At 53.7% G+C, this 54,574-nt stretch carries 68 protein-coding genes, 3 tRNA genes and 3 pseudogenes; 51 read left to right on the forward strand and 23 right to left on the reverse strand.

All coding sequences use genetic code 11. The features are described 5' to 3' along the window. On the forward strand, nt 1-616 hold a 616-nt coding region (locus tag BH712_RS00005; protein WP_481623433.1), incomplete at its 5' end, for a phage tail fiber protein. Nucleotides 617-711: 95 nt separating this feature from the next. On the opposite strand, the gene BH712_RS00010 is transcribed toward BH712_RS00005, so the two are convergent. The 15 genes and pseudogenes from BH712_RS00010 to BH712_RS00085 form a co-directional block, all read right to left on the reverse strand. Then, nucleotides 712-978, reverse strand: coding sequence for a DinI family protein (locus BH712_RS00010; protein ID WP_006811040.1), 267 nt, complete (start codon nt 976-978; stop codon nt 712-714). Nucleotides 979-1,279: 301 nt separating this feature from the next. Then, nucleotides 1,280-2,593, reverse strand: a pseudogene (locus BH712_RS00015) (tyrosine-type recombinase/integrase). Nucleotides 2,594-2,643: 50 nt separating this feature from the next. Next, nucleotides 2,644-2,891: pseudogene (xisR, locus tag BH712_RS25280) on the reverse strand (excisionase family protein). An 84-nt stretch (nt 2,892-2,975) separates the two neighbouring features. Continuing rightward, complete coding sequence (locus tag BH712_RS00035; protein ID WP_071850012.1) at nt 2,976-3,290, reverse strand: hypothetical protein; 315 nt, start codon at nt 3,288-3,290, stop codon at nt 2,976-2,978. Next, nucleotides 3,283-3,624, reverse strand: a complete 342-nt coding sequence (locus tag BH712_RS00040) for a hypothetical protein (RefSeq protein WP_226869021.1) — start codon at nt 3,622-3,624, stop codon at nt 3,283-3,285. Before BH712_RS00040 ends, BH712_RS00035 begins: the two co-directional genes overlap by 8 nt. An 11-nt stretch (nt 3,625-3,635) precedes the next feature. Next, the gene (locus BH712_RS00045) at nt 3,636-4,055 is read right to left on the reverse strand and encodes a hypothetical protein (RefSeq protein WP_006811085.1); all 420 of its coding nucleotides are present in this window, start codon (nt 4,053-4,055) and stop codon (nt 3,636-3,638) included. A 1-nt stretch (nt 4,056) separates the two neighbouring features. Continuing rightward, entirely contained in the window at nt 4,057-4,308 is a 252-nt protein-coding gene (locus tag BH712_RS25320; protein WP_006811084.1) for a Lar family restriction alleviation protein, read from the reverse strand. After that, nucleotides 4,308-5,168: an ORF6N domain-containing protein gene (locus tag BH712_RS00055; RefSeq protein ID WP_023337029.1), complete on the reverse strand. Its 861-nt coding sequence runs from the start codon at nt 5,166-5,168 to the stop codon at nt 4,308-4,310. The genes BH712_RS25320 and BH712_RS00055 overlap by 1 nt, the downstream gene beginning before the upstream one ends. 12 nt (nt 5,169-5,180) lie before the next feature. Beyond that, complete coding sequence (locus BH712_RS00060; RefSeq protein ID WP_006811082.1) at nt 5,181-5,687, reverse strand: hypothetical protein; 507 nt, start codon at nt 5,685-5,687, stop codon at nt 5,181-5,183. After that, on the reverse strand, nt 5,684-5,920 hold the full coding sequence (locus tag BH712_RS25325) for a ParE family toxin-like protein (protein WP_420890500.1): 237 nt from the start codon (nt 5,918-5,920) through the stop codon (nt 5,684-5,686). Before BH712_RS25325 ends, BH712_RS00060 begins: the two co-directional genes overlap by 4 nt. Further along, nucleotides 5,874-6,281 carry a hypothetical protein gene (locus BH712_RS00065; protein WP_006811080.1) on the reverse strand — a complete coding sequence of 136 codons (408 nt, stop codon included), beginning with the start codon at nt 6,279-6,281 and terminating at the stop codon, nt 5,874-5,876. The genes BH712_RS25325 and BH712_RS00065 overlap by 47 nt, the downstream gene beginning before the upstream one ends. Continuing rightward, the gene (locus tag BH712_RS00070; RefSeq protein WP_006811079.1) at nt 6,274-6,498 is read right to left on the reverse strand and encodes a hypothetical protein; all 225 of its coding nucleotides are present in this window, start codon (nt 6,496-6,498) and stop codon (nt 6,274-6,276) included. The genes BH712_RS00065 and BH712_RS00070 overlap by 8 nt, the downstream gene beginning before the upstream one ends. Before the next feature lie 106 nt (nt 6,499-6,604). Continuing rightward, complete coding sequence (locus tag BH712_RS00075; RefSeq protein ID WP_032673909.1) at nt 6,605-6,991, reverse strand: S24 family peptidase; 387 nt, start codon at nt 6,989-6,991, stop codon at nt 6,605-6,607. A 66-nt stretch (nt 6,992-7,057) separates the two neighbouring features. Continuing rightward, nucleotides 7,058-7,489, reverse strand: coding sequence for a helix-turn-helix domain-containing protein (locus BH712_RS00080; RefSeq protein WP_006811077.1), 432 nt, complete (start codon nt 7,487-7,489; stop codon nt 7,058-7,060). 175 nt (nt 7,490-7,664) lie between these two features. Next, the gene (locus BH712_RS00085; protein ID WP_006811075.1) at nt 7,665-8,450 is read right to left on the reverse strand and encodes a S24 family peptidase; all 786 of its coding nucleotides are present in this window, start codon (nt 8,448-8,450) and stop codon (nt 7,665-7,667) included. Nucleotides 8,451-8,499: 49 nt separating this feature from the next. Between BH712_RS00085 and BH712_RS00090 the strand changes: the two genes are divergently transcribed. From BH712_RS00090 to BH712_RS24845, 14 genes are all read left to right on the forward strand, one after another. Further along, nucleotides 8,500-8,730: a transcriptional regulator gene (locus tag BH712_RS00090; RefSeq protein WP_071850013.1), complete on the forward strand. Its 231-nt coding sequence runs from the start codon at nt 8,500-8,502 to the stop codon at nt 8,728-8,730. A gap of 1 nt (nt 8,731) precedes the next feature. Next, complete coding sequence (locus BH712_RS00095) at nt 8,732-8,929, forward strand: DUF4222 domain-containing protein (protein ID WP_032674120.1); 198 nt, start codon at nt 8,732-8,734, stop codon at nt 8,927-8,929. Next, complete coding sequence (locus BH712_RS00100) at nt 8,926-9,858, forward strand: hypothetical protein (RefSeq protein ID WP_006811073.1); 933 nt, start codon at nt 8,926-8,928, stop codon at nt 9,856-9,858. The genes BH712_RS00095 and BH712_RS00100 overlap by 4 nt, the downstream gene beginning before the upstream one ends. Nucleotides 9,859-9,965: 107 nt before the next feature. Then, nucleotides 9,966-11,837: a toprim domain-containing protein gene (locus BH712_RS00105; protein ID WP_006811072.1), complete on the forward strand. Its 1,872-nt coding sequence runs from the start codon at nt 9,966-9,968 to the stop codon at nt 11,835-11,837. A 3-nt stretch (nt 11,838-11,840) separates the two neighbouring features. Beyond that, complete coding sequence (locus tag BH712_RS00110) at nt 11,841-12,623, forward strand: antitermination protein (protein ID WP_006811071.1); 783 nt, start codon at nt 11,841-11,843, stop codon at nt 12,621-12,623. A 145-nt stretch (nt 12,624-12,768) separates the two neighbouring features. Beyond that, a tRNA-Lys gene (locus BH712_RS00115) sits at nt 12,769-12,843 on the forward strand. A gap of 5 nt (nt 12,844-12,848) precedes the next feature. After that, nucleotides 12,849-12,923: transfer RNA gene (locus BH712_RS00120), tRNA-Gly, on the forward strand. Between the two features lie 5 nt (nt 12,924-12,928). Next, nucleotides 12,929-13,003 (forward strand) — tRNA-Thr (locus BH712_RS00125). Between the two features lie 182 nt (nt 13,004-13,185). Then, complete coding sequence (locus BH712_RS00130) at nt 13,186-13,410, forward strand: class II holin family protein (protein WP_001752682.1); 225 nt, start codon at nt 13,186-13,188, stop codon at nt 13,408-13,410. Continuing rightward, entirely contained in the window at nt 13,388-13,882 is a 495-nt protein-coding gene (locus BH712_RS00135) for a lysozyme (RefSeq protein WP_071850014.1), read from the forward strand. Before BH712_RS00130 ends, BH712_RS00135 begins: the two co-directional genes overlap by 23 nt. Nucleotides 13,883-14,007: 125 nt before the next feature. Continuing rightward, on the forward strand, nt 14,008-14,181 hold the full coding sequence (locus tag BH712_RS24840) for a hypothetical protein (RefSeq protein WP_154816351.1): 174 nt from the start codon (nt 14,008-14,010) through the stop codon (nt 14,179-14,181). Beyond that, on the forward strand, nt 14,178-14,642 hold the full coding sequence (locus tag BH712_RS24255; RefSeq protein WP_082208499.1) for a lysis protein: 465 nt from the start codon (nt 14,178-14,180) through the stop codon (nt 14,640-14,642). Before BH712_RS24840 ends, BH712_RS24255 begins: the two co-directional genes overlap by 4 nt. A 197-nt stretch (nt 14,643-14,839) precedes the next feature. Continuing rightward, nucleotides 14,840-15,526 carry a Rha family transcriptional regulator gene (locus BH712_RS00150; RefSeq protein WP_006811069.1) on the forward strand — a complete coding sequence of 229 codons (687 nt, stop codon included), beginning with the start codon at nt 14,840-14,842 and terminating at the stop codon, nt 15,524-15,526. Nucleotides 15,527-15,663: 137 nt separating this feature from the next. Beyond that, nucleotides 15,664-15,825, forward strand: coding sequence for a hypothetical protein (locus BH712_RS24845; protein ID WP_023303625.1), 162 nt, complete (start codon nt 15,664-15,666; stop codon nt 15,823-15,825). Here BH712_RS24845 and BH712_RS00155 read toward each other — a convergent pair. Further along, nucleotides 15,808-16,272 (reverse strand): aspartyl protease family protein, encoded by a 465-nt coding sequence (locus BH712_RS00155; protein WP_006811068.1) that lies wholly within the window; start codon nt 16,270-16,272, stop codon nt 15,808-15,810. The two genes, BH712_RS24845 and BH712_RS00155, sit on opposite strands and share 18 nt — an antisense overlap. Nucleotides 16,273-16,534: 262 nt before the next feature. Between BH712_RS00155 and BH712_RS00160 the strand changes: the two genes are divergently transcribed. From BH712_RS00160 to BH712_RS00285, 26 genes are all read left to right on the forward strand, one after another. Further along, complete coding sequence (locus tag BH712_RS00160) at nt 16,535-17,371, forward strand: phage tail tip fiber protein (RefSeq protein ID WP_006811066.1); 837 nt, start codon at nt 16,535-16,537, stop codon at nt 17,369-17,371. An 11-nt stretch (nt 17,372-17,382) separates the two neighbouring features. Further along, nucleotides 17,383-17,673: an HNH endonuclease gene (locus tag BH712_RS00165; protein WP_006811065.1), complete on the forward strand. Its 291-nt coding sequence runs from the start codon at nt 17,383-17,385 to the stop codon at nt 17,671-17,673. Nucleotides 17,674-17,685: 12 nt separating this feature from the next. Next, the gene (locus tag BH712_RS00170) at nt 17,686-17,895 is read left to right on the forward strand and encodes a hypothetical protein (RefSeq protein ID WP_006811064.1); all 210 of its coding nucleotides are present in this window, start codon (nt 17,686-17,688) and stop codon (nt 17,893-17,895) included. Between the two features lie 124 nt (nt 17,896-18,019). Next, the gene (locus BH712_RS00175; RefSeq protein ID WP_006811063.1) at nt 18,020-18,454 is read left to right on the forward strand and encodes a hypothetical protein; all 435 of its coding nucleotides are present in this window, start codon (nt 18,020-18,022) and stop codon (nt 18,452-18,454) included. A 9-nt stretch (nt 18,455-18,463) separates the two neighbouring features. Continuing rightward, nucleotides 18,464-19,996 (forward strand): terminase large subunit, encoded by a 1,533-nt coding sequence (locus tag BH712_RS00180; protein ID WP_006811062.1) that lies wholly within the window; start codon nt 18,464-18,466, stop codon nt 19,994-19,996. A 2-nt stretch (nt 19,997-19,998) separates the two neighbouring features. Further along, entirely contained in the window at nt 19,999-21,270 is a 1,272-nt protein-coding gene (locus tag BH712_RS00185; RefSeq protein ID WP_006811061.1) for a phage portal protein, read from the forward strand. Between the two features lie 17 nt (nt 21,271-21,287). Beyond that, nucleotides 21,288-21,956 (forward strand): HK97 family phage prohead protease, encoded by a 669-nt coding sequence (locus BH712_RS00190; protein ID WP_032673908.1) that lies wholly within the window; start codon nt 21,288-21,290, stop codon nt 21,954-21,956. A gap of 11 nt (nt 21,957-21,967) precedes the next feature. After that, nucleotides 21,968-23,131: a phage major capsid protein gene (locus BH712_RS00195; protein ID WP_006811059.1), complete on the forward strand. Its 1,164-nt coding sequence runs from the start codon at nt 21,968-21,970 to the stop codon at nt 23,129-23,131. A gap of 36 nt (nt 23,132-23,167) precedes the next feature. Next, nucleotides 23,168-23,401 carry a hypothetical protein gene (locus tag BH712_RS00200; RefSeq protein WP_006811058.1) on the forward strand — a complete coding sequence of 78 codons (234 nt, stop codon included), beginning with the start codon at nt 23,168-23,170 and terminating at the stop codon, nt 23,399-23,401. After that, entirely contained in the window at nt 23,370-23,675 is a 306-nt protein-coding gene (locus BH712_RS00205; protein WP_006811057.1) for a head-tail connector protein, read from the forward strand. Before BH712_RS00200 ends, BH712_RS00205 begins: the two co-directional genes overlap by 32 nt. Before the next feature lie 60 nt (nt 23,676-23,735). Then, a complete protein-coding gene (locus tag BH712_RS00210; RefSeq protein ID WP_006811056.1) occupies nt 23,736-23,915 on the forward strand; it encodes a hypothetical protein in 180 nt (59 codons plus the stop codon). Nucleotides 23,916-23,917: 2 nt separating this feature from the next. Continuing rightward, nucleotides 23,918-24,250, forward strand: a complete 333-nt coding sequence (locus tag BH712_RS00215; RefSeq protein ID WP_032673907.1) for a phage head closure protein — start codon at nt 23,918-23,920, stop codon at nt 24,248-24,250. Continuing rightward, nucleotides 24,243-24,728, forward strand: a complete 486-nt coding sequence (locus tag BH712_RS00220; RefSeq protein ID WP_006811054.1) for an HK97-gp10 family putative phage morphogenesis protein — start codon at nt 24,243-24,245, stop codon at nt 24,726-24,728. The genes BH712_RS00215 and BH712_RS00220 overlap by 8 nt, the downstream gene beginning before the upstream one ends. Then, complete coding sequence (locus BH712_RS00225; RefSeq protein WP_006811053.1) at nt 24,725-25,090, forward strand: DUF3168 domain-containing protein; 366 nt, start codon at nt 24,725-24,727, stop codon at nt 25,088-25,090. The genes BH712_RS00220 and BH712_RS00225 overlap by 4 nt, the downstream gene beginning before the upstream one ends. Nucleotides 25,091-25,137: 47 nt before the next feature. Continuing rightward, nucleotides 25,138-25,635: a phage tail tube protein gene (locus BH712_RS00230; RefSeq protein ID WP_006811052.1), complete on the forward strand. Its 498-nt coding sequence runs from the start codon at nt 25,138-25,140 to the stop codon at nt 25,633-25,635. 2 nt (nt 25,636-25,637) lie between these two features. Next, the gene (locus BH712_RS00235) at nt 25,638-26,123 is read left to right on the forward strand and encodes a phage tail assembly chaperone family protein, TAC (protein WP_006811051.1); all 486 of its coding nucleotides are present in this window, start codon (nt 25,638-25,640) and stop codon (nt 26,121-26,123) included. A 5-nt stretch (nt 26,124-26,128) separates the two neighbouring features. Then, nucleotides 26,129-26,284 (forward strand): phage tail assembly protein T, encoded by a 156-nt coding sequence (locus BH712_RS25330; RefSeq protein ID WP_006811050.1) that lies wholly within the window; start codon nt 26,129-26,131, stop codon nt 26,282-26,284. Between the two features lie 51 nt (nt 26,285-26,335). Beyond that, nucleotides 26,336-26,800 (forward strand): hypothetical protein, encoded by a 465-nt coding sequence (locus BH712_RS00245; protein ID WP_006811049.1) that lies wholly within the window; start codon nt 26,336-26,338, stop codon nt 26,798-26,800. Nucleotides 26,801-26,837: 37 nt separating this feature from the next. Next, nucleotides 26,838-29,294 (forward strand): phage tail tape measure protein, encoded by a 2,457-nt coding sequence (locus BH712_RS00250; protein ID WP_112778558.1) that lies wholly within the window; start codon nt 26,838-26,840, stop codon nt 29,292-29,294. Between the two features lie 2 nt (nt 29,295-29,296). Continuing rightward, nucleotides 29,297-29,635 carry a phage tail protein gene (locus tag BH712_RS00255; protein WP_006811047.1) on the forward strand — a complete coding sequence of 113 codons (339 nt, stop codon included), beginning with the start codon at nt 29,297-29,299 and terminating at the stop codon, nt 29,633-29,635. Next, nucleotides 29,632-30,390, forward strand: a complete 759-nt coding sequence (locus tag BH712_RS00260; protein WP_006811046.1) for a phage minor tail protein L — start codon at nt 29,632-29,634, stop codon at nt 30,388-30,390. Before BH712_RS00255 ends, BH712_RS00260 begins: the two co-directional genes overlap by 4 nt. 2 nt (nt 30,391-30,392) lie before the next feature. Next, on the forward strand, nt 30,393-31,103 hold the full coding sequence (locus BH712_RS00265) for a C40 family peptidase (RefSeq protein ID WP_006811045.1): 711 nt from the start codon (nt 30,393-30,395) through the stop codon (nt 31,101-31,103). Beyond that, entirely contained in the window at nt 31,103-31,690 is a 588-nt protein-coding gene (locus BH712_RS00270; protein ID WP_006811044.1) for a tail assembly protein, read from the forward strand. Before BH712_RS00265 ends, BH712_RS00270 begins: the two co-directional genes overlap by 1 nt. 50 nt (nt 31,691-31,740) lie before the next feature. Further along, nucleotides 31,741-35,568 carry a TipJ family phage tail tip protein gene (locus BH712_RS00275; RefSeq protein ID WP_006811043.1) on the forward strand — a complete coding sequence of 1,276 codons (3,828 nt, stop codon included), beginning with the start codon at nt 31,741-31,743 and terminating at the stop codon, nt 35,566-35,568. A 1-nt stretch (nt 35,569) separates the two neighbouring features. Next, nucleotides 35,570-36,535 carry a DUF6453 family protein gene (locus BH712_RS00280; protein WP_006811042.1) on the forward strand — a complete coding sequence of 322 codons (966 nt, stop codon included), beginning with the start codon at nt 35,570-35,572 and terminating at the stop codon, nt 36,533-36,535. A gap of 60 nt (nt 36,536-36,595) precedes the next feature. Next, the gene (locus tag BH712_RS00285; protein ID WP_071850015.1) at nt 36,596-37,921 is read left to right on the forward strand and encodes a phage tail fiber protein; all 1,326 of its coding nucleotides are present in this window, start codon (nt 36,596-36,598) and stop codon (nt 37,919-37,921) included. Between the two features lie 95 nt (nt 37,922-38,016). Here the strand turns inward: BH712_RS00285 and BH712_RS00290 are convergent, their stop codons facing one another. The 3 genes and pseudogenes from BH712_RS00290 to BH712_RS00295 all read right to left on the reverse strand — a co-directional run bounded on the left by BH712_RS00290 (nt 38,017) and on the right by BH712_RS00295 (nt 39,214). Next, complete coding sequence (locus BH712_RS00290; protein ID WP_006811040.1) at nt 38,017-38,283, reverse strand: DinI family protein; 267 nt, start codon at nt 38,281-38,283, stop codon at nt 38,017-38,019. 272 nt (nt 38,284-38,555) lie between these two features. Further along, a pseudogene (locus BH712_RS25040) lies at nt 38,556-38,651 on the reverse strand (DUF72 domain-containing protein); the annotation flags it as partial. Continuing rightward, the gene (locus BH712_RS00295; RefSeq protein ID WP_006811039.1) at nt 38,648-39,214 is read right to left on the reverse strand and encodes a hydrolase; all 567 of its coding nucleotides are present in this window, start codon (nt 39,212-39,214) and stop codon (nt 38,648-38,650) included. The pseudogene BH712_RS25040 and the gene BH712_RS00295, both read right to left, overlap by 4 nt. A gap of 264 nt (nt 39,215-39,478) precedes the next feature. Here BH712_RS00295 and aspS point away from each other — a divergent pair, with 264 nt between their 5' ends. From aspS to ruvB, 6 genes are all read left to right on the forward strand, one after another. Further along, complete coding sequence (gene aspS, locus BH712_RS00305) at nt 39,479-41,251, forward strand: aspartate--tRNA ligase (protein WP_006811038.1); 1,773 nt, start codon at nt 39,479-39,481, stop codon at nt 41,249-41,251. Nucleotide 41,252: 1 nt separating this feature from the next. Then, nucleotides 41,253-41,696 carry a dihydroneopterin triphosphate diphosphatase gene (gene nudB / locus BH712_RS00310; protein ID WP_006811037.1) on the forward strand — a complete coding sequence of 148 codons (444 nt, stop codon included), beginning with the start codon at nt 41,253-41,255 and terminating at the stop codon, nt 41,694-41,696. A gap of 27 nt (nt 41,697-41,723) precedes the next feature. Further along, entirely contained in the window at nt 41,724-42,464 is a 741-nt protein-coding gene (locus BH712_RS00315) for a YebC/PmpR family DNA-binding transcriptional regulator (RefSeq protein WP_003859747.1), read from the forward strand. 34 nt (nt 42,465-42,498) lie between these two features. After that, a complete protein-coding gene (gene ruvC / locus BH712_RS00320; protein ID WP_003859749.1) occupies nt 42,499-43,020 on the forward strand; it encodes a crossover junction endodeoxyribonuclease RuvC in 522 nt (173 codons plus the stop codon). Between the two features lie 80 nt (nt 43,021-43,100). Continuing rightward, complete coding sequence (ruvA, locus tag BH712_RS00325) at nt 43,101-43,715, forward strand: Holliday junction branch migration protein RuvA (RefSeq protein ID WP_003859751.1); 615 nt, start codon at nt 43,101-43,103, stop codon at nt 43,713-43,715. Between the two features lie 8 nt (nt 43,716-43,723). Beyond that, nucleotides 43,724-44,734, forward strand: coding sequence for a Holliday junction branch migration DNA helicase RuvB (ruvB, locus tag BH712_RS00330; protein ID WP_006811035.1), 1,011 nt, complete (start codon nt 43,724-43,726; stop codon nt 44,732-44,734). A 494-nt stretch (nt 44,735-45,228) separates the two neighbouring features. Here the strand turns inward: ruvB and znuB are convergent, their stop codons facing one another. After that, nucleotides 45,229-46,014 (reverse strand): zinc ABC transporter permease subunit ZnuB, encoded by a 786-nt coding sequence (gene znuB, locus BH712_RS00335; RefSeq protein WP_006811034.1) that lies wholly within the window; start codon nt 46,012-46,014, stop codon nt 45,229-45,231. Then, a complete protein-coding gene (gene znuC, locus BH712_RS00340; RefSeq protein ID WP_006811033.1) occupies nt 46,011-46,766 on the reverse strand; it encodes a zinc ABC transporter ATP-binding protein ZnuC in 756 nt (251 codons plus the stop codon). Before znuC ends, znuB begins: the two co-directional genes overlap by 4 nt. A 77-nt stretch (nt 46,767-46,843) precedes the next feature. On the opposite strand from znuC, the gene znuA reads away from it, so the two are divergent. The 3 genes from znuA (at nt 46,844) to lpxM (ending at nt 50,212) form a co-directional block, all read left to right on the forward strand. Further along, the gene (gene znuA, locus BH712_RS00345; RefSeq protein ID WP_032674116.1) at nt 46,844-47,788 is read left to right on the forward strand and encodes a zinc ABC transporter substrate-binding protein ZnuA; all 945 of its coding nucleotides are present in this window, start codon (nt 46,844-46,846) and stop codon (nt 47,786-47,788) included. Nucleotides 47,789-47,803: 15 nt separating this feature from the next. After that, nucleotides 47,804-49,123: a murein DD-endopeptidase MepM gene (mepM, locus tag BH712_RS00350; protein ID WP_006811031.1), complete on the forward strand. Its 1,320-nt coding sequence runs from the start codon at nt 47,804-47,806 to the stop codon at nt 49,121-49,123. 117 nt (nt 49,124-49,240) lie between these two features. Next, nucleotides 49,241-50,212 carry a lauroyl-Kdo(2)-lipid IV(A) myristoyltransferase gene (gene lpxM, locus BH712_RS00360; RefSeq protein WP_039274024.1) on the forward strand — a complete coding sequence of 324 codons (972 nt, stop codon included), beginning with the start codon at nt 49,241-49,243 and terminating at the stop codon, nt 50,210-50,212. Nucleotides 50,213-50,255: 43 nt separating this feature from the next. On the opposite strand, the gene pyk is transcribed toward lpxM, so the two are convergent. Together pyk and BH712_RS00370 are read right to left on the reverse strand one after the other, a co-directional pair. Next, complete coding sequence (pyk, locus tag BH712_RS00365; protein WP_006811029.1) at nt 50,256-51,698, reverse strand: pyruvate kinase; 1,443 nt, start codon at nt 51,696-51,698, stop codon at nt 50,256-50,258. A gap of 114 nt (nt 51,699-51,812) precedes the next feature. Next, nucleotides 51,813-52,682 (reverse strand): MurR/RpiR family transcriptional regulator, encoded by an 870-nt coding sequence (locus BH712_RS00370; protein ID WP_003859769.1) that lies wholly within the window; start codon nt 52,680-52,682, stop codon nt 51,813-51,815. Between the two features lie 356 nt (nt 52,683-53,038). Here BH712_RS00370 and zwf point away from each other — a divergent pair, with 356 nt between their 5' ends. After that, a complete protein-coding gene (gene zwf, locus BH712_RS00375; RefSeq protein WP_006811027.1) occupies nt 53,039-54,514 on the forward strand; it encodes a glucose-6-phosphate dehydrogenase in 1,476 nt (491 codons plus the stop codon). The last annotated feature ends 60 nt before the right edge of the window (nt 54,515-54,574 follow it).

The raw sequence follows: 54,574 nt of genomic DNA on the forward strand, positions 1-54,574 counted from the left end.
TGCATCTCACCATACCGATGCAGGTTATGCTGCACAGTTTGCAGCCAGGGGGCAAATTGGTTTCTTTTGGCGCACTCGAGAGGCTCTCAGTTTCAATGCCTGGCGAAAAGTTTACGATGATGGTAATACCACCAAAGCCAGCGACGGAACTCTTAAGGCTGCTTCACCGGTTGCCCGTATTGTGAAAAGCCAGGAGGAATGTCAACGCACTGATATAGATGAACCAGGTTTTGTCTGGTGCGGGTGCGGTACGGCGAACGCCGAGGCTGAAGGGATCAAAATCTCTCGGCTGGAAGTTGGGGTATATATTCTTACCGGTTCGGATGGCCTGGCATCAGAAGGCTGGCAGCTGCTGCCGCCAATGGACCCTGGCGGTATGGGGGAACTGGGTGTTGTTGAAGCAGAGCAGACAGAAAGCGGTGGGCTGACGATTCGGCTTTTTAAGCGGAAATACATGCTGAGCGATGAAGGGGAGATCGTCAAAACAAAGGGGGCTCCTATGGATGTTCCGGCCAACAGCTGGATCGACGTACGCCTCGACATGCCTGGGGATAGCATCTGGAATAAGCGTCAGAAAGAATCGAGTGAAGCGGCCTTACAGGAGCCTGCTTCGTAAAATAAACCGCCGCCTGTCGTATGCAAGAACGGGCGGCGGGTGGTTGCTCAGTGTTCATGCCCGAGCAATCGCCGGGAATACTACCTGAGTAAAACTCAAATACCAACCTGACGAACGGTAGGTGATTCTGAAGTTAACCACATGTCAGATTCATCAAACATTTCTTCCAGCATTCGGTTCAGTTTTTCACGATCACTTTTGCTGGCGTTGCTGTTTAAGGCGTTCGCCTGCATCGGCTTAACCCTCACTTCGGCATCAGGGAAAATCTGGTGCACCCGCTTCGTTAGCTCAGCCAGAATAATCTCTCTGGCGCCAACCAAACCATCAACATTACGCTTGTCATAGACCAGCTCAACGAACATAAAGACCTCCGGAAACGACTGTATTTTTAAAGAGAATTTATACTGGTTATTTGTACAGTGTCAACGGTTAGGTATATAGCACTTCAGAAGAGAGCTATGGGGCATGGATGGGGCAAAAAAATTGTTTTTGAGGCGGCTTGGGGCATGAGTGGGACATTTTTACTCATATGAACTTTGGTGATTTTCATATGAAGTGAATTTTATGTAATTGATAATTCTAAAGAATACACATGCTCTTGGGCGTTCTTTAGTGATTTTTAAAATTGCCGCGTCACGCAGTTAACATGTCGGGCGTTATTAACTAACTTACTGATTTCAATAATACTCTGGCGCTGCTATGTATGCTTTGGGGCATCTGTGGGGCAAAATCCGCGAGCCTCTGATTCAGCATTGCGATCTGCTCACTACTGCTGTCTGCCATCCACGCACCGTATACGTTAAAGACCATCTGGGCGCTCGCATGGCCCATCTGACTGGCAATGAAGCTGGGGTTAGCGCCAGCTGACAGGGACCAGCATGCATACGTGTGACGCGACTGATATGCTTTCCTGTGCTTTATCCCTGCTCGCTTCATAGCCGCGTCCCATAAATCACCTATCGAGTCAACTTTGTAGATAATCCCCACCTGCTGACATCTTCTGACCAGCTGAGGGTTGAAAACAAATGTACACTCGTGGCTCTCAGTTCTGCCGTACTCGCGCAGCTGAACATCGATCTGATGCTTTTTTCCAAGCCTGGTCATTTCCGCCTGATTCCTCAGGACGCTGATCGCAGGCTGAATGAGGTGTATCACTCTGTTGGTACTGGCCTCAGTTTTCGGTAGAGTGAATTCACCCAGTTTTGTATAATTGCGCCTGATTGTTATTGTTCCAGCTTCAAGATCGATATCCTCCCAGGCCAGGGAGGTCAGCTCCCCATGACGGACCCCTGTGTATACTGCTAGTGACCACAGGTTTTTCGTCTGCTGATGCCGGCATGCATCAATCAGGCGAATAAATTCGTCACGAGTTAGCGGATCTGGCTCTGCCCTGGCTTTTTTAAGAGGCTTGATCCCGTCGAATGGGTTCGCCTCTAAGTAACCGTGATCTGTGGCAAACTGAAACATTCCGGCAATAGTTGTCATGTAATAATTTACGGTGACAACACTTCGTCCCTTTGCCGGGACCTTCCCCTTCATTGGCATCTGGGTGACCAGTCAGTAAATCTTCCTGATATACAGTAATTCCTCTTTCGTTACCGCCGACACCAGCCGATTACCCCGATCCTTGGCACCATATTCCTTGCGACTGACTCATAACGGTTGAGTGCGTTCGCGCAGATTTCCATTCTCTTCAGATCCAGCCACTTTTCGGCAAGCTCTGACACTGTAATTTCTTTCTTACCCACCCCAAAAGTCTTGAGGTTAGGGGAGTCCGGAAACTGTGACGCGTACTCAAATGTGCCTGTTCTGATGGCAAAACATACCGATGTCCGCAGTTCCCCGGCGATCTTCCTGTTCTTAGCGGTGTCAGGGACACCGAGGTTCTCCCCTGACACGCTTACCTTTGAAATTAAACCAGATGCGCAATGTGCCACCGTGGTTTTCGACGCCTGTTGGATATGTAACTTTATCCATTGATTCCTCCAGACGCCCAAGAGCGATATGAGATTACCTTTTTCATGGCCTCAGATCACCCCAGGCTGTTTGTTTTTCATTGAGGCCACCCCACGCATCGACCGCTTTACGGTTATACATGCCACTCGCTGGAAAGGTTTCGGATTTCCGTCAGGTGAAACATGCACATATTCCCGCCCAACCAGCCAGCATTCTTTTCTGGCCCGGAGGATGGTTCCGGGCTTGAGGCCCGGTAACCGCAATCAGAACCTTTTCACTAACCCAGTCATTCGGTACCAGGAAGAACAACGTCGCTCATAATCACCTCACATCACACTCAGACCACGGCAGCGGCACCACGCATTATTCAAATCGACCATTTCACCCATTGGCGGCCTCCTTGCTAAATCCGGCGTTGATAACGCTTTTGGCCTATTTCGCTGGCGGTGGCGGTAGGCCAGCTCTCCATCCTCACCAAATAACTGCTGTTCATCAGCTCATTCTGGAGAACGCTGTCATAATCGCGGGGCCAGAAATCTGTCGGCATATCGAACGCCATGCAGTAGAAGAAGGTGTCGATAGTTATTTTGGCCGCCTCCTTCTCGCTCCTTTCGGGCTGGCGATAACCGGCCTCCCATAATGCATCGACTATCGCTGACGGATCGCTCTTTGCTGCCTTGATCAGCGCCACCAATTCAAACAAGTTGGATTCACTCACTGGCGGCCTCCAGCTTTGTTTCTGCGCGGTGTACGCAGCGCAGGAAAGAAGAGGGCGTGACAATCTCCCGCAGCTCTGCAATCAGATAGCTGTCACGCGTGTGATGCATCTGCCGGTTATGCTCTTTCTCCTGATGGCGAAGCACAGATAAACGAGCGGTGATGATTCGCTTCTTTTGCCCAATGGTCCGGCGGGCATTCTCTGCCCGCTTGCGCCAAGCCTGATCGGCATCATGCTTTAACAGTTGGCCGTCGATTACGATAAGGCCTTCTTCGGCCAGCGCCAGCTGCTCGAGGCATTCCCCAATTGTGTTCAGGGAGTCGGTCTTGATCATTGCACGGTCCATCATTTCACCTCGCTGTCTGCGTTCGCCACGACGTTATTCCACCCGCCAAAACTATTAACCATCTCTCCCAGCCTTGAGAAACAGGCATTCATCCAGCGGATGCCCCTTGGGTTTAGAGCTGGCACAGTTCCCCAATCGACGAAGTCCGCATTGCTGCGATGCATATATTTGATCAGGTCCAGCATCCGGATGTAATGTGCACGGCGACGCTCCATACTCCATCCCTTATCAGCGAGGTACGAGTCGATGAATCCCTGTAATGCTGTCTGATTAAGCGAAATATCACCGTACTGGTGGCGATATACAGGGCGACGGTGCAGGCTGACCAAATGAAACAAGTAGGCATCACATACACATGTCAGAGCCTGCCGGTGGGCCAGCTCAATAGAGCCAGCCGGATTCCAGATATCATTATTCACTTCAGAAGCCCTCCGGCTTAATGATCTGAAATCGCCCCACTGATGGGTGCTCAAGAATTTGGTATGAATCTGTCGCTTCTTTCGGCCGTGGTGCTCGCTGGTTCCAGATGGCCGCAGCCATATCACGAGCTTGCGGAGCTAGACTCACACTGCAGCAATCGCAACGGACTACAAACATTGGCTCGCCTTCATAAAGCACAGAATCGAAATCTATTTCATCGTTGCCACAAAGTGGGCAAGGAAGCAGTTCCATTATTTGGCCTCCGGTGAATAAATCGCTTTGTCGTGGCTGTACTCGCCATTCCAAGTCTTTTTCATTGGCAGCTCACCTTTCATGTACAGCTGATACAGACGGTGACAGCCTTTCTCCAGCAGTACTGGCGTAAACTTCGTGAAAGCATCCTTGCCGTGCGGGGTGATCTGCGTCTGGTCTTCCGTCAGATATTTGTCGCGGGCATATGAGGCGACGCGCCAGCGCGGATCTTTCTCTGGGTCGCGTTGCTCGTTAAACACCCAGCCACGCTCGGACGCCCACCACATCATTTTGTTGATGTTGACGCCGTTCAGCGCCTTGCTGAATGCTGGGATCGTCATGCCTTTGGTGAAGTGCTTCTCCAGGCTTTCAACAGTGGCGCTGAGGGTCCTGGTTTCGAGTGCAGCGGCTTCGGCGCGTTCTTCGGCTTCAATTACCATCAAGGCAAGTTCTTTTCGGCTAAGTGTCAGCGGTGTTGCCGGCGTTGCAATAGAGGCGCGGCGGGTGAAATAAAACTCAGCCATATCGTCGTAGAATTCCCAGGACTGATCTGTCTCGAGAATTTTGGCGTGGTTAGCTGCACCGCGTTCAGTCCAAAGAGTCAGGGTGCGAGCTTTGCTTGAGATTTGCAGTCCGCTGAAAGAGTTGCGCAAAATTTCAACATCTCCGCCAGAAAGCTTGAAGTAATGTTTACCTTCAACGAACCGGGATTTGTTGCGGTTGAAGTTGTTGGTGATCATCTGCTCGGTTGCGCCATATCCTGCCGCCAGCTGTTCAGTGGTCACAACTCGCTGACCGCGATACTCGATGATCTGCAGGTCACGGGCCGCTACTGGTGCTAATTCTGCTTTCATTGCCATCTTCATTGCTCCTTAATGCAAAACGTGATTGGCTGGCATTGTTTTACCGGTGCGCAGCTGGGCAGCGAGATCTACAAAAATCTCGTCGAGAAACTCTGCGAACCACGAATGACCGACTTCTTTCAGGCGCTGATCGTTGGCGTAGTAGAACTGGTAAACCGCCAGATAGCGTTCCTCAGGCTTGTGCTCGATCAGTGCGCACTCCACATGCTTAATCAGCAGATTTTCAATAAGTTCCCGGGTTAAGCCGAAGGTAAACTCCTCGGTTTTAAACTGGTATTGCCCGTCACGGAGTCCCCAGCGGTTTTCGCAGCTGATGAGATAAAGAAGGGCGACCGTACCGCGCATGGACTGGACGACGGTTTGAGCCCACTCATGCTGCTCTTCTAAAGTAAGGGAGCCCTTGCCATAGCGGTTTTCGTCAAGCATCCAACCAGGAATCGTTACGTCGGATTGCTTCTGGATTTCCTTCAGGCGAGCAACAAGCTGCTTCACGTTATCTTTTTCAAAGTCAGTCATCTGTCTTTCTCCCGGTTATAGGTTTCATGGCTCATTACTTCCCAGTTCTTGCCGCCATCGCGGGATAGTAGCCGCCAGCGGTGATTTACCTTCAGGCTCAGATTCCCGGTGCCGATCATGCGGCAGGGGTGAATCCTCCTCGCTCTGAACTGGCTTAAAACGTGTGCTGCTTTGAGGTGAACCCACTCAGGAATTCGTATCGCTGTAAGAGCCATCAGATCCCTCCATTTCATGACCCTCCGTTTTCGGAGCCTCCACTTTTTGTTTTTTGACGAACTCGACCAGCTCAGAAATGAGCTCGTCGATTAACTCCTTCCCGCTATCCGTAAGGAATTCACCGCTGCCATTAACATCAACAGCGCTGCTGTAAATTCCCTTGATAGCTTTTACGCCTTCGACATTCCCGTACTCACTGATCGCAAGCCTTTCGAATTTTCTCAATAATCCATCGAGAAGAATCTCTGTTAACTCGACCGTGTTAATGCCGCCTTTATTGAGCTTAATAACAAGGCAGTTACTGCCTGTTTTACGCTGGTGGCGTAATAACGCTGCTTTTAAAATTCGGCGGCGATATGTCTCGATTAATTTATCCATTGCGGCGAGCCTCCTCCTCTAAGCTCATAACAATTTCCTCTTCTTTTTCGGTCCAATCATGAATTTCGCCAGCAATGTCATAAACAAGAGAGCAAATAGTTTTAAGTTGGAAATGGTCCAGTTTGTCGTGATATTCAAATAATGTTTGCGATAAACCAGCCAGTTGCTCGGCTTTGATGTTCACAACCTGAATGTCTTGCCTTTTTAATAAGCTCATAATTACCGACCATATGCTTTTTTAAGATAAAGACGAGCGATTACCTCGTAACCGCAGGCCGCATAAAGGCATGCTGTTCTATATGCCGATTTATCAATGATGAAAGTCATACGAAGCGCCTCACAGCCAAAGAAGCCACCACCCGACCGTGAATTTTGATTTCTTTCTGTTCATCGGTATTAAGGGTGAAAGTTTCGTAATGATGGTTATCAGAAATGATTTTTAATGAGCCATCAGCTAATGGCTCAATTCTCTTAATGAAAAGACATGGGCGACCAAAAGCATCCATTGTGTAAACATAAATGCCAGAGGTAAGCGCACGTCCACCGCAATCAACGAAAGCCACAACCTCACATGGTTCGATGGTCGGCTGCATTGAATCACCTTCCATCCGGCAGCTTTGTACGCGGTTGCCAAAGTCATTGATGTTGTCAGATCCGAACAGCATTTGAGGCGTTTTAACTGGCTGATTAACTGCGACGGAATTTTGCATTTTCATTTCCTAAGGGTGAGTTTGTCCCCACCAAGAAAGGTGTTAATTAAATAATGTTAATTAATTTTAAATTTTGTCGGCTTGCTTGCAGATGGTTTCTTGCAAGTCGTCTAATTTTTCATAAACGATAGTTAGTGTACCGATAGCCGACAATTCCGGAGGCATGCAATCCATAGCGTTAGATAAAGCCATTCTGCAATTGCCAATATCAGCAGACCATGAGTTAAGTTGATTGGACGTTATAATACTTGTTGGTTCTGTAAATTCACCGCACTGCTCGTTTCCTGAAATGAGCCACAGAACATCAGAATGAAGAATGTTAGCCAATTGGATTAACTGGTCAGCAAACGGAACAGTTTTTTCCGTTTCCCAGTTGTTAATGGTTTCGGTTGTTAAACCAAGATGATCAGCCAAAAAATCCTGAGAGAGTCGAAGCGAAGATCTTTGATTTAATATTCTTTTGCCGATGGTTTTGGCTACGGTGATTTGAGTATTCATTTCATTGGCTCCGTTGTTTGCCGATGAATGAACTTTATCTCAAAGATAAATTTTGGTAAATATCTTTTTGATAAATTATGATAAATTAATGGTTATGATATTGATATATATAGTAAATTATTTTGTGCAGGGCATAAAAAAACCAGCCGAAGCTGGTTTTTTATATGTATGAGTCTCACCCCAAACGGTTGTATGACATTTGCCATCTACCGACAACTAAGCCCTGAATGTGAAACTCGCTTTGATCAGTTTCAGATACAAACCATTTTTCGTAAGTTGAATTATCGCTGATGACTACCAGCTTGTCCTTAAGCAGCTGTAAGCGTTTGATATGAAAGTTGTCACCATAAACGAACGCATAAATCCCATCACCTATCAACCGGTTTACCGTAACGTCTATAACGACAAGATCCCCAGGGAAAATAGTCCCGAGCATGCTATCGCCGACAACCGTGCAGATTTTCAGGGAGGTAGGGCTACGCCCACCAAACATCCTTTTAGCCTCCTCTGGATCAAGTTCAATCGATTTAACTATTTCAGGATAGTCCATGTTCATCCTGCCACTTCCGCAACTGAACTCAGTGTCCAGCACCTCAATTCGGTATTGTTGCTGATTTTTTGTCAGTGGATTTATGAAAAAGTTAGGCTTGGTACCAGATGCATCAACATCTGCTCTCTTTGAATCCATCCAGCCATGGGGCAGGCCCATACTTGACTCAATTCTCCTAGCTATTATGTCACCAATGTTACGAGAGGCGTTAGAGCCAGATAACTGACTCAGTTGAGAAGGGGGTATACCAATTTTTTCAGCAATTTGTGCCTTGGTATAACCTTCCACGATGTACTCACCAATCAACCTGTTTAGGTTCTGACGTCGAATGTTTTTTATGTCCATGACCAAATACTCCCACTTTTTAGCAATATGATAAATACCCAATTTGATAAATTTATCTTGCCTCATAGTTATCGTAAAGATAAACTTTACCAAAATGATAAATTGAGGTGTGGGTATGGAAAACGAACTTCTTTCCTGGCGTCGTGCTTCCACTAAAGAAGAATGGCACGCTTTGGCAGTTAAGAGCGGTACATCAATAGGATATTTGAATCTTATTGCCTACGGATACAGAAATGCGTCACCAAAACTTGCAACTTCTATTGAAGCAGCAAGTAGAACTTTTGTGGGTAAAAAACCCCTCAAGCGAGAAATGCTTGTTTTCCCACATCCGGGCAATGAGGTGTGACATGTCACATCCAATCACTACCGAAAACCAAGTTAAGCCATTGGATATCGATTATCGCGATCCGCGCGGGGTGATTGTGCATGTCACCGGCTGGAATCGGGATAAGCAGCAGGTGTATTTCACCAGGCAGAATTATCCGCATGAATGCATGCAGCCTGTCTGGAAGTTTCAAAATTATTTCAGGAGGGTTGTGGAGTGAGCAATTTCTTACAGCTCGTTGATCGTCCAATAGCCTTTCAACGGTCCTTCGTTCGCCTTGGCGTGGGTATTACAGGTGCATTGCTATTGTCACAGATTGTCTATTGGCAGAACCGCATGGAAGGGAATTGGTTCTACAAAACCCAGACAGATCTCGAAGAAGAGACTGGATTAACGCGTTACGAACAAGAGGGAGCGCGTAAAAAGCTGGTTTCCTGTGGCGTACTGGAAGAAGCAAAACGTGGCATCCCAGCAAAATTATATTTCAGAGTAAACCAGGAGCGCTTGGAAGAACTTCTACTTGGCGAAAACCAGCATGCAGGTATGGGGAAAACCAACAAACAAGGATGCGGAATTTCCGCAAACAGTGATGCGGAAAACCAGCATGCAGGTATGGGGAAAACCAACGAGCAGTCATGTGGAAATTCCGCATCCATTCATACAGTAGATTACCAGGAGACTACACAGAAGATTAATACAGAGAATAAATATCTTGGTGCATCGGCTGAAGCCGACACACCGAAAGTGAAATCTTCAACTGATTATTCTCCTGCATTTGAAGAAGCCTGGCAGGCATACCCAAAGCGTAGCGGTGGAAATAACAAGCTAAGCGCATTCAAAGCCTGGAACGCACGTATTAAACAGGGCGTTAAACCAGAGACGATGCTGGAAGGGGTTAAGCGCTACGCAGCTTTCATGGCCTCTGAGGGAAAGATCGGTACTTCGTTCGTCAAGCAGGCGGCGACGTTCTTCGGGCCGGATAAACATTTCGATGAACCGTGGCTGGTAGACACCCAGGAAAACAAAGTCCCTACCCGACAAGACCAGTCCCGCTACGAGTGGTACGCAAAGTCTGATGACGGCTCTGCCGAAGTGTTTATCAATCAGTCAGCGATCGATCGCATGAACCGTGGCGGGTATCGCCCATGAAAATACTCCTCAAGCGTGTGCTGGTGGCCGGATATAACCACGGCGTTCTGTGCGAGGGATTTGTGAGATGGTTTTTTGTTAAATTCGATTTACGGAGTTTGTGAGTTATGAGCCCAGCTGAACTATCAGAAAAACTATGGGATAACGCTGAACGCGTCGCTAAGTTTCTCCTTCCGAAAGGACATCTGGAGGGGAAGGAGTGGTGTGCTGGCAATACGAACGGTGACTCAGGCAAAAGCCTCAAGGTCAATATCGGCGGTAAAAAATCATGGGCTGACTTTGCCAGCGGAGACAGTGGTGACCTGCTGGATCTCTGGGTGCTGGTGCGTAATTGCCAACTGCACGATGCAATGCGAGAGGCGAAAGAGTTCCTTGGCCTGAAAGATGACGATCACCACTTCGAAGCGAAGAAAAAAACGTTCTCTCGCCCGACGAAGAAGGGCGTTAAATCGGCCAGCAAATGCTACGACTATCTTGCTTCACGTGGCATTACCCGTGAAACGGCCGATCGTTTTAAGGTAACAGACGCGGTGGTCTGGTATCACGACGAAAGCCGCGAGGTACCAGCAGTGGCATTCCCGTACATCCGGAATGGTGAACTGCTACAGGTAAAACGTATTGGAACCGAAAGGCCAAACGGCAAAAAACTGATTATGGCTGAAGCTGATTGCGAACCATGTCTGTTTGGCTGGCAGGCTCTGGATAAAAACACCCGCCTGGTAGTTCTGTGCGAAGGTGAGATTGATTGCATGACCTTTACGCAGCTTGGCTATGATGCCCTGTCTGTTCCCTTTGGCGGTGGCAAAGGGGCCAAACAGCAGTGGATTGAATATGAATACCATAACCTCGATCGCTTCCAGGAAATTTGGCTGTGCCTGGACAACGACAATGTAGGCCGTGAAGCTGCAAAAGAAATCGCCAGACGTCTTGGGGAACATCGTTGCCGCATGGTTGAACTTCCCCACAAAGATATCAACGATTGCCTGATGAACGGCATGGACAGCGACTCCATTCTGGAATACATGGAGCGCGCCAAATTCTTCGATCCCGATGAGCTTTGCTCAGCAGGGGACTTGCTTCAGGAAACTATCGAGGCATTCGAACATCGGGATACCGGTCTGTTTACAAGCCCATGGGCTTCGCTGAACAACAACTTTAAGTTCCGTGCCGGTGAACTGACCCTCGTTAATGGCGTTAATGGGCATGGAAAAACAGAGCTCGTTGGACATATCGCGATTGATGCGATGAGTCAGGGCGTCAGGACGTGTATTGCTTCTCTGGAGCTTAAACCAGGCAAAATGCTTGCCCGACTCACGCGGCAAACCATCTGCACTTCCTCACCGAAACGTGAAGAAATCATTATGACCAACGAATGGTTTTCTGACCGCCTTTGGGTATTCAAACTTACCGGAACGGCCAAAGCAGACCGGCTTCTTGAGATTTTTGCCTATGCCCGGCGCCGCTATGGCATTGAGCTGTTCGTCATAGATAACCTGGCTAAATGTGGCTTAGACGAAGAAGACTACACAGGTCAGAAGGACTTCATCGATACGCTGTGCGACTTCAAGAACGAGCATAACTGTCACGTCCTGCTGGTTACCCACGCCAGAAAAACAAACGACTCCGCTCCAACCGGAAAGATGGACGTAAAAGGCACTGGCGCCTTAACCGACATGCCCGACAACGTTATGGCCGTCTGGCGCAACATTCCCCGTGAGCTGGCGCAGAGAAAAGCGGATCGTATGGGTTATGAGAGCCTCGACAAAGACGAACAGGCCGCGATCAATCTCCCCGCCTCAATGATTCGTTTGTTGAAGCAACGAGAAGGGGAAGGGTGGATCGGTGACATCGGAGCTAATTTCGACTCTCGCTCTCACCAGTTCCTGGAAGGCGAGAAAAAACCATTTAACTACCTGGTCGGTAAGCCGCAAAGCGAGCTTGATCTCGAGTGGGAAGCCAGCAACGTAACGAGGGTTTGAGATATGGAACTTGAAGCATCACTAAAACACTTTAGCCCTCAGGGTATGCACATCAGCGACGACGTGAAAGGAACCTCTCCGGATCGTCTCACCGGCACTGATGTTATGGCAGCGATTGGTACCACCAGCAGCCGTGCGCGCTTCGGTCTGGCTGCTTTCTTCGGCAAGTCCGGCATCAGCAAAACAGATGAACAGCTCGCAGTTCAGGCGCTGGCACGGTATGCAATTGAAAAGGCACCAAAAAATATTCGTAAGGTGGTGGGCGCGCAATTGGGGAGTTGTATGCTGGTGCTGGCGCAATTTGCCTTTGCTGATTACTCCCGTTCGGCGGCTACCAGCGTGACGTGTCACAGCTGTTGTGGTACCGGATTTATCTCCGGGCATGAAGATGTAATTAAACACCCTGGTATCTTCGACGCTGACGGTGCCGAAGTGGTGGCCCCGAAGATTAAAAATGAGCTGGTGAAAAGGGTTTGCGAAACCTGTGGAGGGAAAAAGGTAATCCTTGCGCGGTGCAGATGCGGCGGTAAAGGTGAAGTGCTGGATCGCAAAGCGACCAAAGAACGTGGCGCACCGGTTTTCAAAACGTGTGAACGTTGCTCTGGTAATGGCTTCTCTGCTATCTCCTCGGCGACGGTACACCGTGCCATTCTGAAGCGTCTCCCGGACCTCCATCAGTCCTCATGGTCACGCAACTGGAAACCCTTTTATGAAATGCTGGTGGACACGCTGCGCCAGGGGGAACGTCACGCGGCAGTAGAATTTGAGAAGGCAACAACTTATTAATGTGATCGGAACAAATGGCGACACTTTTTTGCACGTTAGTGTTGACTTTGCATAAAACTGTCCTGTATGCTTCTGATTATGGAGTATAACGCCTGTAGATAATTAACTTCGAAAAGCCCGCCACGTTGCGGGTTTTTTTATTTCAGGGTCAGAAGCACAGCGGTTGTGCGTTCGGCTTTTAACCAAATGGTCGAAGGTTCGAATCCTTCCTGTCCCGCCAATTCTGCATCTGTCTTAGTTTGGGAATTACGTCTGGCTTCCAACCAGAAGATGCGGGTTCGATCCCCGCCAGATGCTCCAAATTCGCCGGTCTAGTTCAGTGGCAGAACGGCAGCCTTGTAAGCTGCGCGTCAGAGGTTCGATTCCTTTGCCCGGCACCAGAACCCACTACCTGGGACCATTAGGCCAGAGAGCCGACATTGCCTTACCCTCATCTTCCTGGCTTGTCGCCGGGTTTTTTATTCAGGCCGCAGACAATCAATTCCAGATGCCCCGTAGCTATCGTGTCTGACGGCCTTTCCCACTACACGAACAGCACCCGCTAACTACGCGAGGTGAGAGCATGTATCGCATGGAAAAAATAACCACTGGTGCTGCCTATGGCGCTTCAGCCGGGAGCATCCTAAACGGCATGCTTAATGCCTACAGCCCCGAGCAGTGGAACGCTATCGGCGTGCTGGTGGGTATCATCATTGCCGTACTGACGTATCTGACGAATCTATATTTCAAGATCCGCGAAGACAACCGCCGCAGCAGGAGCCGAGATGAACCCGACACTCAGGAATAAACTGGTGGGTGCCATTGTTGGCGGATCCGGAGCAATCACCATTGCTGCAGTAATGCTGGGTAATGCGGATGGGCTGGAAGGACGGCGCTATTACGCTTATCAGGATGTTGTCGGCGTCTGGACTGTTTGCGACGGGCACACCGGTGCCGACGTTCGCCGCGGTCACCGCTACACCGACAAAGAGTGTGACAACCTGCTGAAGGCAGATCTGCGAAAGGTGGCAAACGCCATCGACCCGCTGATCAAGGTTCGCATCCCAGAGCCTACCCGCGCCGCGCTTTACTCCTTCACTTATAACGTTGGCTCTGGTGCTTTCGCCAGTTCCACGCTGCTGAAGAAGCTGAACTCCGGTGATGTGCCGGGGGCATGTAAAGAACTGCAGCGCTGGACGTATGCCGGTGGCAAGCAGTGGAAGGGGCTTATTACCCGACGCGAGATTGAGCGTGAAGTATGCGAATGGAGCCAAAAATGAGAGTGGCATTACTGGTAGCATTATTCATGCTTACGGCCTGTGATCGTGGCCCTGAGCCAGCAAAATCAACAATGGCTGTTTCCTCTCAACTGTCCTCTGACGCAGACCGCATTAAGGTGACCAAAATGTCAGAGTTCAGGGATACCCTGGCTTACGATAACTGGCGTGGCGTATACCTCATTCAGGATCAGCAAACCGGGAAGGAATACATCGGCATAAGCGGTATCGGCATTTCTGAAGTAGGTTCGCATACGCAACTGGTAGGCAAAGTTCAGCAATCCGTAAGGGATGAGCGATGAGCCGATTAACAGCAATCATCTGCGCTGTCGTTATCTGCCTGCTGGTTTCCATGGCCTGGGCGATTAACCACTACCGCGACAACGCCATCACCTACAAAGACCAGCGCGATAAGGCCACCAAGAATCTCAACCTGGCTAACGCCACCATAAAAGACATGCAGACCCGCCAGCGCGATGCAGCTGCGCTGGATGCCAAATATACGAAGGAATTGTCCGATGCGAAAAAAACCATTAACGATTTGCGTCGGGATGTCGATTCTGGCGCTAAACGGCTGCGCATCGCCGCAACCTGCCCTGGAGTGCCAAAAGCCACCTCCTCCACCGGCGTGGATGATGCAGGAGCCCCCGAACTTACTCCAGACGCTCGACGGAATTATTTCGATCACCGGGACGGAATCGCAACCGCTGACAAGATGATTCGCGGCATGCAGGACTACATCAAAGAGCAGTGTCTTAAGTGATTCGTCACCCAAATAACAGAGCCTGACTTCGGTCGGGCTTTTTTATGCCCGAATTTCACCGCGCACCGCAGCGCATTCAACCCACGTCGAACCATACCCTTTGAAATGAGCCTTTGAGGAAGTCAGTTAGTGCTGGCGAGCCTCGACGGGCTGATTTCCTATGCGGCAAAGGTTCATCTCAAAGAAAGGTACACGCCATGCAATTAGTTGAAATCAAGAAGCTCGACCTGGTCACCAACTCGGCAGTGATCGCCAGTGGTGTCATGAAGGATCACAAGCCAGTGATTCAGCTCATCAGGAAGTACAAAAGCGACCTCGAAGAGTTCGGAAGGGTGGAATTTGAAATGCGACCCTTTCAAACCGATGGAGGCATGCAGAAGCAGGAAATAGCACTGCTAAACGAACAGCAAACCACGCTGTTGATCACCTACATGCGAAACAATGAAGTTGTGCGTGAATTCAAAAAGCGCTTGGTATATGAATTCTTCACTATGCGCAGCGCGCTGGCGAAGAAGAAGATGGATCGCAACTCGGCGCGTCTGGAGTACAAGCCTATGACCGATGCCATCAAGCATGAGCGTGAGGCGCAGGGTAAGCAGATCGCCCCGCATCACTTCAGCAACGAAGCTGACCTGATTAACCGACTGGCGCTGGGCATGACGGCGGCCAAGTTCCGCGTGCATCACGAAATCGGGAAGAAAGAGCCGATCCGCGATTACCTGACGCCGGAACAAATTCACTGCATCACCGAGCTACAGCGCGCCAACACGGTATTCATCAGCATGGGGTGGGACTTCGAACAACGCAAAGAAGTGCTGCGCGGCATGTTCGAGCGTAATCACCGCCAGCCACTTATCGAAGAGCAGCACCGCTTGGCCGCATAACCACAAATCTGTGGTTTTTGAGAGCCGCTTTCACAACGGCTTTCCATTACAAAGCTCACCTGCTGGTGGGCTTGATAATGGTAAGTATTGTCTTCGGGCAGGCTTTGTAGATGTTAAGCGATTATTAAGAGGCAATCATGACTTTAGCTGAACGTGTAAAGAGAATTGAGAGCGAATTAAAAGATATTAAATCGCAACTCAATTCTGGTACCGATTCTAGGAAAACAGCAAAAGCAATGCCCTTATCCAGTCTTGCAAAAGAGGGAGGTATCCCTGGGGGGTTAGTTAAAAAATGTTAACTCAAATACTTGATTGGAAAAATCCATCGTAAGGGCGCCCATTTTAATTAGTTGCATTCCGAAAACGACTTGGAATTTTCTCCCGTTACTTACCAATGGCACTGAAGTCAATTCTGTTGAAAAAACTCTTTCGTCCTCAGTGAACGATATTACCGCATGCCGAACTGTAGTTTCTATTGTTGAGGTGGCTCCGCTCACAGTTGTTTTTTCCGCGATTGGGAGTTTTAAATTGTCAGCAAAGTCTGAATCCACATAGCAAAGATCTGCTCCGGTATCTATAAGTGCGTAGGCACCAGCCTTCAATCCATTTGGATTATAAACGTTTATATCTTTTGAGCTACTTGGCCATACTGTCAATGGAACTACGGGAATTGCATGCTCCGTGGGGGTATCTGATACCGATCCATCAATAGGGGAAATAAACTTGATTTTTACTTTGGTGATCATCCTTTTTCCTTCGAAGAGTTATTCAGCCATTCCTCCTCTTTGCGTGAATCAGTGTCCCACCACTGACGGGCTGAATGCTCACCTTAACCAGGGTTAAAGCAAAGCAACACCCTGATATTCAGACAGTAGCCGCCATCGTGCGGTTTTTTAATGCGCATCTCACGCGCACATCAAAGAAAGTCTTTCAGCTGTGAGCCTGGGCAGACCGTTAACTTTCGGCGGCATTGCCGTGCGACAGGCTCACATCTAAAAGGAAACCCGAATGAAACACTTATCGCTACAGCAGGCGATGCTTGGCCTACGTATCGTTCAGACCGACCATGGCATGATCATCAAAAGCCCCGCTGGCTCTGCTGAGTACGACCTCAAAGGCCGCCGTACAAAAGTGAGTGGTTACCCTGAATATTTTCCCGGCCAGCTGCGCGTGAAGGATATGCGCACCAAAACACGCGGACGTGTGGAAATGTCCGGCGGTGAGCTAACAGCCTATGGTGAGGACGGTTCGGTCAGAATGCGCGTGGGGCGAATTAACCCTCCAGCAGAACAAAAGCTGGTGGACGAAATCTTGAAAAGTTTACCTGACACCTCTGCCTTCAGAGACCTTCTGGACGAAACCTACAATTACGGCCAGCTGGGTACAGTAACTATCAATACCGCTAACTTTATTCACAACTACCTGGGTGAGTCTGACCCTAGATTAATGAGCGGTCCGGATTCCGATGAATCAGCAAAAGCCGCCTGGAGTATAAAAGGCCACACTGATGACGCTGGCGTCGTTCACGTAGCTGGAATGGGTGTTGCTGTTGAAGATGGTCAACAGCAGGTTGAGTTTAAAGCGGATCGGTTTGCAGTTATTGGCGCGGCACTGAGCACAATCAAAAGCGCACTCCATGCCGCTGAAGTAAAGACCCGCCTCTCTGACGATATGCGCGAAGCTGTCATTGATGCCATACGCGAAAGCGATGTGTTCAAGGCGCTGCAGGCGTCACAGGATGCTCAGGCTTCGGCACTTGTCACCACGCAGCAGGCTATTGAACAAGCCGCAAGCGATGCTATCCGCAACGCGCTGAAGCCAGGTGGTCTGCTGTATCGTCCCTGAGGATTCAGTGTATGGCATCAAACTCCCCCTGGCATAACCTCTACAACACGAAGCGATGGTACCGCCTGCGCCATCACCAGCTGCAACAGCAGCCGTTGTGCGAGTTTCACCTCAAGCGTAATCAGATCGTTTCGGCGGCTGTAGTGGACCACGTTAAGCCGCATAAAGGCGATGAAACTCTCTTTCACGATCCAGAAAATTTACAAAGTTTATGCAAACGCTGCCACGACTCCGTGAAGCAACGCATGGAGAACGGCGGAACGGTGACCGAGTTCGATGAAGAGGGTCGGGTTATCTGGTAACAGGAGCATGCAATGCAGGACCTGAAGATTGAATATCGTGATGGCAGGCTGACTGAGTTGAGCATTGATGGTGTGAAGTTCAATGGTGTCACCGCTATCAGCTTCACCCACGAAGTTGGCGAGACGCTACCTACCGTCAGCCTGTCGATCCCGATCGGTGTCGGCGACTCACTGGTGCCGCCCGGCATGTCCCGCGAAAACCTGCGGATCATCGAAAAATGAGATTCATTCTCGTTTGAAAGGCGCGATGACAGGGGGGGGAGGGGTAAAACTCTGACGCCTGGCAGACAAAGACCGCGCTCTCCCATTTCATTTTAAAAACGTCCAGAAAAAAAGGAAAAAAGCGATGGCACAGCGAGGCAGAAAGTCTCTGGCTGCGACGTCTGCTGTCTCGCTGCCGGCACTGGCTGAAAGCAGGCTACAGCCGTCCATTCATCTGAGCGATCCGGAAATAAACGTCTGGGTCCGGTTGGTCAATGACAACCCCGCCAGCTCATTTACCGAAACGCACCGCGACATGCTGGAAATGTACTGCCGCCATGTTGTGCAGGCTCGGTTGCTCACCACCCAGATTGAAGAATTCGAACTGGAGTGGTTGTCCCGAGAAGATGGGCTGAAGCGTTACGACAAACTGCTCACGATGCGCGAGCGTGAAGTGCGCTCTGCGTCCTCACTGGCGACGCGGCTGCGGATCACCCGGCAGGCGACTGCCGATCCCAAAACGGTAGGTCGTGCCAACAACAATCTGCCACGGGAGAGAAAACCCTGGGAAATTGAATAAGGCTCTTCGATGGCTAAAAAAACTCTGACAAGAGCCGAGAGGAATATCCTCTGGTGCGAAAGAAATATCGTTATCCCTGAAGGTAAGTTTGTTGGCCAGCCCCTGAAAATGGCTGAGTTCATGAAAGACGACTTCAGGGCTATCTTTGACAACAAGCATGGCACTCGCCGCGCCATCATCAGCCGCGGGCGCAAGAACGCCAAGACCGTTGAAACCGCCATGCTGATGCTGCTCTATCTGGTGGGGCCAGAAGCGGCGCCGAACTCGCAGCTGTATTCTGCCGCACGTTCGCGTGACCAGGCGGCCATTCTGTTTAACCTGGCCTCCAAGATGTGCCGGATGAACCCGGTGCTGATGCAGTATGTGGCGATCAAGGATTCAGCAAAAGAAATTCACTGCCCTGAACTGGGTTCTTATTATCGCGCACTGAGCGCCGAAGCCACCACGGCCTACGGTTTCTCGCCGCGATTTGTCGCCCACGATGAGCTGGGGCAGGTTCGCGGGCCGCGCGACCCGCTTTATGAAGCGCTGGAAACCGCGACCGCTGCTCAGGATAACCCTATCTCGGTAATCATCAGTACCCAGGCACCCGATGCGAGCGACCTGCTCAGCCTGCTGATTGATGATGGCCTGACCGGGGCCGATCCGCGAACGGTGGTCAGGCTCCAGACCGCGCCGGAAGATATCGACCCTTTCTCTGTTGAAGCCATCAGGCTGGCAAACCCCGCCTTTGATGTATTCATGAACCAGAAAGAAGTGCTGGATATGGCCGCCAGCGCAAAACGCCTGCCGTCGCGCCAGGCAGAGTTTGAGAACCTTGTACTAAACCGCAGGGTTGAGGCGAAAAGCCCGTTCGTGAGCCAGACCGTGTGGCACATGAATAAAGAGGAACCCGGCGAACTGGCGGGCGCTACCGTCTGGGGCGGCCTGGACCTTTCCAGCGTGTCGGACCTCACCGCGCTGATTCTCAACACAACCCATGGCGATGTGCACTGTAAATTCTGGCTACCTGAGGAAGGGCTGGCTGACAAGGCGCGTAACGATCGCGTGCCTTATGACATCTGGGCGAGGCAGGGCTGGCTGAACACGACACCGGGAAAAGCCATTGAGTATGCCTTTATCGCCAGGGAGCTGCGGCGCGTTTTTGATATCTGTAACGTCAGGGTGCTGGCTTTCGACCGCTATAACATGCGTTTCCTTCGCCCTCATCTCATCGATGCCGGATTCACTGAAGCCGAACTTGAGCGGTTTGTGGAGTTCGGCCAGGGCTTTGTCTCTATGTCTCCCGCACTCAGGGAGCTTGAGGCCAGACTGCTCGGTGCGCAGCTGAAGCACGGCAACCATCCGATCCTCGAAATGTGCGCCAAAAACGCCACGGTAATCACCGACCCAGCCGGTAACCGCAAATTTGTTAAAGGCAAGTCCAGTGGCCGTATCGACGGCATGGTAGCACTGGCAATGTCCATCGGGGCACAGTCCAGTGACGATGTAGAGGACCCGGGAGATGTTAACGATTTTATCTATAACTTTTTGAGCGTGTAAAAATGGCAGATACCGATTACAGCATTGACCTGCGAACGCGATCGCCATTCTGGGCGCGCATGGCCTCTATTCTGACCGGTGGTCGTCTGGTCTCACCGGATAACGGCTCGCAGATGGCGGGCACATCGGCTCACGGCACAGTCGGGGAATCGGTGGTGAGCGATGAGCGCAACATGTCGATCAGCACCGTATGGGCCTGTATCAGGCTCATCTCCACCGTCACAGCCTCTTTACCACTGGACGTTTTTGAAACCATCGACGATCAGCGTAAGAAGGTCGATAACACCAACCCACTGGCGAAGCTGCTCCGCTTCCGGCCCAACAACTTCATGACCGCGCTGGAGTTTCGCGAGGCGATGACAATGCAGCTCTGCGCCTACGGCAACGCCTACGCGCACCTGGAGCGAAACAGCGTCGGCGATGTCATCAGCATGCTGCCACTGCTGAGCGCCAATATGGATGTCCGGCTCGATGGCAGGAATGTCATCTACCGTTACCGGCGCGACAGTGAGTATGTGGACTTTAAGCCTAAAGAAATATTCCACCTGAAGGGCTTCGGCTTTAACGGGCTGGTCGGCTTGTCGCCGCTGGCGTTCAGCGCCAAATCTGCTGGCGTGGCGATCGCTATGGAAGATAACCAGCGGGAGTTTTTCGCCAACGGCGCGAAGTCGCCGCAAATCCTGATGACTGACGGCAAGGTACTGACTAAAGAGCAGCGCGGGCAGTTGGAGGAAAACTTTAAGGAGATTGCCGGCGGCCCGGTGAGAAAACGCCTCTGGATCCTGGAGAGCGGATTTACCACCCAGCCTATTGGCATCTCACCGCAGGACGCGCAGATGCTTGAGGCCCGCAAGTTTCAGGTGGCAGAACTGGCGCGCTTTTACGGTGTTCCTCCGCATCTGGTGGGTGATGTTGAAAAAACAACATCATGGGGCAGCGGCATTGAACAGCAGAATCTGGGCTTCCTGCAGTACACCCTTAAACCCTATCTCGATCGCTGGGAATACAGCATCGAACGCTGGCTGGTGAAAGAATCCGATCAGGGCAGGCTGCACGCCGAGCACAACCTCGACGGCCTGCTTCGCGGTGATTCAGCGAGCCGCGCCGCATTCATGCAAACGATGGTCAATACCGGCATCCGGACCGTTAACGAGGTGCGGCGACTGGATAACCTTCCGCCATTGCCTGGCGGTGATGTAGCGACGCGCCAGTCGCAGAACGTACCTATTACCGATCTCGGAACAAACAAAGAGCCCCGCACTGACGGGGCTTAATTTTTATGGGGGCCATGATGCCTGATATTCACAAGACGCTGGCGTTCGACCAGACCGAAATCAAGTTTACCGGCGACGGCAGCAAGGGAACGTTTGAAGGTTACGCCTCGGTATTCAACAACACCGACTCGGATGGCGACATCATTTTACCCGGCGCGTTCGCTGGCGTGGTCGCTAACCAGAGCCGCAAGGTGGCGATGTTCTTTAACCATCAGACGCGCGCCATCCCGGTTGGGAAGTGGGATGCCATGCACGAAGACGAGAAGGGGCTGTTTGTGCGCGGGCAGCTCACTCCGGGGCTAAGTCTGGCTGAAGACCTGAAAGCAGCCATGCAGCATGGCACTGTCGAAGGGATGTCGGTCGGGTTTTCTGTCGGCCCGGATGATTACAGCGTCGGTACCACCGGCCTCATTTTCAAAAACATCTCTTATCTCCGGGAAATCAGCGTCTGCACGTTCCCGGCCAACGAGCTGGCGGGCGTTACCGCCATGAAAAGTATCGACGGCATTAAATCCATTCGTGACGCGGAGGCCTGGCTGAGGGATTCAGTCGGCCTTACGCGCGCAGAAGCGCAGGCGTTTATCGCCCGCGTGAAGTCCGCAGGCCGGAGTGAGTCCGGTAGCGGCGACATTGACGCGCTGGCGCAGCGCATAACTTCCTTTGCCGCTAACCTGCGGAACGCTTAACGGAGCAACACATGACTGAATTATCTGTACTGGAAAAAGCGATCGAGAGTTCACAGAAAGAAGTGAAGCAGCTCATCGAAGAACAGCGTAAGTCCATCAACGAAAATGGCGAGATCAACAAAAAGCTCCAGGAGGACCTTACTAAAGCTCAGGATGAGTTGAAAACGAACGGTAATCGTTTGTTTGAACTCGAGCAGAAGCTGGCGGGTAACGCCCCTGAGCAGACCACGAAAAAGTCTTTCTCCGAACGTGTATCAGAAGATCTGATCAAAAACTGGAACGGTGACCGTGCCAAAGCGAAAGTAACCAGCTTTGATAAGGCTTTGGGCTCTGGCGCGGCCTCTGCTGGTGCGCTGGTGCAGCCGCAGCAGGTGCCGGGCATTCTGACGCCGGGCCTGCGTCGACTGACTGTCCGTGACCTGCTGGCGCAGGGGCGCATCACCAGTAACGCCCTGGAATACGTTCGTGAAAACATCTTCACGAATGCCGCAGCGCCGGTGGCCGAAGGCGCACTGAAGCCGGAAAGTAACATCACCTTCACCAAAGAAACGGCGAACGTGAAAACCATCGCGCACTGGATGCAGGTGTCCCGCCAGATCATGGATGATGCGCCGGCGCTTCAGTCCTATATCAACTCCCGCATGATGTACGGCCTGGCCTTGGTGGAAGAAAACCAGATGCTGAACGGCGATGGTACCGGCGATAACCTGCTGGGCCTGAATGCCGTGGGCACCGACTATGAGACGGCACTGAACGCGGATGGCGACAACGGCGCGGATATCCTCGCCCACGCTATTTACCAGGTGTCGCTGAGCGAGTTCGAAGCGGACGGCATCATTCTGAACCCGCGCGACTGGCACCGCATTGCGCTGCTGAAGGATGCCAACGGCAACTATATCCTTGGTGGCCCGCAGGCGTTCGCCTCGAAAGTGCTGTGGGGGCTGCCGGTGGTTTCCACTACGGCGCAGGCAGCTGGCTCGTTCACCGTTGGTGCATTCGGGCTGGCCTCGCAGGTCTGGGATCGCATGGACGCAACCATCGAGATCAGCAACCAGGATCGCGATAACTTCGTTAAAAACATGCTGACCATTCTTTGCGAAGAACGCCTGGCTTTGGCCCATTACCGTCCGGCGGCGATCGTTACCGGCAGCATGACCGTTTCTTCTGGCGCATAACACGAGGGCGCGGTCAGCAATGGCCGCGTTTACCGCATGAAAATTAAAGCTCTCCGTATGTTCTCGCACTACCACCTCGGCACCGTTTCACAGGGCGAAACCCGCGTCGTGAAAAAGGAGATTGGCGAGTCGCTGGTGAAACTGCATCTGGCCGAAGAGGTTGAGCCTGAAAAGGCAGAATCGCAAGATCCCGAAAAAACGAAAACCGGGGGTAAAGGTGGAAATAAGCGCGGAGCAGATGGCGCAGATAAAGGCGCATCTCAGGGTTGATAGCGACGCAGAAGATACGCTTATCGGCGCATACGCATCGGCCGCCGTCGATTATGTTGAGCATTTCTGCGATGGCGCGCTGGTAGAGGTGCTGACGCCACTGGCAGAAGAGAAAGAGCCTCCCCGTGAGGTTCTTTTTACTTCCGGCATCTGGGCGGCAATGCTTTTGCTGATTGGCCACTGGTATGCGAACCGCGAAGCCGCGTCGCAGAATCTGGCGGAAACGCCGCTGGGCGTCGAGGCGTTGCTGATACAGCACCGGCGGTGGCACTGATGGCCTGCTCCGGATGCGCCACCCGGCGAGAATGGCTTAAAAAGTGGATGAAAGTCGCCTATGAACGAGCAACAGGTAAACCAGCTGCTGACAGCAATGGCAGCCCAGACAGCAGCGATGAACCGACTGGCGGAGTCAAACGAGGCTCTGACGGCAGTGATCTACCAGTCAATGGTAGTGGAAGAGAGTGATGCTGAACTTCCACAGCATACTTACCTCAGCGGCAAGCCCAGGGGGTGATCATGCAGGCGGGGAAACTCAATAAACGAATCACGCTTCAGAAGCCTGTTAAAACGCAGAGTCCGGTTACCGGCGCGGTGGTTAATGGATGGGCTGACCAGGCCGAACTCTGGGCTAACGTTACCGATCTGTCTGCGCGGGATTTTGTGGCCGCGCAGGCGGGACAGAGCGAGGTAACCACTCGGATCACTATCCGCTGGCGTGATGATGTCACGGATAAGCACCGCATTCTTTACCGTGGCCGCGTTTACGATATTCAGGGCGTGCTGGAAGACGATAAAAGCGGACGGGAATATCTGACGCTGCCATGCTCGCGGGGGGTTAACGATGGCTGACGGCGTAGATTTCAGCATCATCGGTGTTGAGGCATTGCTGGGGAAACTATCCTCCGTCAGTGACGATCTGCGCCGTCGCGGCGGACGGGCTGCACTCAGGCGCGCTGGTAACGTGATTGTCGAAAAAGCGAAAGCTAACGCCGCCAGGATTGATGACCCGTTAACAGGCCGCAGCATTGCTGCCAACGTAGCGATGCGCTGGAACGGCCGCCTCTTCAAAACCACCGGCAATCTGGGGTTTCGGATCGGCGTTCTTCACGGTGCTGTCCTGAAGAAGCATCCCGATCTCGGTGAGAACGCGCCGACGCCGCACTGGCGACTGATTGAGTTCGGTACCGAGAATGTTCGGGCGCAGCCGTTTATGCGCCCGGCGGCTGAAAGCAGTGTTGGGGAGGTGGTAAACGTATTCGCCACTGAATACGAAAAGGCTATTGACCGCGCCATCAAGCGCGCGGCGAAAAAAGGAGTGCCTCCATGATTGCGCCGATCTTTAGCGTCTGCGCCGCCAGCCCGCCGGTTGTCGCGCTGCTGGGCGGCGACACGCTGCGCCTCTATCCGTTCGGCCAGCAGGATGACAACGTGGTCTATCCCTACGTGGTGTGGCAGAACGTGACCGGCTCTCCGGAGAACTACCTGAACCAGCGCCCCGACGCAGACTCCTTCACCCTGCAGGTTGATGCGTATGCCGACACCGTGGACGAGGTGATCGCTGTTGCCGCCGCGCTACGCGACGCTATCGAGCCACACGCGTATATCACGCGCTGGGGCGGGCAGGAAAAAGACCCCGAAACCAGACGCTACCGCTATTCGTTCGACGTGGACTGGATAGTGAAGCGATAACCCTCTCACCGGCCCTGAGCCGGTTTTTTTATGACCGGAGATAACCCATGTCTGTATTAACTCAAGGCACGCAGCTCTATTTGCTCGCCAATGGCGCAGTGAGTGAAGTGGAATGTATTACAGCGTTTTCACCAGGCAGTAACCCTGCTGACCAGATTGAGGATACCTGCCTCTCTGAAAAGAACGATCGCACTTACAAACGCGGGCTTCGTACCCCGGGCGCAGCATCCCTTACGCTGAATGCTGATCCTAAAAATGCCAGCCATATCATGCTCTACAACCTGTCGATTTCCGATGATGAAGCCGATCAGGATCTGACCTTTGCAATTGGCTGGTCTGATGGTGAAGCCGCACCGACGGCAGCCGCCAGCGGTACGAGCGGGGCGGTAGACGGACTGGCGTTGCCTGACAGCCGCACCTGGTTTGTTTTCAAAGGCTACGTCAGCGACTTCCCGTTTGATTTTGCAGCCAATACGGTTGTTTCCACTTCTGCCTCTATCCAGCGTTCCGGCTCTGCCGTCTGGGTACCAAAAGCGAGCGCCTAAGCATGAAACTGACACTGGATTCACTGAAGCAGGCCGGAGCTTTCACCGGCCGCCCGGTAGAGAAGGAAATCACCTGGAAACAGGGCGAGCAGGAACTCAAGGCAACCGTCTTTATTCGTCCCATGGGTTACCACTCGGCAATGACCGACGTTATGGCGGCAAATGGCCGGGTGGATGGCGTCGCCGGGCGTATTGCTGCCTCCATCTGCGACGAAGCCGGGCACCCGGTATTTTCCCCGGCGGACATTACCGGCGAAGCTGATCCGGAGCGCGGCGCGCTGGATGGCCAGCTGACTATCGCTCTGCTGCTGGCTATCCAGGAGGTTAACGATCTGGGAAAGAGTACCAGCTCAGCGCCGAAGACGAGTTCTGGTGCGAGCTCGTCCTCAACGGCATCGGCGGAAGAACAATCGCCGAAGCGCGGGAAGCGATCAGCTTCAAAGAGTCGCAGCTCTGGGCGAAATACCGGGAACGATACGGTAGCCTGAACCCGATGATGCGGACGGAGTGGGGCGCTGCGCTGATCTCGTCCGTTCTGGCGAACGTCAACAAAGGCAAGGATGCCCCGGCATTTCGTATCAGTGATTTTGCTCCACACATACCCGAAACTCCTGTTTCTCTGGAAGATGCAATGAAGGCTTGGAGCTAAGCAGGTTAATATTTGTGATACATTTAGATCTTCATAGATGGAGATCTCGCAATGAAAAATTTTGGTTGGCTTCTTTCGTTAATTGGTGTGTTACTTGGTATATATGCCCTATTAATGGATGTGACTGTCCCTGCTGGAGATGGCACAAATGTTGTTAATTTCGGGCTGCTTTCTCTACGGCAGAATCTTGTAATAATCGCAGGTTTTTTGTTCTTAGGTGGCCTGATAGTCTCAGCATTGAGAAGGAAAAGGCCTGTGCCTGTAGTAGATTACACAGAGCTAGATCGCATCGATGCAGAATATTTCGTTATCCATGCTGATAGTGGTGACCGTCTTGATATTTTAGCCATTGATAGGGTAACACTCATGCTTTTAGGGAAATATAGCAAGAGTAGTGTTTCAGATATCATGCTGATGAATAGACCTCTGATTGACAAATGGTTAAGTTCTTTGCCTTTTGAACTGCAAAAGGATTTTAGGAGACAGCTAGAGGATAGGCTAAAACAAAATAGCTAAATGAGCCCCGCTTAGCGGGGTTTTTTTTGGAGAAAAAATGGCTAGTAAATCTCTTGGCACCCTCACGATAGATCTAATAGCCAAGGTGGGCGGTTTTGTTGCAGGAATGGAGAAGGCCGAGCGCTCATCAGGGAAATGGCGCAAGCAAATAGAGAGCGACGCTAAAGCTGTCGGTTCTGCTATTTCGTCAGTAGGTGTCGCTGCGGCAGGTGCGGCGGTAGCGGCAAGCGCTGCTGGCATTGCTTTGCTAAAATCCACTTCTGATCAAATCACTGAAACTGATCGCTGGGCCAAATCTCTGCGCGTATCGACTCAAGAGCTCCTTGCGTGGCAGTTTGCTGCAGAAAAAGCCGGGGTATCTGGCGACCAGATGGCTGATATTTTCAAAGATATTGGCGATAAAATTGGTGATGCTGTACTTAATAAATCAGGTGAGGCTGTTGATGCATTAAATGCGTTGGGTTTATCAGCAGATAAGTTATCAAAAACCACCCCAGATAAACAGCTTTTGGCTATTGGTGAGGCTTTAAGTAAAGTCTCTACTAACGCCGGGAAGATAACTATTCTTGAAAGTCTTGGTAATGACTTATCAAAACTACTCCCGCTTTTTGATAATAATAATGAAAAATTAAAATCATTCATTCAGCAAGCTAAAGATTATGGCGTTGCTCCTGACGCCAAGTCCATTAATGACTTGTTGAAAGTCAACGAGCTTTTTCAAGATATAGATGCTCAAGTTAAAGGGCTGAAAATTGAAATCGCTAGTGGACTCGCAAAAGTAGACTTGTCTCAATTGAATAGGTCACTCAGCGATGTAAAAAACATCTTAACCGATCCTTCGGTTTTGCAAGGGCTGGCTTCTCTTGTGAGCCAGATAGCTGGGCTGGCGGGATGGATGGCAAAGGCGGCATCTGAGGCTGGTAAGCTTGCAGTGGCATCGGGAAATAGAATGGCTGCCTTAGGCGGCAATGTCGATATGTCAAATATCGATCAGATAAATGAACGTATTGAATATCTTCAGCGAAACCTTTCAGGGCGGAACGGATTCTATTCGCAAGGCGAGTCTTTCTTTGGCTGGCTAACTGGCGGGGATGACAGCGTAAAAACCTTGAGCGAAGAGCTAAAGGGATTAATTGATCAGCGTGAAAAGCTGTCGAAACAAAAAAATGCTGTGAATCTCCCGCCCACGACTCAAGCCACCACAGCGCCAGCCGGTTCATTTGCGCTTGGAGTCAATGAGGTAAACGGCAAGCCAACGGTTGACGCCGGAGCTAAAAAGCTTGAGGGCGCTTTCAAAGCTACAGAGCAAAGCTACCTTCGCCAGATAGCCCTGATCGACACAACGGGCAAAAAAACAGCTGAGGTTACAGAGCAGCAGAAGCTGCAATTTGATATCGCCGACGGGAAGCTGGAGGGCCTTAACGCGACGCAGCGCCAGCGCCTCGAGCAGCTGGCCACAGAAGTGGATCGGCTTAATGCTGTTAAAAAGGCCAACGAGGATAACCTCAAGGTCGCTGAATACGTGGCGAATCTGCAGCGCGAGAATGCCAACAGCGCTGCCACCCTCAATGCCGATATCGTTGGTGCTGGCATGGGTGACAAAACGCGGGATCGTATGCGCGAACGACTGGCCGTCGAGCGGGAATTTAACGAAAAGCGCGCTGATCTGCAGCTTCGTTACCTGACTGGTGAAATCAGGAACCAGGGCGAGTACGACCGCTATACTGGTGAGCTCGAAAAAGCCCAGGCTGAGCGCCTCGGCAACTACGAATCCTACTACCAGCAGATAGACCAGCTCGATGCCGACTGGGTAACCGGTGCGCGCGACGGCCTGGCTAACTGGGTTGATGACGCCACGAACTACTCTTCTCAGGCTGCCAGCGCAATGCAGAGCGCGATGTCCGGCATTACCAGCAATATCGTCGATATGCTCAACGATAACGAGGCCTCCTGGAATGACTGGAGCGTCAGCGTGCTGAAGTCTATCCAGACTGTACTGGTTAATATGGCAATAGCCAACGCTGTCAGCAGCATCGGCTCGCTATTTAGCTTTGGCGCAACAGCGGGCGGCAGCACGCCTTCAGGTTCCTATGCCAGCGCGGCGGCGGGGGTGAAGCTAAATGCCAAAGGCGGAGTGTACGAATCCGCCGATCTGAGCAAGTTCAGCAACAGCATCGTCAACAGTCCAACCATGTTCGCGTTCGCTAAAGGCGCTGGTCTGATGGGTGAAGCCGGGCCGGAGGCGATCATGCCGCTGACGCGTGCCGCCGACGGCTCCTTGGGTGTCCGGGCACTGGATTCCGGTCAGGGGCAGGGTGGAGGCTTGTCAGTCAGCATCGGTGATATCAATTTCAACTCCCAGACGCAGCAGCCGGCAAGTCAGGGCATTGCCAGCGCCGCTGGCCGCCAGTTGACGGATGCGATCCTGCGCACGGTCAACGATGAAGTCAGCCGCCCCGGCACACCTCTCTGGCGGGCAATCAAAGGAGTTTAACCTTGGCCGTAGAAACCTTTACCTGGTGCCCGCGTGTTGGCGCACAAAGTGACACGAGTTTCCGGACTCGTAAGGCACAGTTCGGGGACGGATATGCCCAGGTGTCCGGCGATGGTATCAACCCCAGAACACCGCAATGGAACGTCAGCTTTACCGGAAAGGAGACCTATATCCTGGAGATAAAAGCTTTTCTTGAGCGGCACGCGGGCTGGAAGTCTTTTCAGTGGAAGCCGCCTCTCGAGTCCACAGGCCTTTACCGATCTGAGTCCATCAATATTATTACCCACGGTGCCGGTCTCTACACCCTCAGCACCACTTTCACACAGGCATTTCATCCATGAGCATTTCATCAGACGTACAGAAGCTGGAGCCCGGCGAGAAGGTCAGGCTGCTGGAGGTGGACGGCTCGGCGTTCGGCGCGGGCATCCTGCGCTTTCACAACGAGACGATCGCACACACCGAGGCCGAACTTGCCGCAGCAGGAGGGGACGAGAATCTTCTCGACCCGAAATCGCTCTGGTGGCAGGGAGTGGAGTACAGCGCCTGGCCTTTCCAGCTGGAAGGACTGTCCTTCAGCAGCGACGGCCAGAGCGCCAGGCCAAAGCTGACCGTGGCAAATATAAAGGGGACCATCGGCGCGCTGTGTCGCCGGTTCCAGGGCATGGCCCGGGCGAAGGTCACTATCCATGAAACCTTTGCCCACTACCTGGATGCCCGCAATTTTTCGCAGGGTAATCCGGATGCCGACCCGCTGGAGGAGCGTAAGCAGGTCTTTTATGTGGATCGTAAATCCGGCGGCGATGACGAAACGGTGGAGTTTGAGCTGTCCAGCCCCGCCGACCTGCGCGGACAGCAGATCCCGACGCGCCAGATCCAGCCGCTGTGCACATGGTGCATGCGGGGCTGGTACAAAACCGGTAACGGCTGCACCTATGCCGGACAAAACGGCTGGTTCGATAAAGACGGTAATCAGGTGGATGACCCCGCGCTGGACGTCTGTTCCGGCCTGCTTTCGACCGGCTGCAAACCGCGCTTCGGTGAAAACGAGGAGCTGGATTTTGGGGGGATGCCGGGCGCCTCCCTTCTGAGGAGTTAACCATGCGCAGTAAAACTATCAGCGCCATTCTGGCGCACGCTGAATCAGCTTTCCCCTCAGAGTGCTGCGGGCTGGTTATCCAGAAGGGTCGGGTAGAAAAATACATCCCCTGCGAGAACCGCGCCGCCACCCCCGGTCAGCAGTTCGAGATCGCCCCCGAGGATTACGCCGCAGCGGAGGACCATGGCACGGTGGTGGCCGTGGTTCACAGCCACCCCGGCGACGGAGCAACCACACAGCCCAGCGAGCTCGACATGCTGATGTGTGATGCCACCGAAGTGCCCTGGGTGATCGCGTCATGGCCTGAGGGTGATATCCGCACCATTATGCCCCGCGGCGATCGTCCGCTGACCGGTCGCCAGTTCGTGCTGGGGCACGCCGACTGCTGGACGCTGTTGATGGATTACTTCCGCACAGAGCATGGCATCACGCTGCCCAATTACAGCGTGGAGCGCCACTGGTGGGAGCAGGGCGAGAACCTGTATATGGATAACTGGTACGACTGTGGTTTCCGGGAGTTCAGCGGGCAGCCGCACCCGGGCGATGTGGTCATCATGCAGGTCCAGTCGCCTGTGGCAAACCATGCAGGTGTGCTGCTCGAGGGCAACATGCTTTTGCACCACATGTACGGACAGCTGAGCCAGCGGGTGCCGTACGGGGGCTATTACCTTGACCGTACCATCAAAATTGTCCGGCATCAGGAGTTGATGTAATGCAGAACTGCACCGTGATTAAACTGAGCGGCTCAATGGCGCAGCGCTTCGGGCGAACCCATTACCGCGTGCTCGATACGTCGAAAGAGGTTTTCCGGGCGCTCTCCGCGACCATTGACGGCTTTGAAGGCTGGATGCGCCAGGCGCGGGCGCTGGGCCTTGATTTCGTTATCTTCCGCAACCGTCGCAACATCGGGGAGGACGAGTTCGGGATGTGCAGCGCCGGAAACGAGCTGCGCATCATTCCTGTCATTCGCGGCAGCAAGCGTGCGGGCGTGTTCCAGATCGTGGCCGCTGCCGCCATCGCTGCCTTTGCCTGGTGGAACCCGATCGGCTGGTCTGCCGCCACGCAGGGTGCGCTGTATGCCGCTGCCGGGTCTATGGCCGTCGGCGGCGTGGTTCAGATGCTTTCTCCGCAGGTGGCCGGGCTGCGCTCGCGGGAGGATCCGGACAATAAACCCTCCTACGCATTCGGCGGTCCGGTGAACACTACTGCCGCCGGGAACCCGGTGCCGCTGCTGTATGGGCAGCGCGAGATCGGTGGGGCCATCATTTCGGCGGGCATCTACACCGAAGACCAGCAGTAATCCTCTTTTCATCCCGGGCCGCCTTATGGCGGCTTTTTTATGGGCGAAATATGACCACGAAAATAAAAGGCCGCAAAAGTGGCAGCAAAAAGGGGCACACTCCGGTTGAGTCTCCGGACAGCGCCCAGTCGATAGCCCGCGCCAAGATGCTGATCGCCCTGGGCGAAGGAGAGTTTGCCGGCGGGCTGACCGGCCAGACAATCTTTTTTGGGGACGGAACCTCTTATACGCCGCTGCAGAACGCCGACGGTTCGGAAAACTTTCCCGGCGTGGTCTGGGAGTTCCGATCCGGCGTGCAGGACCAGTCTTACATTCAGGGCTTTCCCGGCGTCGAGAACGAATTGACTGTTGGCTACGAGCTGAAGTTCGCCGTTCCGTATATCCGCTCTATTTCGAACACACAGTTGTCAGCGGTACGTGTCCGCGTAGGCTGGGCGACCCTGCTCTGGCAGAAGGATAACGGCGACAAGGTTGGTACCCGTGTGGAATACGCCATCGATCTGTCTGTTGATGGCGGCGCATATGAGACGGTGATTAACGGTGTCGTGGACGACAAGGCGACGACTCTCTACGAGCGAAGCCATCGCATAAACCTGCCGAAGGCCACCACCGGCTGGCAGCTGCGCGTGCGCCGCGTCTCTCCGGACGCCACGAGCATCAACGTCGTCGATACGATGAAAGTGCAGGCGGTTACCGAGATCATCGATGCCAAGCTTCGCTACCCTCATACTGCTCTGCTTTACGTTGAATTTGATGCCCGGCAGTTTCCGAATGGCATCCCACAGGTGGTGTGCAGCCCGAAGGGGCGGATAATCCGGGTACCGGATACTTATGATCCGGAGACCCGCACCTACAGCGGGACCTGGACGGGCACGTTTAAATGGGCCTGGACCGATAACCCGGCCTGGATTTTCTACGATATCGTCCTGAGCGAGCGCTTTGGCCTCGGCCAGCGCATTGGCTCTGAACAGCTTGACCGCTGGGAGCTGTACCGCATCGCGCAATATTGCGATCAGCTGATCCCTGATGGCCGAGGCGGCATGGAGCCACGCCACCGCTGTAACGTGTACATCCAGGACCGGGCGGACGCATGGACTGTGCTGCGCGATCTGGCGGCACGGTTCCGGGGTATGACTTACTGGGGCGACAACCGCATGTATGTCCTGGCGGATATGCCGGACGACACCTCTCATATCTACAACCATGCCAACGTGGTCAACGGCAAGTTTACATTCTCCGACCCCAGCGAGACGACGCGCTACACCACGGCGCTGGTTAACTGGTCCGATCCCAAAAATCACTACAAAGACACGCCTGAACCTGTTTACGACAACGATCTGGCAATGCGCTACGACTACCGCCAGATTGAGCTGACGGCTATTGGTTGCGATCGCCAGTCAGAAGCAAACCGTCACGGACGCTGGATCCTGCTGACGAACGGAGCGGGCGAGGTGGTGACGTTCGACACCGGCCTGGACGTGCCCCCGGTAGGTAAGGTTATTGGTGTGGCCGCGAATGAGCTGGCCGGGCGTATTATCGGTGGGCGCATCAGTGCAGTGAACGGGCGCACCGTTAAGCTTGACCGTGCAGCCGACGTCAAACCAGGCGATCGCCTGTTCGTCAACCTGCCGTCCGGATCTGCGCAGGCGCGCACCGTCCAGGCTGTTAATGGTGAAATGGTTACCGTCACCACCCCCTGGAGTGAGACGCCGGAAGCGGAAAGCAACTGGGCAGTCGAGGCTGACGATCTGTATATGGCGCTGTTTCGCGTAACGGGCGTCACCGACAACAACGACGGCACCTATGCGGTCACCGGCACAACGTACAACCCCGATCTCTACTTCGCTGTGGATCATGGTGCCCGCCTCGATGAGCGCCCGATCAGCGTCATTCCACCGGGTGTGCAGGCACCCCCGGATAATGTCTCAATCGACAGTTACTCGCAGGTCAGCCAGGGGATTGCTGTCACCACGATGCGCGTGGCGTGGGATTCCGTTTCCGGTGCGATAGCTTATGAGGCTGAGTGGCGAAAAGATTCCGGCAACTGGGTCAGTGTGCCGCGCACCTCAACTCAGGGCTTTGAGGTGCCGGGGATTTACGCTGGCCGCTACCTGGTGCGCGTGCGCGCCGTTAATGCGATGGACGCATCCAGCGTCTGGAGCTTCTCGGATGAGGTGGCGCTAACCGGCAAAGTGGGCAATCCGCCGAAACCGGTAGGCTTCATCGCTTCTGATAATGTGGTTTTCGGTATCGAGCTGAGCTGGGGATTCCCGGCGAACACCGACGACACGCTGAAGACGGAAATTCAGTACAGCCTGACCGGGACGGAAGACGATGCCATGCTGCTGGCAGACGTACCCTATCCGCAGCGCAAGTATCAGCAGATGGGCCTTAAGGCAGGGCAAATTTTCTGGTACCGCGCGCAGCTGGTGGACCGCAGCGGAAACGAATCAGGGTATACAGAGTTTGTGCGCGGGCAGGCCAGCATCGATGTATCCGATATCACCGATGCCATTCTTGAGGACATGAAAGGTTCCGATACGTTCAAAGACCTGATCGAGAGCGCGGTGGAGAGCAGTGAAAAGTTCGCAGAACTGGCTGATGCAATCAAAGAGAATGCAAACGGTCTTGCAGCGGCGGTTGGATCGAATAAGCAGACAGCAGAAGCAATCATCGGCAACGCGCTTGCTATTGCTGATGTTGTCGTGCGGCAGACAGCCCAGCAGGGCGCTAACTCTGCGACCTTCGAACAGCTCCGGGAGGTGATCGCCACTGAGACGGAGGCACGCGTCACGGATGTTACTCGTCTAGAAGCGAAAACTGCCCAGAATGAAGCGGGTATTACTGATGTTCGCCAGGCGTTAGCAACGGAAACTGAAGCTCGCGCCTCTGCGGTAAGTCAATTGACGGCTGCCACTCAGGTCGCATCTGACAAAGCTGATTCAGCAGCTGCTGTAGGTGCTCAGAATACAGCATCAATCACTGACCTTAGCCAGGTTGTCACGGACCTCGATTCCTCAATGGCATCACGCCTGGAAGAGCTGGGTGCACAAACTGATAAGGCCAGCGGCGGTATTCAGAGTAACTCCATCGCGCTAATAACGAGTACGCTGGCGCAGGTTGATCAGCAGGTGAGACTCAGCGCGCAGTACGGTGACAGTAAGGCCAGCATCGATCGTATTGATAATGTTATGGCAAGCGACAGGGAGGCAACAGCGCGTTCGCTGCTGAGTTTGCAGACTGACGTGAACGGCAACAAGGCAGAAATCAACAGCCTGAACCAGACGTTTTCCAATTATCAGCAGGCCACGGCCACGCAGATAAACGGCATTACGGCGACCATCAACGGGCACACTTCAGCGATCACTACCAACGCGCAGACCATTGCGAACGTCAATGGCGACCTGAAGGCGATGTACAGCATCAAGGTCGGGTTATCCAGCAATGGTCAGCTTTACGCGGCAGGGATGGGGATCGGCGTGGAGAATACGCCGTCCGGCATGCAGTCGCAGGTTATCTTCCTGGCTGACCGCTTCGGCGTAACGCACCAGGCCGGAGCGACCGTTACGCTTCCTTTCGTTATCCAGAATGGGCAGACCATAATTCGGGACACGGTTATTGGAGACGGGACGATTGGAAACGCCAAGATCGGCAGCTATATCCAATCTTCAACCTGGGACGGTACCGGGAACGTTGGCTGGCACATCAACAAATCTGGCTACGCGACGTTTAACAACGTGACCGTTCGCGGCTCGATTTACGCCACAAACGGTAATTTTTCTTTCAATGGCTCCGGCAATACAACGGTGATTAATGGTAATGGCGTAACCATTAATATTCCGGGTGGCGGCCGCATCGTACTGGGGACGTGGACATAAAATGCCGACAGGACTACTGATAGAACTAAATGACGGCGGAAAGCGCATGGAGATAACTGCGGGCCTGCGATGCCCGTCGTTTGGGGCCAACTTTGACAGTGGCTACCAGAAAGCCAAGTACGCTGATATTGCCGGTTATGTTTCCGGGGCGCAGGTGCTGTTTATCCCGCACGCGACAGCTTACCTTGATTCAGGGCTGCTTCATAAAATGAACTCGGTCACCATATCCGGCGGCCGCGTGACGCAGAATTCCACGATGAAGGATGTGAGCATCAGTGAGCGTGAGAGTACGTACACGTTCCCCGGAAGCATCTGGCAGATATTTCCTCCTGGTCAGCGTAAAGGAGAAGGCCTGCTTATTGATGACAGTACTGACTTCCTGGCGATTACCAATGCCACGCAGTCAGGGCAGTGTATCTGGAAGGGTACCGTCAATGTTCCCACTGGCGGCTGGGCAGTTCCCACGATAGCGGGGTACGACAAGTCCAAATATATCGTCTTTGGGCGCTGCAATAGCGGTAACACAGTCGATTTCGATGGCAACACGGTCAGGTTCTTCAGCCCTCCATCCACCAACGATGACGCTCCGACAACCGGCACGATAGATATTGTCATATTCGCCAGTGGTGTGGCGCCGCAGCCGGGCACGGGGCTAAACATCCTCAATGCAGCCGGGGCTTGCACGTTTTCGACTACAAAGCGGCCTTTCGTTTACCTCAATCAACTCTGGACGCCTTCGAAAAATGCCGTGAGCATCGGCAGCGGCTATGTTCCGCTGGGCAGATTCGGGCTGATGGCCCATGAAGTAAATGGCATGTATGTGTATCGAATGTTTGGAATAAAAATACAGAACGGCAGTGCTTCAGTTCAGGGTGGGAAATATCTTGGGCGCGAGCGGTATGCAATTTTTGGTAATGACACGGTAACGCCACTGAACCTTCCCGTTCTACCCGATATGTACGTCTGAATAAACTGTCTTTTTAATCAACCTCGCTCCGGCGGGGTTTTTTTATTGCCTGGAGAAAACATGATTTATACCACTGGCACTATCGCCATCAGCGGAAACACCCTTACAGGTACCGGCACAAACTTCACTGCTGCTGGTTCTCTTATTCGTAACGGCTGTACCGTTATTGCAATGACCAGCCCTGTGCAGGTATTTCAGATTACCACCATCGGCAGCGCAACAAGTCTCACCGTAACGCCAGCGGCTAACCCAGCAGTTCCCGCCGGAACCCGATTTGCCATTCTTCTGAGTGACAGTCTGAGCGTGGATGGTCTGGCGCAGGATATCGCTGAAACCTTCACGATGTACCAGCGCTACATGAGTGGGTTCGCTGATGTAATGAACGGGACGTCTGATGTCACCATCACTATCAACGGCACTGCCGTCACCGTGCCGGGTCAAAAATCTCTGGCGAAGAAAGGGGCTAACAGCGACATTACCAGCCTTTCAGGGCTGAAAACAGCTCTCAGCATTGAGCAGGGCGGGACCGGGGCAAAGAATGCCGCTGATGCTCGCACAAACCTCGGTTTGGGAAGTAGCGCAACGAAAGAGGCTCAATCCTCCACAATTGACACCACAGTCGGGGTTACGTTGATTAACGGTGCATGGGGTCTTGGCACTGGAGGTGTAAACTCAATTTCCTGGGGAGATATTGCAAGGCAAGGTAGATCCTCATTCGTTTCCAGTCAGACCGACGCTCCAGCTCAAAATACATTATTTTTTGGAATAAATGCATCTCACCATACCGATGCAGGTTATGCTGCACAGTTTGCAGCCAGGGGGCAAATTGGTTTCTTTTGGCGCACTCGAGAGGCTCTCAGTTTCAATGCCTGGCGAAAAGTTTACGATGATGGTAATACCACCAAAGCCAGCGACGGAACTCTTAAGGCTGCTTCACCGGTTGCCCGTATTGTGAAAAGCCAGGAGGAATGTCAACGCACTGATATAGATGAACCAGGTTTTGTCTGGTGCGGGTGCGGTACGGCGAACGCCGAGGCTGAAGGGATCAAAATCTCTCGGCTGGAAGTTGGGGTATATATTCTTACCGGTTCGGATGGCCTGGCATCAGAAGGCTGGCAGCTGCTGCCGCCAATGGACCCTGGCGGTATGGGGGAACTGGGTGTTGTTGAAGCAGAGCAGACAGAAAGCGGTGGGCTGACGATTCGGCTTTTTAAGCGGAAATACATGCTGAGCGATGAAGGGGAGATCGTCAAAACAAAGGGGGCTCCTATGGATGTTCCGGCCAACAGCTGGATCGACGTACGCCTCGACATGCCTGGGGATAGCATCTGGAATAAGCGTCAGAAAGAATCGAGTGAAGCGGCCTTACAGGAGCCTGCTTCGTAAAATAAACCGCCGCCTGTCGTATGCAAGAACGGGCGGCGGGTGGTTGCTCAGTGTTCATGCCCGAGCAATCGCCGGGAATACTACCTGAGTAAAACTCAAATACCAACCTGACGAACGGTAGGTGATTCTGAAGTTAACCACATGTCAGATTCATCAAACATTTCTTCCAGCATTCGGTTCAGTTTTTCACGATCACTTTTGCTGGCGTTGCTGTTTAAGGCGTTCGCCTGCATCGGCTTAACCCTCACTTCGGCATCAGGGAAAATCTGGTGCACCCGCTTCGTTAGCTCAGCCAGAATAATCTCTCTGGCGCCAACCAAACCATCAACATTACGCTTGTCATAGACCAGCTCAACGAACATAAAGACCTCCGGAAACGACTGTATTTTTAAAGAGAATTTATACTGGTTATTTGTACAGTGTCAACGGTTAGGTATATAGCACTTCAGAAGAGAGCTATGGGGCATGGATGGGGCAAAAAAATTGTTTTTGAGGCGGCTTGGGGCATGAGTGGGACATTTTTACTCATATGAACTTTGGTGATTTTCATATGAAGTGAATTTTATGTAATTGATAATTCTAAAGAATACACATGCTCTTGGGCGTTCTTTAGTGATTTTTAAAATTGCCGCGTCACGCAGTTAAAGTGCCGGGCATACGCTTCCAGGCTGGTAATACCCAGGCGCACCCATTTCGGGTGCGACCACTGGGGCAGGCCCACGTACATCATAGCGCGCTGAGGATCTCATCCGTGCTGCGCACGCGCCCAATACGCGGGAAGATATGGGTCATGCTGCCCTGATGCTGATCCGTAGAGGCTGCGCTGCACGCATCTTCGGCGATCACCAGGTTAAAGCCCAGCTCCCAGGCGTTACGGGCAGTGGATTCCACACCGATGTTGGTGGAGATCCCGCACAGAATGATGGTGTCGATCCCGCGACGGCGCAGCTGTAGCTCCAGGTCGGTGCCATAGAATGCCCCCCACTGGCGTTTCGTGACTTCTATATCGCTGTCGCGTTTACCGAGCGAGACAGGATATGTCCACCAGTTGTCCGGCAGCGCCTGCGCCGGGGCCTGGGCATCAACCGGCTGTTTTAATGCTTCGGCGAAATCAGCGGACCAGCCGACGCGCACCATAACAACAGGCGAACCGCTGGCGCGGCATTTTTCCGCCAGACGCGCCGCGCGGCTGACCACATCGTCAGCGGTGTGTGGACCACCGGCAAAAGGCAGGATGCCTTCCTGTAAATCAATGACCACAAGGGCGGTTTTGGTGGCATCTAATTTCAACATTGTCACTCCAGTCAAATGAATCGCTTACGCTACACCTTACGACGTGATGGCCTGTTATCGGGCGGATAATTTTGTTAATTTTTGTGAGAATAGGCAATAAGAGTACAGCAAACGCGCGTCAGGCCGTGCTTCGCTCTTATCGTGCGGCAGAATTTCCAGTATAATAGCCGCCTTTTTTCATCCAGTTGTAACATACAGAAAGCTGCGACATCGTAGCCTGCGAGACAGGCGACAATCAGCCTGCGGCTAATTAAGGGATATCTCATGCGTACAGAATATTGCGGGCAGCTGCGTCAGTCCCACGTCGGGCAGCAGGTCACCCTGTGTGGTTGGGTCAATCGTCGTCGCGATCTTGGTAGCCTTATCTTTATTGATATGCGTGACCGCGAAGGTATCGTTCAGGTGTTCTTCGATCCGGATCGCGCTGATGCGTTGAAGCTGGCTTCTGAGCTGCGTAATGAGTTCTGCATTCAGGTGACGGGCACCGTGCGTGCGCGTGACGAGAAAAACATCAACGCTGAGATGGCGACCGGCGCTATCGAAGTGCTGGCGTCCGATCTGACGATCATCAACCGCGCGGAAGCGTTGCCGCTGGATTCCAACCACGTCAATACCGAAGAAGCGCGTCTGAAATACCGCTACCTGGATCTGCGTCGCCCGGAGATGGCCCAGCGTCTGAAAACCCGTGCGAAAATCACCAGCCTGGTGCGTCGCTTTATGGATGACCACGGTTTCCTGGATATCGAAACCCCGATGCTGACCAAAGCCACGCCGGAAGGCGCGCGCGATTACCTGGTGCCATCCCGCGTCCATAAAGGCAAATTCTATGCGCTGCCGCAGTCACCACAGCTGTTCAAACAGCTGCTGATGATGTCCGGCTTCGACCGCTACTATCAGATCGTGAAATGCTTCCGCGACGAAGACCTGCGCGCTGACCGTCAGCCAGAATTTACCCAGATCGATGTGGAAACCTCCTTCATGACTGCCGAGCAGGTGCGTGAGGTGATGGAAGCCCTGGTGCGTAGCCTGTGGAACGACGTGAAAGGCGTTGAGCTGGGCGATTTCCCGATCATGACCTTCGCCGAAGCGGAACGTCGCTACGGCTCCGACAAACCAGACCTGCGTAACCCGATGGAGCTGGTGGACGTGGCAGATCTGGTGAAAGCCGTTGAGTTCGCGGTCTTTGCTGGCCCGGCTAACGATCCGAAAGGCCGCGTGGCTGCCCTGCGCGTTCCGGGCGGCGCTGCCCTGAGCCGTAAGCAGATTGACGACTACGGCAACTTCATCAAGATCTACGGCGCGAAAGGTCTGGCCTATATTAAAGTGACCGAGCGTGCAAAAGGTCTGGAAGGCATCACCAGCCCGGTGGCGAAATTCCTGAATGCGGACATCGTGGAAGCGATCCTTGAGCGCACCGGCGCGCAGGACGGCGACATGATCTTCTTCGGCGCAGACAATAAGAAAGTCGTTGCGGATGCGATGGGCGCGCTGCGTCTGAAGCTCGGCAAAGACCTGAACCTGACCGACGAAAGCAAATGGGCGCCACTGTGGGTTATCGACTTCCCAATGTTTGAAGACGACGGTGAAGGCGGCCTGACCGCGATGCACCACCCGTTCACCTCGCCAAAAGACATGACGGCGGCAGAGCTGAAAGCGGCGCCGGAAGAGGCGGTGGCAAACGCCTACGATATGGTCATCAACGGCTACGAAGTGGGCGGTGGTTCCGTGCGTATTCACAGCGGTGAAATGCAGCAGACCGTGTTCGGCATTCTGGGCATTAATGAGCAGGAGCAGCGCGAGAAGTTTGGCTTCCTGCTGGACGCTCTGAAATACGGTACGCCTCCGCACGCGGGTCTGGCCTTCGGTCTTGACCGTCTGACCATGCTGCTGACCGGCACCGACAACATCCGTGATGTTATCGCCTTCCCGAAAACCACCGCAGCGGCGTGTCTGATGACCGAAGCGCCAAGCTTTGCCAACCCGGCCGCGCTGGCCGAGCTGGGCATTGAGGTGGTGAAGAAGGAAGAGAAAAACTGATATGGCATATAAGCGTCCCGTTTCTGTCCTGGTGGTCATTTATGCAGAAGACACGAAGCGGGTGCTGATGTTGCAGCGGCGCGACGATCCGGATTTCTGGCAGTCGGTTACCGGCAGCCTGGAAGAGGGGGAGACCGCGCCGCAGGCCGCCGCGCGTGAAGTAAAGGAAGAGGTCGCCATTGATGTTGCTCGCGAGCAACTGACCCTGAAGGACTGTCAGCGCACGGTGGAGTTTGAAATTTTTAGCCATTTACGTCATCGCTATGCACCGGGAATTGAGCGCAATACGGAATCGTGGTTCTGCCTTGCGCTTCCCCATGAGCGGGAGATCGTGTTCACTGAACATCTGACCTACCGCTGGGTGAATGCGGCGGATGCCGCCGCACTGACCAAGTCATGGAGCAACCGGCAGGCGATTGAAGAATTTGTAATTAACGCTGCCTGAGAAGGCGCGATTTTTGGAGAACTTTTTATGGCAGGTCATAGTAAGTGGGCCAACACCAAACACCGCAAAGCGGCACAGGATGCCAAGCGCGGTAAAATCTTTACCAAAATCATTCGTGAGCTGGTGACAGCGGCGCGTCTGGGCGGCGGCGATCCGGCCTCTAACCCACGTCTGCGCGCAGCGGTGGATAAAGCCCTGTCCAACAACATGACGCGTGACACCCTGAACCGTGCAATCGCACGTGGCGTGGGCGGCGATGAAGACGCGAACATGGAAACCATCATTTATGAAGGTTACGGCCCTGGCGGTACGGCGGTAATGGTTGAGTGTCTGTCCGACAACCGTAACCGTACCGTTGCCGAAGTGCGCCACGCGTTCACCAAAACCGGTGGCAACCTGGGCACTGACGGTTCCGTTGCTTACCTGTTCAGCAAAAAAGGCGTCATCTCCTTCGAGAAAGGTGATGAGGACGCGATCATGGAAGCGGCGCTGGAAGCCGGTGCGGAAGACGTGGTGACCTACGACGACGGCGCTATTGATGTCTACACCGCATGGGAAGAGATGGGTGCCGTGCGCGATGCGCTGGAAGCGGCTGGCCTGAAGGCGGATAACGCTGAAGTCTCCATGATCCCGTCCACCAAAGCGGACATGGATGCGGAAACCGCACCGAAACTGCTGCGTCTGATCGACATGCTCGAAGATTGCGACGACGTGCAGGAAGTGTACCACAACGGTGAAATCTCTGATGAGGTTGCAGCGACTCTCTGATGAGGGCCTGTGAACCGTTAACGGGAGACGCGTGATGTCGATTATCCTCGGGATTGACCCCGGCTCGCGCGTCACCGGCTATGGCGTTATCCGTCAGGTGGGACGCCAGCTAACCTACCTCGGCAGCGGGTGTATTCGTACCAAAGTGGACGATCTGCCCTCGCGCCTGAAGCTCATTTATGCGGGCGTGTCGGAGATCATCACCCAGTTTCAGCCGGACTATTTCGCCATTGAGCAGGTCTTTATGGCGAAGAACGCGGACTCAGCGTTGAAGCTCGGTCAGGCGCGCGGCGTGGCGATTGTTGCCGCCGTGAACCAGGATCTGCCGGTGTTTGAGTATGCGGCCCGTCAGGTTAAGCAGACGGTGGTGGGCATTGGTAGCGCGGAGAAAAGCCAGGTGCAGCACATGGTGCGTACCCTGCTGAAGCTTCCCGCGAACCCGCAGGCGGACGCCGCCGATGCGCTGGCGATTGCGATTACCCACTGTCACGTCAGCCAGAACGCGATGCAAATGAGCGAGTCGCGGCTTAATCTGGCGCGAGGCAGGTTACGATAATGACAAATCAGGCTGGATGTTTATCCAGCCTTTTTTTATTATGTCGGCAGATAATTTCTTCCAGAACGCAGGAGCGTCACGTGATAGGCAGACTCAGAGGCATCATCATTGAAAAACAACCCCCGTTAGTGCTGCTGGAAGTGGGTGGCGTGGGCTATGAAGTCCATATGCCGATGACCTGCTTCTACGAACTGCCGGAGGCGGGCAAAGAGGCGGTTGTCTTTACCCAGTTTGTGGTGCGTGAAGACGCTCAGTTGCTGTACGGATTCAATAACAAACAGGAACGCACGCTGTTCCGCGAGCTGATCAAAACCAACGGCGTCGGGCCAAAGCTGGCGCTGGCGATTTTGTCCGGCATGTCCGCTCCGCAGTTTGTGAATGCCGTTGAGCGCGAAGATCCGGCTGCGTTAATTAAACTCCCGGGCATCGGGAAGAAAACGGCGGAGCGTTTGATTGTCGAGATGAAGGACCGCTTTAAAGGTCTGCATGGCGATCTGTTCACTCCGGCGGCCGACCTGGTGCTGACTTCCCCGGGCGCGCCTGCATCGGATGATGATGCCGAGCAGGAAGCGGTTGCCGCGCTGGTGGCGCTGGGCTATAAACCTCAGGAGGCCAGCCGGATGGTGAGCAAGATTGCTAAACCGGATGCCAGCAGTGAAACCCTGATTCGTGAAGCGCTGCGCGCTGCATTGTGAGGTAAAGGATGATTGAAGCAGACCGCCTGGTATCGGCAGGCACCATTCAGCCAGATGACGTGGTGGATCGCGCGATCCGTCCAAAACTGCTGGATGAGTACATCGGCCAGCCGCAGGTTCGTTCTCAGATGGAGATTTTCATCCAGGCGGCAAAGCTGCGCGGCGATGCGCTCGATCACCTGCTGATTTTTGGTCCGCCGGGGTTAGGTAAAACCACCCTGGCGAATATCGTCGCCAACGAAATGGGCGTTAACCTGCGCACCACCTCTGGCCCGGTGCTGGAGAAGGCCGGGGATCTGGCGGCGATGTTGACTAACCTTGAGCCGCACGACGTGCTGTTTATCGATGAAATCCACCGCCTGTCGCCGGTGGTGGAAGAGGTGCTCTATCCGGCGATGGAAGATTACCAGCTGGATATCATGATCGGCGAAGGCCCGGCGGCGCGCTCCATCAAAATCGATCTGCCGCCGTTTACCCTGATTGGCGCCACGACGCGCGCCGGATCGTTAACCTCCCCGCTGCGCGATCGTTTTGGTATCGTGCAGCGTCTGGAGTTTTATCAGGTGCCGGATCTTCAGCATATCGTGGGTCGCAGCGCGCGCTACATGGGGCTGGATATGAGCGAAGAGGGGGCGTTTGAAGTGGCGAAGCGCTCCCGTGGTACGCCACGTATTGCCAACCGTCTGCTGCGCCGGGTGCGTGACTTTGCCGAGGTGAAGCACGATGGCACCATTTCGGCTGACATTGCCGCCCAGGCGCTGGATATGCTGAACGTGGATGCCGAAGGCTTTGACTATATGGACCGTAAGCTGCTGCTGGCGGTGCTGGATAAGTTCTTTGGCGGGCCGGTAGGGCTGGATAACCTGGCGGCGGCGATTGGTGAAGAGCGTGAGACTATTGAGGACGTGCTGGAGCCGTATCTGATCCAGCAGGGCTTCTTACAGCGTACCCCGCGTGGTCGTATGGCGACGGTGCGGGCGTGGAATCATTTCGGCATTACGCCGCCCGCGATGCCGTAATGCATTGTTCCCTCTCCCCGTGGGCTGAGGGATCCCCAGTAATTTTTAAGCTGAAGCAATAAAGCGACTTTCAGAATGAACGATGGCTTGCAGCGACGTCCTGGTCCGGCTGTAAATAGCCGAAGCGTTTCCGTAAGGCCGGGGCGAGGCGCAGGGATGCGCCGAGAGGGCGTGGCCTGCATGGATGCAGGCTCATGCCCGACCCGATAGCCTGAAGGAATAAGCTGAGGGCACCGCGAAGCGGCGATTTACCGCCGGGAGCCCGGGTCGCCAGGGCGGTGGCGATTGAGCCGCCCTGGCACGTTCACCGGTCATATGCTTACAGAGTAGCAAGGAACATAACGTGAAAGGAATGACCACTACCGCCGTATGTGCCCCTCACCCTAACCCTCTCCCCAAAGGGGCGAGGGGATGGTTCACTGCTCGCATTAATTTGTGGGGATCCCTCAGCCCCGTGGGAGAGGGCTGGGGTGAGGGCATCAGCGCCCTCAATGTTAATTCGCGGTCTTTTTCATCATACTGAAAATAAACAACACCGCCGCGCACAAGACCACCGACGGCCCCGCTGGCGTGTCATAAAACGCCGAGAAGGTTAACCCGCCCGTCACCGCAATCATTCCGATAATCACCGCGATACCGGCCATTTGTTCCGGCGTACGGGCAAAACGACGCGCCGTAGCGGCAGGGATAATCAACAGCGACGTGATGATCAGCGCGCCAACAAACTTCATCGCCACGCCGATGGTTAACGCCGTCACCAGCATCAACAGCAGCTTCACGCGCTGAAGCTTCACGCCGTCGACAAAGGCCAGATCCGGGCTGACGGTCATTGCCAGCAAGTTTCGCCATTGCCACAGCAGGATCCCGAGCACCACCGCCACGCCAATGGCAATGGAAATCAGATCTTCGGGCGTGACGGCCAGCAGATCGCCGAACAGATAGGCCATCAGGTCCACGCGGATATTTGACATCAGGCTAACAACGACCAGACCCAGCGACAGAGCGCTGTGCGCCATAATGCCGAGCAGGGTATCAATCGCGAGGTGAGGGCGTTTTTCCAGCCAGACCAGACCGGCGGCCAGCAGCAGCGTGACGACAATCACCGCATAAAACGGGTTCACGTCCAGCAACAAACCAAATGCGACACCCAACAATGAAGCATGGGCCAGCGTATCGCCGAAATAGGACATTCTGCGCCACACGACAAACGAGCCGAGTGGACCCGCGGCGCAGGCAAGCATAATCCCGGCCAGCCAGCCGGGCAGTAACAGTTCAATCATGAGTGTCCGTTTCCCCGACGCAGGACAATTCGTCCCTGTAAATCATGGCGGTGATTGTGATTATGGCGATAGATACCCAGCTGTTCGGCGCCGCGATGGCCAAACATGGAGATAAATTCCGGGTGCATTGACACCACTTCCGGCGTGCCGGAACAGCAAATGTGATGGTTCAGGCACAGCACTTCGTCGGTTTTCGCCATCACCAGATGCAGGTCATGGGATACCATCAGCACCGCGCAGTTAAGCTCCCGACGGAGCTGGTCGATCAGATCGTACAGCGCAACCTGGCCGTTGACGTCGACACCCTGCGTCGGCTCGTCCAGCACCAGAAGCTGAGGGCTGCTGAGCAGGGCGCGGGCAAGCAATACGCGCTGGGTTTCACCGCCCGACAGTTTTTGCAAAGGCGCATCAACAAGATGACCCGCCTGAACGCGTTTCAGCGCCGGGAGGATATCCGCTTTACGCGTACCGGGGCGCAAGCGCAGGAAGCGGCTCACCGTCAGGGGCAGGGTGGCATCGAGGTGTAATTTTTGCGGCACATAGCCGATACGCAATTTGTCTTCGCGGACGATAACGCCTGCGTCAGGGGCGACCAGGCCTAATACGACGCGCACCAGCGTCGATTTGCCTGCACCGTTAGGGCCGAGCAACGTGAGTATTTTGCCGGGCTTCAGATTCAGCGACACGTCAGAAAGGACGCGGCGTTGACCGAATGAGACCGAAACATTTTCAAGAGAAACTAAAGTCGTCATGTCAATTTAAGCTTGCAGAAGTCATCGAATGTTATAATATCACATTCCACGCACTCATTACGATGATTAGTCGCATTATGTTACAGAAAAATACGCTTCTTTTCGCAGCTTTATCCGCTGCACTTTGGGGTACAACCGCACAAGATGTTAACGCCGCCGTTGTCGCTTCGCTTAAACCACTTGGATTTATCGCCTCTGCCATCGCGGATGGGGTAACAGAGACCCAGGTTCTGCTGCCTGACGGGGCTTCCGAGCATGATTATTCCCTGCGACCGTCTGATGTAAAACGCTTACAGAACGCGGACTTAGTCGTCTGGATTGGTCCTGAGATGGAAGCATTCATGCAAAAGTCAGCCAGACAGCTTCCCGAAGAGAAACAGGTGACCATTGCCGGGCTGTCCGGCGTGAAACCGTTGCTCATGAAAGGGGCTGAGGACGAGGGTGACGAACACGACCACGAACATGCTCACGATGAAAAAGGTGACGACCATCACCATCACGGCGAGTACAACATGCATCTCTGGCTCTCCCCAGAGATAGCGCGGCTTACAGCGGTTGCAATCCACGACAAATTAGTGGAACTTATGCCGCAAAGTCGAATCAAACTCGACGCCAACCTGAAGGATTTTGAGGCTCAATTAGCCGCAACCGACAAACAGGTGGGTAACGAGCTCGCACCGCTTAAAGGAAAAGGGTACTTCGTTTTTCATGATGCCTACGGCTATTACGAAAAACATTACGGTCTGACCCCGCTGGGGCATTTTACCGTCAACCCTGAAATTCAGCCTGGTGCGCAGCGTTTACATGAAATCAGAACACAGTTGGTTGAGCAAAAAGCGACATGCGTTTTTGCTGAGCCACAGTTCAGGCCAGCGGTCGTAGAAGCCGTGGCCAGGGGAACATCCGTGCGCATGGGAACCCTTGACCCGCTAGGTACGAATATCCAGTTGAGCAAAGCGAGCTATTCGCAGTTCCTCAGCCAACTGGCGAATCAGTATGCGAGCTGCCTGAAAGGAGATTAACGAGGAAGTGAATACGTGCAACAGATAGCCCGCTCTGTCGCCCTGGCATTTAACAATCTGCCTCGACCCCACCGCGTTATGCTGGGGTCGCTTACAGTTCTCACATTAGCGGTCGCCGTCTGGCGGCCCTATGTTTACCACCCGAGTTCTGCCCCTATCATCAAAACTATCGAACTGGAAAAGAGCGAGATCCGCTCTCTGCTGCCTGAGGCCAGCGAGCCTATCGATCAGGCCGCTCAGGAAGATGAAGCTATTCCCCAGGATGAACTGGATGACAAGATCCAGAATGAAGCTGGCATTCATGAATATGTCGTTTCCACTGGCGATACGCTGAGCAGCGTCCTGAACCAGTACGGTATCGACATGGGCAACATCAGCCAGCTTGCCGCATCCGACAAAGAGCTGCGTAACCTGAAAATTGGTCAGCAACTTTCCTGGACCTTAACCCCTGACGGCGATCTGCAACGTCTGACCTGGGAGATGTCCCGTCGCGAAACCCGCACCTACGATCGCACTGCAAACGGTTTCAAAATGACCAGTGAAATGCAGCAGGGCGACTGGGTTAACAGCGTCATGAAGGGGACCGTAGGCGGCAGCTTTGTTTCCAGCGCACGCGATGCTGGCCTGACCAGCGCTGAAATCAGTTCGGTGATCAAAGCCATGCAGTGGCAGATGGATTTCCGCAAACTGAAAAAAGGCGATCAATTCTCTGTCCTGATGTCCCGCGAAATGCTGGACGGCAAACGCGAACAGAGCCAGCTGGTGGGCGTTCGTCTGCGTTCCGACGGCAAAGACTACTACGCCATTCGCGCGGAAGACGGTAAGTTCTATGACCGCAGCGGTACGGGTCTGGCAAAAGGCTTCCTGCGCTTCCCAACGGCTAAACAGTTCCGTGTCTCCTCCAACTTCAACCCGCGTCGTCTGAACCCGGTAACGGGTCGCGTAGCGCCGCACCGTGGCGTTGACTTCGCCATGCCGCAGGGTACGCCAGTGCTGGCGGTAGGGGATGGTGAAGTGGTCATGGCGAAACGCAGCGGTGCTGCGGGCTATTACGTTGCTATTCGTCACGGTCGTACCTACACCACCCGCTACATGCACCTGCGTAAACTGCTGGTCAAACCAGGCCAGAAAGTGAAACGCGGTGACCGCATCGCGTTGTCCGGTAATACTGGCCGTTCAACAGGCCCGCACCTGCACTATGAAGTGTGGATCAACCAGCAGGCGGTTAACCCGCTGACGGCGAAACTGCCGCGCACGGAAGGGCTGACCGGGAAAGATCGCAAAGATTACCTGGCGCAGGTGAAAGAGGTGATGCCGCAACTGCGCTTCGACTAAGCTCACCTGATTTAAAAAGCCGGCGTCAGTGTGCGCCGGCTTTTTCTTTTGTACGCGGACGGCTGCCTCGCTACACTATCTGAATATATTTTTGCGTCACCAGACCCTGGAAACCGCATGGAAACCAAAAAAAACAATATTGAGTACATTCCCGAGTTTGAAAAATCCTTTCGTCACCCGCGTAACTGGGGCGCCTGGCTTGGCGTATACGCGTTTGCTGGCATGGCGTTGCTACCTGCCTCCCTCCGCGATCCGGTGCTCGGTACCGTGGGGCGTATTGCAGGCCGCGTAGGTAAAAGCGCACGACGCCGTGCGCAAATAAATCTGTTGTACTGTTTCCCGGATAAAAGCGACGCCGAACGCGAAGCGATTATTGATGACATGTACACCACCGCGCCGCAGGCCATGGCGATGATGGCGGAACTGGCGCTGAAGGGGCCGGAGAAGATCGTCGAACGCGTTGACTGGAAAGGGCTGGAGATCATCGACGAGATGCGTCGTAATGATGAAAAGGTGATTTTCCTGGTGCCGCACGGGTGGGGGGTCGATATTCCGGCAATGTTAATGGCCTCGCAGGGCCAGAAAATGGCGGCGATGTTCCATAATCAGGGAAACAAAATCTACGATTTCGTCTGGAATACCGTGCGCCGTCGCTTTGGTGGACGTTTGCACGCCCGAAACGATGGCATCAAGCCTTTCATTCAGTCGGTACGTCAGGGGTACTGGGGCTACTATCTGCCCGATCAGGATCACGGCCCTGAACACAGCGAGTTTGTCGATTTCTTCGCGACCTATAAAGCGACATTACCCGCGATTGGTCGCCTGATGAAAGTCTGCCGCGCCCGCGTGATCCCGCTGTTCCCGGTTTATGACGGTAAAACGCATCGCCTGAGCATTGAGGTCCGTCCGCCGATGGACGATCTGCTGACCGCAGACGATCACACCATTGCGCGCCGTATGAATGAAGAGGTGGAAGTGCTGGTGGGGCCACATAAGGAGCAGTATACGTGGATCCTGAAGCTGCTCAAAACACGTAAACCGGGCGAAACGGAGCCGTACAAGCGTAAAGAGCTTTTCCCGAAGAAATAGAAAACCTTCATCCCTCTCCCCTGAGGGGAGAGGGGATCGGATCTTACTCTACGGTCAATACGCGGGTGGTGTTGGTTGAGCCGATGGTGCTCATCACGTCACCCTGCGTCACGATAACGATATCACCGGACACCAGATAACCTTTGTCGCGCAGCAGGTTCACGGCATCGTGCGCAGCGGCCACGCCGTCATTGGTGCTGTCGAAGTATACTGGCGTCACGCCGCGATACAGCGCCGTCAGGTTCAGCGTACGCTCGTGACGGGACATGGCGAAGATCGGCAGACCGGAGCTGATGCGGGACGTCATAAGCGCGGTACGGCCAGACTCGGTCATGGTGATGATTGCCGTGACCCCTTTCAGGTGGTTGGCTGCGTACATCGCAGACATCGCAATCGCTTCTTCCACATTGTCGAACTGAATATCCAGGCGGTGCTTGGAGACGTTAATGCTTGGGATCTTCTCCGCCCCCAGGCAGACGCGCGCCATGGCGGCCACGGTTTCCGCCGGATACTGACCCGCTGCGGTTTCTGCTGACAGCATCACCGCGTCAGTACCATCCAGCACGGCGTTTGCCACGTCCATGACTTCCGCACGGGTTGGCATTGGGTTGGTGATCATGGATTCCATCATCTGGGTAGCGGTGATCACCGCCCGGTTCAACTGACGGGCACGACGGATCAGCGCTTTCTGGATACCGACCAGTTCAGGGTCGCCAATTTCCACGCCCAGGTCCCCACGGGCAACCATCACCACGTCAGACGCCAGGATCACGTCGTCCATCGCGTCCTGATCGCAGACCGCTTCAGCGCGTTCAACTTTCGCAACGATTTTCGCATCGCAGCCTGCATCGCGCGCCAGGCGGCGAGCATAGTTCAGATCTTCGCCGCAGCGCGGGAAGGAGACGGCCAGATAATCCACGCCGATCTGCGCTGCGGTCACAATATCCGCTTTGTCTTTTTCGGTCAGCGCTTCAGCAGACAGGCCACCGCCGAGTTTGTTGATACCTTTATTGTTGGAGAGCGGGCCGCCGACGGTCACTTCGGTGAACACCTTCATACCCTGAACTTCCAGCACTTTCAGCTGTACGCGTCCATCGTCCAGCAGCAGGATGTCGCCAGGCACAACGTCAGCAGGCAGACCTTTATAGTCGATACCCACTTTCTCTTTATCGCCTTCACCTTTGCTCAGGTTGGCATCCAGCAGGAATTTGTCGCCGATGTTGAGGAAGACTTTGCCTTCTTTAAAGGTCGATACGCGGATTTTTGGACCTTGCAGGTCACCGAGGATAGCAACGTGGCGGCCCAGTTTAGCTGCGATTTCACGCACTTTATCGGCACGTAATTTATGGTCTTCTGGCGTACCGTGAGAGAAGTTCATACGCACCACGTTGGCACCCGCGGCGATAATCTTTTCGAGGTTATTATCGCGGTCGGTGGCCGGGCCTAAGGTGGTGACGATTTTGGTTCTGCGAAGCCTTCTGGACATGTAATACTCCGTTGACTGAAACAACTTTGGTGTTGCGTGAACATAGAATCGGCCTTCATCTATCGCAAGGCAGTAGCGAGAGGACCGAATGCCGTAAAACGTACATCGTAGTTATTAGGGAACATCGCTCTTTATAAGCAATTCTTTATCAAAACGCGATTCTTTCAGGGCTTCCTTGACCCGCTTCAAGTTATCCCGGAATTTTGCGCCCCGGCGTAAGGTAAAACCGGTCGCCAGCACGTCGATGACCGTCAGCTGCGCCAGGCGCGAGACCATCGGCATGTACATGTCGGTGTCCTCCGGTACGTCCAGGGTAATGGCCAGCGTCGCTTCCCGGGCCAGCGGCGTGCCTGCCGTCGTCAGGGCGATGACCATCGCATCGTTATCACGCGCGAGCTGCGCCAGCTCCACCTGGCTCTTGGTACGGCCCGTATGGGAGATGAGTACCACGACATCATCTTCGCTACAATTCATACAGCTCATGCGTTGCAGCACAATGTCATCGGAGTAGATCACCGGCACGTTGAAGCGAAAAAACTTATTCATGGCGTCATGCGCCACGGCAGCGGATGAGCCAAGGCCAAAGAAGGCAATCCGTTTGGCCTGCGTGAGCAGATCGACCGCGCGATTCACTGAACTCATGTCCAGAGACTGGCGAACATGGTCCAGCGTAGCCATTGCCGATTCAAATATTTTCGCGGTGTAAGCATCAACGCTGTCGTCTTCATCGACATTGCGATTAACATACGGGGTGCCGTTTGCCAGACTTTGTGCCAGATGCAGTTTAAAATCAGGAAAGCCGCGCGTGTCCAGACTACGACAAAATCGATTGACCGTCGGTTCGCTGACGCCCGATTCCTGTGCCAGAGCGGCGATGCTTGAATGAATCGCCTGCGCGGGCGCGGCGAGAATAACTTCAGCCACTTTGCGCTCGGATTTGCTAAGGTGTTCCAGTTGAAACTGGATTTTTTCCAGCATGTTCATTGTTAACAAGACGCTCATGAGGGCATAAACGATTTCATAAAGAGATGAAACCTTGATTCGATTTAGCCGATATTACTCCCGGGGCTCCCGAAAGGGTAATCGTCGACAAGAAATGTTGTTGTTTTTTTTCATTACTTGATCGACGTCGGGTTTTGCTCTGACGCAGTTGCGCAAAGAATCGACGTTTGTTGCGTCATCAGACGGGCGTAATGGCCCGGGCAACGAAAAATCACCGTATCGCACGTGACGTTAAGCGCTAATGGTTTCAGGAAACACGTAAAAGCAGTACAGTGCATTGTAATAAAATTACAACGATACCTGGCAGAGTACCAGGCGATCTAACTGAGGAGAATGACATGGCGGTAACGCAAACAGCCCAGGCATGTGACCTGGTCATTTTCGGCGCGAAAGGCGATCTTGCACGCCGAAAATTGCTGCCTTCCCTGTATCAGCTGGAGAAAGCGGGCCAGATCCATCCCGATACCCGAATTCTTGGGGTAGGGCGCGCCGACTGGGATAAGGAGGCTTATACCAACGTCGTGCGCGAGGCGCTCGAAACGTTCATGAAAGAGAAAATCGATGAGAGCCTTTGGGATAAGCTGAGCGGGCGTCTCGATTTCTGCAACCTCGACGTCAACGATGTAGGCGCCTTTACCCGTCTGGGTGAAATGCTCGACCAGGAAAATCGCGTCACCATCAACTATTTCGCGATGCCGCCAAGCACCTTCGGCGCCATCTGCAAAGGTCTGGGCGAAGCGAAGCTGAACGCCAAACCGGCGCGCGTGGTGATGGAGAAACCGCTGGGTACGTCGCTGGCAACCTCGCGTGAAATCAACGACCAGGTGGGCGAGTTCTTTGAGGAGTGCCAGGTTTACCGTATTGACCACTATCTGGGCAAAGAGACGGTCCTGAACCTGCTGGCGCTGCGTTTTGCCAACTCCCTGTTTGTGAACAACTGGGACAACCGTACTATCGACCACGTGGAAATTACCGTGGCGGAAGAGGTGGGCATCGAAGGCCGTTGGGGTTACTTCGACCAGGCTGGCCAGATGCGTGACATGATCCAGAACCACCTACTGCAAATTCTGTGCATGATTGCCATGTCGCCACCGTCGGATCTGACCGCCGACAGCATTCGTGATGCCAAAGTGAAAGTGCTGAAATCACTGCGCCGTATCGACCGCTCCAACGTGCGTGAGAAAACCGTGCGCGGCCAGTACACCGCTGGTTTTGCCCAGGGGAAAAAAGTCCCTGGCTATCTGGAAGAAGAGGGCGCGAACAAATCCAGTAACACAGAGACGTTTGTGGCGATCCGCGTGGATATCGACGACTGGCGCTGGGCCGGTGTGCCGTTCTACCTGCGTACCGGTAAACGTCTGCCAGCAAAATGCTCCGAAGTGGTGGTCTACTTCAAAAACCCGGAACTGAACCTGTTTAAAGAATCCTGGCAGGAACTGCCGCAGAACAAGCTGACCATCCGTCTGCAACCGGACGAGGGTGTGGATATTCAGATCCTGAACAAAGTGCCAGGTCTTGATCACAAGCACAACCTGCAAACCACCAAGCTGGACCTGAGCTATTCAGAAACCTTCAACCAGACGCATCTGGCCGATGCTTACGAGCGTCTGCTGCTGGAAACCATGCGCGGTATCCAGGCGCTGTTCGTCCGCCGCGATGAAGTGGAAGAGGCATGGAAGTGGGTCGACTCCATCACCGAAGCGTGGGCTGCTGACCAGGATGCGCCAAAACCGTATCAGGCGGGAACATGGGGACCGGTCGCCTCCGTTGCGATGATCACCCGCGATGGCCGCTCCTGGAATGAGTTTGAGTAAATCTCTTCTCTAGCCCAAAGGTGTTATTTTACCGGTAACATGATCTAACACAGCAAGTGG

This window comes from Enterobacter hormaechei ATCC 49162 (assembly GCF_001875655.1).
GTDB lineage: Bacteria > Pseudomonadota > Gammaproteobacteria > Enterobacterales > Enterobacteriaceae > Enterobacter > Enterobacter hormaechei.

Bases quoted from the DNA above. Each gene is read 5' to 3' on its own strand.
- BH712_RS00010 (WP_006811040.1), bottom strand. From the start codon at position 978: ATGTTCGTTGAGCTGGTCTATGACAAGCGTAATGTTGATGGTTTGGTT.
- BH712_RS00225 (WP_006811053.1), top strand. From the start codon at position 24,725: ATGATTGCGCCGATCTTTAGCGTCTGCGCCGCCAGCCCGCCGGTTGTC.
- BH712_RS00190 (WP_032673908.1), top strand. From the start codon at position 21,288: ATGCCTGATATTCACAAGACGCTGGCGTTCGACCAGACCGAAATCAAG.
- BH712_RS24255 (WP_082208499.1), top strand. From the start codon at position 14,178: ATGAGCCGATTAACAGCAATCATCTGCGCTGTCGTTATCTGCCTGCTG.
- BH712_RS00205 (WP_006811057.1), top strand. From the start codon at position 23,370: ATGGCGCAGATAAAGGCGCATCTCAGGGTTGATAGCGACGCAGAAGAT.
- BH712_RS25330 (WP_006811050.1), top strand. From the start codon at position 26,129: ATGATGCGGACGGAGTGGGGCGCTGCGCTGATCTCGTCCGTTCTGGCG.
- BH712_RS00200 (WP_006811058.1), top strand. From the start codon at position 23,168: ATGAAAATTAAAGCTCTCCGTATGTTCTCGCACTACCACCTCGGCACC.
- BH712_RS00180 (WP_006811062.1), top strand. From the start codon at position 18,464: ATGGCTAAAAAAACTCTGACAAGAGCCGAGAGGAATATCCTCTGGTGC.
- BH712_RS00075 (WP_032673909.1), bottom strand. From the start codon at position 6,991: ATGCAAAATTCCGTCGCAGTTAATCAGCCAGTTAAAACGCCTCAAATG.
- BH712_RS00130 (WP_001752682.1), top strand. From the start codon at position 13,186: ATGTATCGCATGGAAAAAATAACCACTGGTGCTGCCTATGGCGCTTCA.
- BH712_RS00250 (WP_112778558.1), top strand. From the start codon at position 26,838: ATGGCTAGTAAATCTCTTGGCACCCTCACGATAGATCTAATAGCCAAG.
- BH712_RS00270 (WP_006811044.1), top strand. From the start codon at position 31,103: ATGCAGAACTGCACCGTGATTAAACTGAGCGGCTCAATGGCGCAGCGC.
- BH712_RS00370 (WP_003859769.1), bottom strand. From the start codon at position 52,682: ATGAACATGCTGGAAAAAATCCAGTTTCAACTGGAACACCTTAGCAAA.
- ruvC (WP_003859749.1), top strand. From the start codon at position 42,499: ATGTCGATTATCCTCGGGATTGACCCCGGCTCGCGCGTCACCGGCTAT.
- BH712_RS24845 (WP_023303625.1), top strand. From the start codon at position 15,664: ATGACTTTAGCTGAACGTGTAAAGAGAATTGAGAGCGAATTAAAAGAT.
- BH712_RS00230 (WP_006811052.1), top strand. From the start codon at position 25,138: ATGTCTGTATTAACTCAAGGCACGCAGCTCTATTTGCTCGCCAATGGC.
- BH712_RS00085 (WP_006811075.1), bottom strand. From the start codon at position 8,450: ATGAGGCAAGATAAATTTATCAAATTGGGTATTTATCATATTGCTAAA.
- BH712_RS00245 (WP_006811049.1), top strand. From the start codon at position 26,336: ATGAAAAATTTTGGTTGGCTTCTTTCGTTAATTGGTGTGTTACTTGGT.
- BH712_RS00175 (WP_006811063.1), top strand. From the start codon at position 18,020: ATGGCACAGCGAGGCAGAAAGTCTCTGGCTGCGACGTCTGCTGTCTCG.
- BH712_RS00290 (WP_006811040.1), bottom strand. From the start codon at position 38,283: ATGTTCGTTGAGCTGGTCTATGACAAGCGTAATGTTGATGGTTTGGTT.
- BH712_RS00185 (WP_006811061.1), top strand. From the start codon at position 19,999: ATGGCAGATACCGATTACAGCATTGACCTGCGAACGCGATCGCCATTC.
- BH712_RS25320 (WP_006811084.1), bottom strand. From the start codon at position 4,308: ATGGAACTGCTTCCTTGCCCACTTTGTGGCAACGATGAAATAGATTTC.
- BH712_RS00090 (WP_071850013.1), top strand. From the start codon at position 8,500: ATGGAAAACGAACTTCTTTCCTGGCGTCGTGCTTCCACTAAAGAAGAA.
- BH712_RS00060 (WP_006811082.1), bottom strand. From the start codon at position 5,687: ATGACTGACTTTGAAAAAGATAACGTGAAGCAGCTTGTTGCTCGCCTG.
- lpxM (WP_039274024.1), top strand. From the start codon at position 49,241: ATGGAAACCAAAAAAAACAATATTGAGTACATTCCCGAGTTTGAAAAA.
- BH712_RS00110 (WP_006811071.1), top strand. From the start codon at position 11,841: ATGGAACTTGAAGCATCACTAAAACACTTTAGCCCTCAGGGTATGCAC.
- BH712_RS00150 (WP_006811069.1), top strand. From the start codon at position 14,840: ATGCAATTAGTTGAAATCAAGAAGCTCGACCTGGTCACCAACTCGGCA.
- BH712_RS00080 (WP_006811077.1), bottom strand. From the start codon at position 7,489: ATGAATACTCAAATCACCGTAGCCAAAACCATCGGCAAAAGAATATTA.
- BH712_RS00155 (WP_006811068.1), bottom strand. From the start codon at position 16,272: ATGATCACCAAAGTAAAAATCAAGTTTATTTCCCCTATTGATGGATCG.
- BH712_RS25325 (WP_420890500.1), bottom strand. From the start codon at position 5,920: ATGAAATGGAGGGATCTGATGGCTCTTACAGCGATACGAATTCCTGAG.
- BH712_RS00275 (WP_006811043.1), top strand. From the start codon at position 31,741: ATGACCACGAAAATAAAAGGCCGCAAAAGTGGCAGCAAAAAGGGGCAC.
- BH712_RS00160 (WP_006811066.1), top strand. From the start codon at position 16,535: ATGAAACACTTATCGCTACAGCAGGCGATGCTTGGCCTACGTATCGTT.
- BH712_RS00055 (WP_023337029.1), bottom strand. From the start codon at position 5,168: ATGGCAATGAAAGCAGAATTAGCACCAGTAGCGGCCCGTGACCTGCAG.
- BH712_RS00295 (WP_006811039.1), bottom strand. From the start codon at position 39,214: ATGTTGAAATTAGATGCCACCAAAACCGCCCTTGTGGTCATTGATTTA.
- ruvB (WP_006811035.1), top strand. From the start codon at position 43,724: ATGATTGAAGCAGACCGCCTGGTATCGGCAGGCACCATTCAGCCAGAT.
- BH712_RS00285 (WP_071850015.1), top strand. From the start codon at position 36,596: ATGATTTATACCACTGGCACTATCGCCATCAGCGGAAACACCCTTACA.
- BH712_RS00165 (WP_006811065.1), top strand. From the start codon at position 17,383: ATGGCATCAAACTCCCCCTGGCATAACCTCTACAACACGAAGCGATGG.
- BH712_RS00105 (WP_006811072.1), top strand. From the start codon at position 9,966: ATGAGCCCAGCTGAACTATCAGAAAAACTATGGGATAACGCTGAACGC.
- pyk (WP_006811029.1), bottom strand. From the start codon at position 51,698: ATGTCCAGAAGGCTTCGCAGAACCAAAATCGTCACCACCTTAGGCCCG.
- BH712_RS00210 (WP_006811056.1), top strand. From the start codon at position 23,736: ATGAACGAGCAACAGGTAAACCAGCTGCTGACAGCAATGGCAGCCCAG.
- BH712_RS00220 (WP_006811054.1), top strand. From the start codon at position 24,243: ATGGCTGACGGCGTAGATTTCAGCATCATCGGTGTTGAGGCATTGCTG.
- znuA (WP_032674116.1), top strand. From the start codon at position 46,844: ATGTTACAGAAAAATACGCTTCTTTTCGCAGCTTTATCCGCTGCACTT.
- BH712_RS00280 (WP_006811042.1), top strand. From the start codon at position 35,570: ATGCCGACAGGACTACTGATAGAACTAAATGACGGCGGAAAGCGCATG.
- BH712_RS00040 (WP_226869021.1), bottom strand. From the start codon at position 3,624: ATGATCAAGACCGACTCCCTGAACACAATTGGGGAATGCCTCGAGCAG.
- znuC (WP_006811033.1), bottom strand. From the start codon at position 46,766: ATGACGACTTTAGTTTCTCTTGAAAATGTTTCGGTCTCATTCGGTCAA.
- BH712_RS00315 (WP_003859747.1), top strand. From the start codon at position 41,724: ATGGCAGGTCATAGTAAGTGGGCCAACACCAAACACCGCAAAGCGGCA.
- BH712_RS00065 (WP_006811080.1), bottom strand. From the start codon at position 6,281: ATGGATAAATTAATCGAGACATATCGCCGCCGAATTTTAAAAGCAGCG.
- zwf (WP_006811027.1), top strand. From the start codon at position 53,039: ATGGCGGTAACGCAAACAGCCCAGGCATGTGACCTGGTCATTTTCGGC.
- BH712_RS00095 (WP_032674120.1), top strand. From the start codon at position 8,732: ATGTCACATCCAATCACTACCGAAAACCAAGTTAAGCCATTGGATATC.
- BH712_RS24840 (WP_154816351.1), top strand. From the start codon at position 14,008: ATGTCAGAGTTCAGGGATACCCTGGCTTACGATAACTGGCGTGGCGTA.
- BH712_RS00070 (WP_006811079.1), bottom strand. From the start codon at position 6,498: ATGAGCTTATTAAAAAGGCAAGACATTCAGGTTGTGAACATCAAAGCC.
- nudB (WP_006811037.1), top strand. From the start codon at position 41,253: ATGGCATATAAGCGTCCCGTTTCTGTCCTGGTGGTCATTTATGCAGAA.
- znuB (WP_006811034.1), bottom strand. From the start codon at position 46,014: ATGATTGAACTGTTACTGCCCGGCTGGCTGGCCGGGATTATGCTTGCC.
- BH712_RS00260 (WP_006811046.1), top strand. From the start codon at position 29,632: ATGAGCATTTCATCAGACGTACAGAAGCTGGAGCCCGGCGAGAAGGTC.
- BH712_RS00265 (WP_006811045.1), top strand. From the start codon at position 30,393: ATGCGCAGTAAAACTATCAGCGCCATTCTGGCGCACGCTGAATCAGCT.
- BH712_RS00215 (WP_032673907.1), top strand. From the start codon at position 23,918: ATGCAGGCGGGGAAACTCAATAAACGAATCACGCTTCAGAAGCCTGTT.
- BH712_RS00235 (WP_006811051.1), top strand. From the start codon at position 25,638: ATGAAACTGACACTGGATTCACTGAAGCAGGCCGGAGCTTTCACCGGC.
- BH712_RS00170 (WP_006811064.1), top strand. From the start codon at position 17,686: ATGCAGGACCTGAAGATTGAATATCGTGATGGCAGGCTGACTGAGTTG.
- BH712_RS00135 (WP_071850014.1), top strand. From the start codon at position 13,388: ATGAACCCGACACTCAGGAATAAACTGGTGGGTGCCATTGTTGGCGGA.
- BH712_RS00195 (WP_006811059.1), top strand. From the start codon at position 21,968: ATGACTGAATTATCTGTACTGGAAAAAGCGATCGAGAGTTCACAGAAA.
- aspS (WP_006811038.1), top strand. From the start codon at position 39,479: ATGCGTACAGAATATTGCGGGCAGCTGCGTCAGTCCCACGTCGGGCAG.